Raw genomic sequence first — 55,144 nt, forward strand, 5'->3', positions numbered from 1 at the left:
CCCGTGAGACCGAGCATCGGCTCGGCCTGATGCTGGAGCATCCTCTCGAGCAGCCGCATCCGCGCACTCGCTATTGCCGTCGACAGCTTAGACCTATTCACGAGTTCATTGCGCAACACGGGCGCGAGGTCAAAGTCGTCGTCGCAGATCTCGCTGATCAGGCGGCTGAGCGCCGCCCGGCCATCGACCGCCACGACCACGCCGTTCCGGAGCCAGTCGTGGCCTTCCGGTTCAGAGATGGCGGCGAACGCTTCGGCCATCCCGCTCTCCGCCTGCGCGATGCGCGCCGCGACCTCCGCCCTCGCCAGCTCGTCGACGCGCAGTTCGGCGCAGTGCTCCTCGACCCAGCGCCAACGGCACAACCGGTTCGCCCACTCCAGGTCGCCCGGCGCGACGGCGTGGATGTGCAGCAGTGCGCGTGGTCCCGCGTCGCGCGAAAGGCGCAGAGCTAGCTCCCGGACCTGTGCGATGTCGTCCTGCGGGTGAAGGGCCAGGACCGTGACCACCCCGTCATGACCAGGCGGGATGGCTATCGGCGTGTCGTCCGCCGCAGATCGCAGGGTCACTGCGAACGCGCGCAACGTGCCCTGCCGCTGATAATGGGCGTGGGCGACCAGGGGCCGGACGGACGGCAGTGTCGCGAGCGCCTGATCCAGGCGGTCGGTCGACGGAACGCGGACGCGCGCCTCGTCGAGCCAATGGTCTAGGTCGACGCTGGAACGGGACCACAGGCTGAAGTCGCCGGATTGCGGGCGCCGGTAGAGCATGCCCTGCTTGACGAGATCCTCGAGCGCGGCTGCCGTGACGTCCTCGGGAACGCCCAGGCACCACGCCAGCGACGCCGGCGTCGCCCGCAGCGACTGGATCGGTTCCAGTGTGGCCATCAGCACCACGCATCGCATCACCGCGGCTTCTTCGCTGCCCGGCTCCAGCTGCGCCACCGCGTCCAGGCCGAGCTGCCACCGGCGTTCGCGGTCGGCTGAGCCGAACCTGATCGCACCTTGGTCGGCCAGGTAGTCGAATAGCCTCGGCAGCCGGTACCACCCGTCGGGGCCGTACGGCGTTTCGCGAGCGAAGCGCTGGAACCCCCTGGGCTCGAGCGTCTGAAGGAAGCCGAAGATGGAGCGCTCATTCTGGCCGAGGCGACGCGCGGCGACGGTCAGGGCGGCAAGCGTGGCGGGGTGGAGCGGGAACAGGTCGGCGGCCGCACAGCGGACATCCGCCGGATCGCCCCCGAGCGCACCGTGGTCGAACGCGTCGGCATAGGCGCGACGGGAGGCCTCGACGACCGCACGCGTGTGGCCGGATCCGGCGTCGAGCGCGCCAGCCACCAGGTGCAGCGTCTGCTCCAGGCTGTCGCCGAAGGCGATCTCCTCGTACCTGTCGGCGGACCGCGTCCATTCGGCCTCGACCACCCCGCCCATCGCGGCGACGTATTCCGCAAGACGGTGGTGTAGCACCCCGACGACGGCGAGTGGCGGGCCGCCCCCGCCACCGGCGCGCTCGGCCAACTGTTGGAAGACCGAGGGATCTTCCGACCTGGGGTTCGCCGCCGCGTGCTCGACGTATCGGCCCATCTCGTCGACAAGCAGGAGCGTGCGTCGGCCATCGACGCTGAGTGTCGCCTGTGCGAGCTGGTCGAGCATGTCGACCGCTGAACGCGCCCGAAGGCCCGGGTCCGCGTCGCCGCCTGCCTGCGCGGCCTGAGCCGCGATGTCGCCCAAACCGAGGTCCGTCGCATGCTCGCGTACCGCGGCCAGCAGGTCCGAGGAGAAACTCGTCCGGCGGCCGCTCATCGCGATCACCGCATGCCGGGGAAGTTTCGCCGTCGGGGCCAGGCCCGCGGTGGCGGCGATCGCCGCTGCGCTCTCGTCGCCGCTGGCGAGGCGGCAAAGCAGCAGCGCGAACGAGGACTTGCCGCTTCCGTATGGGCCCGTGATCCGGAACGCCCGCTGCGTCGACGTCGGTGAAAGACCCTCGGCGAGCCGCACCAGCGCCGATCGCGCGGAAGCTGTGACGACGTAACCGTCGAGCGCGGCGGGATCGCCCAGGTCCCGCACCACGTCGGTCGAGCGCACGTAGCGCCGTGAAAGCGAGACGCGGTCGGCGATGGTCCCTGGAATCGCGCTCACCATGCCAGTCTCTCCAGTTCTTCGGGGCCCTCTGCCTTGGTCGAGACGAGCTCCAGTCCGCCGATGCCGTCGCCTCGGAGGGCGAGCCGATCGGAATGGTCGCAGATCCGCTCCAGAAGCCCGTGCATCGTCGCCTCGTCCAGTCGGTAAACCGACCCCGGTGAAACCCGGTCCAGCATGATCGACCGCATCGTCAATGCGGACGAGCCGGGGGCGGTCCCCCGCCAATGGTCCGCAAGCGCGAAGGCGAGCGTCCTCCAGTCCAGGCCGCCCTTGCAGCCACGGTTCAGCCGGATCGTCGGCACACCACCCGGAGTGGCGGTGCGCAGCAGATCGAGTTCCTGGAAAGGCGAGCCGAGCGTGTCCTCGAGGACGGCCGCGCTGCGATCAGCCGACGCGTCGTAGGTCTTGATCAGCATGTCCAGATGGGCCGCGGCTGTCCCCGCGTTGACGCCTCCACGGGTCTCCATCGAGGAGGCGGTGATCAGCTCGAGCAGCCGCCGCCGCGCAACCTCCGCATCCGTGACCGAGAGGAAGGCGGCTGTCCATGCCCCCAGCCCACCGTGCACCGTGATCTGCCAGTGGAGGCGCCACAGCGATCCGATGTCCTCCAGAAACGGGTCGGCGCCTAGGTCCGGGTCGAGCAGCCGGCGGCCGAATCCGGTGGGGCGTACGACACGCCCCTCGGTGCGGGTGACGCCGAAGGCGTCTCCCCAGAACCGGATGGAGCGAACCATGTTCTTCCCCAACCCGAGCATGAGGATCGCGCGCTCGTCATCCACGAAGATCTCGGGGTCGTGCATTACGGCCTCGTACACCTTCGGAAGCCATCCATAGCGAACGGCGAATGACTCGTGGCCCGAAAACACCCTGGCCCTGCCACGGTCCCGGGCTGACGTTCCGGGGCGCTCCATCACATCCGTCATTTCAACCGACTTTCCTGGATGACACAGACCGGAGCGTCGTTACGGCCTGGCAGACGACCGATGCCGCCGTGGCCACCTCCTCCGGCGTGGTGTGCCGCCCGAACCCGACACGTATGGTGCCTTCCGCGATCTCGGGATCCGCGATCGCGGAGAGCACGTGCGAAACGCCGATCGCGCCGGCGCTGCACGCGGACCCCGTCGAGATCGCCAACTGCGGGACGCTGGCCACCAGGACGTCGGCGTCGAGACCGGGGAATGCAACACTCAGGTTGTGCGGGACGCGCCGATCGGTGGAGCCGTTCACGACGAGCCACGGGTGCACCTGCCGCAGAGCACTCAGGAATTGCGCGGAGAGAGCTGCGGCGTGATGGGCGTCGCGCTCCATCTCCTGCATCGCAATGTGGCACGCCGCGCCAAATCCGACCGCAAGCGCGGTCGCGACGGTGCCCGCTCGGACGCCGCGTTCCTGGCCTCCCCCGGTGACGACCGGCCGTGGTTGCAACAGCCCCCGCCAGATCAGCGCGCCCATCCCCTGCGGTCCATAGACCTTGTGCGACGACAGCCAGGCCGCACGCGCGTCCCACGCTTCGAGATCGACTCGGACGCGTCCGGCCGCCTGCGATACGTCCGTGAACAGGGCGACGTCGGCCAGGCGACACGCCGCGGCGATCTCAGGGAGCGGCTGCACCGTCCCGATCTCGTTGTTGACCGCCATGACGATCGCGACGTCGCGACCTTCGAGGTCTTCGGCGAAATCGTCAACATCGAGGACGCCATCCGGCCCGATTCTTGCCGTCGTAACGTCCAGTTCGGTCGCCCTTGCGACGAGCGTCTCCACGACGCAGGCGTGTTCGATGGGACTCACGAGCACCCGCGATCCCGAGGGTAGTGCACGGATCGCGATGTTGGCCGCCTCGGTCGCGCCTGCGGTGAAAAAGAGTTCATGGGCTTGCGCACCGACCAGCGCCGCGACCTGGCCGCGAGCCGTTTCGACCGCCTCCGCCGCGGCGCGTCCAATAGCGTGTGTGGCGTGGGGGTTCGAAGGTCGCGACAGCCAAGGCATCATCGCTTCCAACACGCGGAGATCCAAAGGCGTCGTCGCCTGGTGATCGAGGTAGATCGCCGTCATGGTGCTCGCCTCCCGACCGCCTGCTTCAGTTCGTCGGGGAAGGCGTCGACCAGATCGGCTAAGATCGCGTTCCGCTCCAACGCCGGAGCACGCTGCAGCTTCCTGACGTGCGAAGTCCGCCTGCGCCTAAGCGCCTCACGTTCCCGGAAGTCGATGCCGAGGTGATCGTAGTCGTGGAGCACGGTCGGCGGAGCGAAGTTGGTCCACGCCCGCTCGGTGACGGCTCCCATTTGCGTGCAGTTCACGTAGTCGACGGCATGCCAGCCGGGAAGCGCGGCGTCGTACGCCGGGCTGGGATAGCCAGTGATGATCACTTTGCACCGGAGCTCCACCAGGACGGCGAGTAGCCGCGCATGGTCCGCGGCCGTGTAGTCGCAGCGATAGCATCGCGCGCGCCGCCGGCTCTCGGGCCAGTATGGCGGATCGCAGAATACCATCGCCGCCGGGCCGGGCGGATGTTCGACCAGGTAGGACGCGGCATCGCCGAGCACGAGTTCGATCATTGGATCGCCGCGCTCCCGCCAACGGGCGATCACCCGGTCGTCCGCGTCGATGCCGATGTTTCGGGCCGCGCGTCGCTTCTTTAGCATCACTGCCCCGCCGCCGAGATGGGTCTCTATGAAAACGTCATGCGGCGGCATCAGGTTGATCAGCCTCTGGTAGGCCCGTCCTTTTCCGCCGGGATAAGTCATGCGACCTTCATCGCATGTTCTTGCGATGAAGGCAAATCGAAGCGACGCGGATTTATGATCGCTGGCGTCTGGCGCATGTCCCGCGTCGGTCGCGCTTACGCGGCGGTCTTCGCATCGCTTCGCAGGACACTTTCGAACCAACTTGCCGGGCCTTGGCAAGGCGTTAGCGCGCCGGCCATATGGGAGGCCGATAACTCGCTATGTCCTCATTGACTGTCTAGGCGCAGCGCTGGCTATATCCGCTCTCGCGATTCATCGGCCGATTGCCACCAGCCAGCAAACAGCCCGATTGAGCCAAATACCGCACCTGAACGAACGAGTGGTTTCGGGAGGCCGCCTGAGCGACGTGAATGTCCGGGTATGGGTCACAGCGGTCGATACTAGCGGCCGTTAATCACGCAGGCCGCTCTTTACCGCGCGGCGATCTGCTGCGGGTCGTAGATGTCGAGAAGCGCCAATCCGCTGGCCATCTAAACTGCTATCGGGTGAGGTATGGCAGGTTAGGTGGTATACGCGTGCGTGAGCTTCAAAATTTCCTGTCTAGTTTGAGCCTGTTTTAAAGTTAACAGGTCGACCCCAGCTCCGTCACGCGCTCGGCTGTGGTCACCACGTCCCCGCAACTATTCGCCTCTGCCGCTCTTCCTCGCTTGCACTCGTGCTCGGAACTGGCACTTCGGGCGGATAGGGTGGCAGCGCGCCGCAAAGTTCGTAGGTCGCGATCACAACGCCTGTGGCTGTTATCTTGTGGTCGATCATCCTGAGCCGGCCGGCAGGTGTGTCGCTGCCTAGCAGGCGCTTGCCATTTCCCAGGGTCAGCGGGAAGATCATCAGCGTCAGCCGGTCGAGCAAGCCGGCGGCGATCACGCCCGGATAGATCGTGCCCGATCCCTGGATGATGAGGTCGGGCCCGTCGCTGCGCTTGAGCGACGCGACGTCATCGATGCTCCGCAGACGATGTCTGTTCGCCCATTCGAGCGGCTGATTGCCGTGTGTCAGCACATGTTTCCCTGCGCGGGTAAACGCCTCGCCCATGACCGCGTCTTCGCCCTGCACATAAGGCCAGAAGGCCGCGAAGATGTCGTAGGTGCGGCGCCCGAGCAGGAGTTCATATTCGCCGCTGAAGAGCGAGCCGACCGCCTCGCCGACTTCGTCGTCCCACAATTTGAAGACCCAACCGCCGTCGTCGAAACCGCCGGTCGGGTCTTCGGTAGGTCCACCCGGCGTGCACGACGCCGTCGAGGGAGACAAAGGCGGATCCCGTGATTTTGCGCATCAGCCTTGGCCGCGTGCGCCGACGACGCCGATCTCGAAGCCCTGGGCGTCGGTCAGGTTGGCAGAATAGTCGCCGCCAGGGATTTCGTCCGGTCCCTGGATGAGCGTGCCACCCCCGGCCTTTGCAGTCTCGATCGCGGCGTCGATGTCGGAAACGAGGATGTACCAGTTCCACCGCGCCTTGGCGCCAGTAGCGACGCTCGACATCACCGCGCCTGGACAATCGTCCTTGGCGCGGCCGATGAAGCTGTACTCGCCCAGCTCGCCCATCGGCATGCCGCCTTGCTTCGACCAGCCGAACAGCGCGGAGTAGAAGTCGATCGCGGCGTCGGGGTCGGGCGTGGCGAGCTCGATCCATACGCCGTGACCGTGATTGCCGGCACCCTGCTTGAATGCCTGACTGTCCTCCGGGCTGGCCCCTTTCATGATCGAGAAGGTCACGCCCTGCGGATCGCTGCAGACGGCGAAGCGGCCGACCTGGGGAATGTCCATCGGGCCGAAAATGACCGCTCCGCCGAGCGACTTCACGGCATCCGTCATCGCGTCGACGTCGTCGCTGGCGAAATAGATCGACCATCCCCCCTGGCCGGCAGGCATGCCGGCCGGCGGGGTCATCAATCCCGCAACCCCCGTCGTGCCGGGACCGGCGAGGCGATAGCCGCCATGCTCGGGCGTCGGCGAGGGGGCGACCGACCAGCCGGTCACCGCGGTGTAAAATTTCTGGGCGGCGTCTTGGTCGGGCGTTGTGAGCTCGAACCAGATCGGGGTACCGTTTGCATTCGCCATAGTGTCTCTCCCAACGGTGACGATTACTGGCTCAGGATCGGCTGAAAGCCGCCCCAGAACATGCGTGTGCCGTCGAAGGGCATGTCGGCCCCAGGCTTCATGCGATCGTCGGCCATGACCTTTTCCCAGCCCGCGTCGCGGGTCGCCTTGTCGGGCCATTCGATCCACGAGAAGACGATCGTCTCATCGTCCGCCGCCTTGGTCGCGCGCTTATAGTCGGTCTGCTTGCCGTCGGTGACGTCGTCACCCCAAGCCTCAACCACGCGCACCGCACCGAATTCCTGGAACACGCCCGCCGCCTTCTCGGCCATCGCGCGATAGGCCTCCTTGTTTTTTGTAGGCACTGGGACGACGAAACCATCGACATACCCGCCCTGGCCATTGCCCTGATCGACGATGGCATCAAACCCTGCGTAGATCATGCGGCTGCCGTCGAACGGCATCGCCTTGCCCATTTCCGCCATGCGAGGATCGGCCATCATCTTCGCGACGGCGGTATCGCGCGTTGCCTTGTCGGGATATTCGAACCAACTGAACACGATCGTCTCGTCGTCTTTGGCCTGCACCGCGCCATAGAAGTCGGTGACCTTGCCCTTCGGCACGTCGTCGCCCCAGTTCTCGGCCATGCGCGCGACACCCAGTTCCGCGAACAGCGCTGCGGCGTCCCGAGCATGCTTGATGTAGGCGTCCTTGTTGGCGGTCGGCACCGCCGTCACGAATCCCTCGACGTAGGTCATGCGCTCTCTCCCTCGGATGTTTTCATCTTTGCTTCCCACTCGGCGAAGCCCGGCGGCGGCGAGCCCGTGAAGCCCGCCATCTGGGCCGCCAGCGCGCGCTGGAACGCCGGCCGCGCTTCGCCTCGCGTGACATAATCGGCGAGCGTCGGATGCTCGGACAAAAGCGGGTCGTCGCGGATGATGCGCAGCACCGCGACCATCAGCAGGTCGCCCGCACTGAAGTCGCCGTCGAACCAGTCGTTTTCGCCGAGACGCGAGGCGACATCCTGCAGCCGCTCGCGGATGCGCTGCTCGACCGACGGGCGGCGTGGCTTGGACCAGGGCTTGTCGGCCTCGAACAGGTCGACGAACGACAGGTCCATCACCGGTGGCTCGACGGTGTTGAGCGCTGCGAACATCCATTCGACGGCACGCGCGCGGGCAGCGGCGTCGGCCGGAAGCAGACCGCCGCGTGTCGTGGCGATGTGGTGGACAATCGCGCCAGACTCGAAGAGCGTGAGCTCGCCTTCCTCGAGGGTCGGCACCTGCCCGAACGGCTGGCGCGCGCGATGATCGGGGTGCTTCTGCTCGCCCTGCGACAGGTAGCGAACGTCATAGGGCTGCCCCACCTCCTCCAGTGCCCAGCGGACACGCAGGTCGCGCACTTGCCCTTTTGCAAAGTCGGGCACCCAGTCGAATGCTGTGATGACGGGACGGGTCACGATACTCTTCTCCTTGGAAACGCTCAGCAGGACGCAACGTGAAAGCGGGAGGCGGCACGGCCGGTGCAAACTTGCACGCGGCGATTGCGGACAGGGTCTCGAAGATCGATCTTGGCCATCGCTCGCTCCTTTCATCCGGCCTCGAATCACCTACTTATCTTAGTGACGACGACACTTAGAAAAAACAATGGCTCAGTCAGAAAAAGTAACCAGCAAACGGCGAGACGTTGCAGATCGCCGGTATGACGACGCCTGCGGCACCGCTTTCGCGCTCGAATTGCTCGGCGAGCGCTGGACGCTGCTGATCATGCGCGAGCTGATGTTCGGGGCACGCCGCTTCGGCCAAATCCGCGCCCAACTGCCGGGGATCAGCGCCAATGTGCTCGCCCAAAGGTTGGAAAATCTGGAGGCGGCGGGCGTTTTGAAGCGGCGCAAGCTGCCGGCACCCGCCTCGGTGCCGGTCTACGAACTCACCTCATGGGGCTATGAGAGCGAACCGATCATGCAGACGATGGGCCGCTGGGCGGTACGCTCGCCCGACCACGACGCCAGTCTGCCATTGTCGCCTGCCTCATTGATGATGTCGCTGCGCACGATGCTGGACGCAGCCGGCGCGAAAGACCTTCGCATGACGGTCGCCTTTCGCCTAGCGGATGATGCCTTCGTCGCCAAGCTTGCCGATGGTCGATTGGACATCGAGCGCGGTGACGGTGAAGCCGACCTGATCTTTGCAGGCGAGCCCGAGGCGCTGGCAGGCCTGATCTACGGCGAAGTGCCGGTGGCCGAACTCGAGAGGATGGGCGTCCTTGCCGTCACGGGTGATCGATCGCTGATCGCGCCCTTCAATGCACTCTTCAACCTGCCGGCGAAGTTCGCGTGACCGACGGGGTAGACGGTTCGGGAATGACCGAGACGATCAAGAACTACGCCGTCGATGTGTGGGTTCGCGTCGCTGCCAGTAGTGTTGCGCGCCGCTGCGCGGATAGCCGACGTCAGCTTTTGAGCCGACACCTAAGCGACCGGCTATTGGCGCGGTTAACAGCGAGCGCTGTGCCTGTACGGATGTCTGGTTCTGGGCAGGGTCAGTACCGCTCTGAATGTTCGACATTGGGTCTCCGCAGCCATCGGCTATCTGACGGATGACGGTCACGCGTCTCCCAAAAGCCAGACTGCGCCCCCCGAATCAGGTTTGATGGATGGCGCACTGCAGGTCGAATGAAACCTGCACCCGCTCCTTGTCTGCCCAAGCAACTGGACAGCGACCTCCATGCCCTTGCCGAGGGTCTCATTGCTAGCCTCGACGGTGAGACCCGGTTATTGTCGCTGGAACGGGCCAGGCTCGACTCGCTGATCCAGGAAGCGGAAACCGCACAGCACCGGCGCGTTCGTCGCAGCGCTCGCGACCGCGCCTGTTACCGGGTGGGGTCGGCCTTCGAACCTGGCGACGGGCTCGGGCTTGATGATGTGAGTCTGACGGGGCTGGACTATCTGGGGCGGTACGGCGTCGCGCTGCTCGTCGGGGTCGCGCTCAACAATCCGGGGGCAAGGAGCCTCAGCCAGCTGCTGGCACGGCTATTCGCGTCCCAGGCTGGGCCGCTTATCCGTAGCTGGGGCGCATACGCACGCTGGCATTGGATGCAGGAGCTGTATGTAGCGGAGACGACGACCTTTCTGGCTTCGCCAGCCGGACGCGATCCAAAGGCCACCTGGCGGCGAGGGTCGGCGACAGCCAGGCAGACCTTTTTGATCGAGGAGATCGCCCGCGTGTTGGCGGTCACTGCTCCGCGATCGATGCTCAGAGGCGAGGCGTTCGACTGGATCATGGCGCGTGGCGGCAACCCTCGCTGGAAAGCAGCACCGCCAGTGCCGGATTTGCCAAGCCTGGGTGGCCCGGCACGACCGCAATAGCATGGCGATCGAAGCAAAGCCGACGCGGATGTCGCCGATAGTGCAAGCCGAAGCGTCACTCTTGAGTAACGAGACGATGACGGTGCTGGTGGCACTGTTGAACCGGCGCGAAGAGATCGTTCGCGACATCTCCGGGACCTTGCGACTCATAGACGAGACAGCAGGCGACTCGGACGTTGAAGCCGATCTCCTCGACCGCGCCGCGACGCTGATTGCGGACCTCAGATTGCTGCATTCCACACTACGCTTAGGAGGCTTTTGGGCCTCCGAATGGGCCAAATAACCATATATCACGGGCCTTTTGCGAAAAAATGCAGCGTTTGCAACTTCCTGTATTCGGAGAGCGTGTTTTCCGCTAGAGTACCTTTCATGAACATATGTGGGGTGGCGTAGGAACATGCAGAAACTTATCGAGCGTCTCGTCGAGGTGGCCCCGATGCCAACCGATCTCAGCACATCTTTAGAGACCGTTCTTCGCAACCAGGCTGCGTGGTATTCGCATCCTCAAATCGAAAGACATCGGGGCTTTCACGATGTCTTCCTGAATCCGACGACTTCTGGGTTGTGTTACAGGGTGGATCACGATCCGTCCGACCCATTCGTTTGGCCGACAGTCGTTACGCCGGCATCCGTCAAGGCGTGGCTGTGGTCAAACCTTCCGACCGAGTACGGCTGGTTTGCCTTGAAGCAATTTACCGAACTTCTCTGTCTCGACGATATCGACGATGAGGATGCCACGTCGATAGATGGCAACAAGACATATCTCTGTGAAGATGTCGGTGACAGGAAACCGCCACAAGATGCCAGCCTTGTCGCTTCGCTAGTCAATCTCGCAAGTCATAGCCGCCCGCTTTTCGACGAACTTACGATCGGCGATGTTCGGAGTGCTTATCGGATGGTTCCCGACCAGGGCTTTCCGGCCGTCAACGGTCAGGATGCGATGCCCTTCGTCAGCCTGCGCAGCATGTGCTGCGAAGCGTCTAAATATCGTAGTGCTGGCGACGTGCTGCGCACGGCCGAGGGGCAGCACCGCATCCTGCGTGGACCAACAGGCCACAATGAGCTGGACCGCTGCGATCCTCACAGCGACGTCAAGATCGACGGGGTCACCGGCAAGCTAGGCGCGGCGTTCGTCGCGTTTCGTGAAGTCGGCGACATCTTCTTGAGGCGCAATGGCCGGGAAGTTCCCGACAGCTTTCCTGGCCTCGAGAAAATCGAGCCTCGGCGAAAGTTTAAATCTAGAGCAGCAGAAGACAGGTACATGTCCGATCTCGGGCTGACTGTCCTGGCCAAGGTCATGGAGAAGCTCTGGCGGATCAAGGAGGGGGCGAACTTCGAAAAATCGCTTAATAGGGCGATGGCTCAAGGCAGCTACGAATTGCAACGGCAGTGGCGTCATACAAAGTTTCGGCGGCGGCCTCGCAATCGCAACGTGCACATGGCGAATGCGCGGGGCAGTCGCCCAAAGATGGTTGTGTTCCTCGCATGCAACGCGGGCGTATCACGCAACGCTGACTATCATGGGTCGCTGGTCGCGAAGTTCAATGCCACGAATAGCTTCGAGCAGGCGTTCGACGCTTGTCGGGCCGGTAGGCAGGTCTCGTTCGCTGCTATGCGGGATGAAGGTATGCGCAAGGGGCTGGATGCTAACGAGCTGTGTCCGCCACGGATTCACAAGGACAATCGTCTTCAGGCCCGTGAGCTGTTCTCCCTGCTGTCGAGGACGGTGTTGAGAAGCCACATCGACGCGCCTGTTCAGGATCGAAATGCACCGGGCTGGGACGACCACCCCTACGAAGAATGGCACTGGGAAAAGGGGCAGCTCCGCGACAAGGAAAAGTTCGTCTGCGAAGTGACGGAAAGCAGCATCGCATTCTATCGGCGATACCATGCGCACCAGCCGAACAGACATGAAATCGCAACAGTGAGGGCGGCGCTTGGCCCGACCGAGCTGCAGCTTCGTGGCCTGGTAAAGCCTTTGCAGGGCAATACTCTGCGAACTGGTAAGGCGGACAAACCCTCGAAGGCCCCGAAGGCGTCAGGCCAGTGATCCTTCCGAGGTTCGGGCCGGTTGAGGCGCATAGCCGTTGGAGCAGATCAGGCCTGGCTCTGAACCCCCTCAGGGTGGCGGGGAACCCGGTCTTGACGATTCCTCAGCCGACATCCGTCTAACAAAGGAAAATCATCATGAAAGTGGCACTCTACGCGCGCTGTTCGGCGTCGAAGCCGGAGGGCGAAACGATCGAGGCTCAGCTGAAGCGGAGTCGTGCACTGATCCATAAGCGAGGCTGGGCAGAAGTCTCGTGCTTTATCGATGCCGGGTATTCAGGAATAACACTGGATCGTCCCGGGATGCGTTCACTCATCGCCGTCGTCGAATCTGGCGCTGTAGAGGCGGTCTGTGTGGATTCCATAAGCCGCCTGGCACGCAGTCAGGCCGACTTCGAGACGCTTGCCGCACAGTGTCGATCCGCAGGGGTCCGGATAATCGCCAACGACCAGGGGTAGGCGATCGATAGCGGACATACGCCGGGTCCAGCGGAGATGGGCCCGTTCGCATGCGGGGCAGCTAATCTGTAAGACGTGCAGGCATCATTGATCTTCAGCACCGAGGTTCGACAGGCAGCTTGGGATCGATGCTGTTGGAGCTACGTCGGTGATCCCGGGCCGCCGCGACCGGCTTGTGCATAATTACCTTAGGTTGTCCGAACGCACTGACGCCAGAGACTAGAAGCTAGCGACTGCGCCCCCCGAATCGGTTTTCCCGACAGGCCGATAGCGTTCTGATGGCGAACGCGAATGTCCTGGCCAATGAGGAAGTACCCGCCCGCCCGGCGTCGGCGTCGGCGTCGGCGTCGGCGTCGGCGTCGGCGTCGGTCGGTTGCGCGGACAGTCGGCGCGTTCAATGCAACCTGCCCGACGCGCTGACCCTGGTGCCGGGGGAGGCCGACCTCGTTCACCAGTACCTGGGCGACCTGCTTGCCGATCTGTTCGCTAGCGGGAGCAGGGGGTGATCGAAGTCGATGAACCTGATGTGCCGAAAGGCCTGCACGATGTGCTCCTAACCGGCGGTCAGTCACGCACAGAGGACGGTTTAAACGAAGCGATTGGTCAGTTGATACAGAGAAAATGATTATGGACGAACAACACAAGGATGGCGCTCGGTATCACCTCGATCTCGCGAATATCGGAACGCCGACAATGGAAGCGATCATCGCGCTGATCGACCAGTACGCGGCGGTGGATCACGCCGCACGGACAAGGCGCGCACAGGCTGCGAATGCGGAAGCCGGCTTCTTCAACGGCGGGGTAGCCCCATTCGGCTACCGTTCGGTCGACGCTGCTATGGGTGCCAAGCGGCGGAAGAAACTCGAGATCCAGGCCGATGAAGCGCAGCTTGTGCGGTACATCTTTGGGCTTGCCACCAGCGGTACAGTGCGAACGCTCTCGGCCCTGCTGATATCGCTGCGATGCTGAACGCCAGCGGTCACACGCTGCGTGGCGCGGTGTTCACCCGGGCGAAGGTCGCCCGCATGCTGAGCAGAACCCACTACGCCGGCTACTACCTGTATGGCGCGAGACTTGCTGTGCAGGACGCGTCGCGTGAAGCTGGCAGGCTGCGTGTGGCCTGCCCCGCCATCGTGTCGTCAGAGCAGTTCCTGGCTGTCGTCGCCGGCCGGTGAGGTCGCGGGCCAGAGCGTCGGATATACGGTGGAGATCGATCCTGAAGCTCGTGAGGAAATGAAGATGGGTGAAAAGCGGCTTCGGGCCTGCGCGTACGTCAGGGTCTCCACCGATGATCAAGCCAAGCATGGTCTGAGCTTGAAGAGCCAGCTGAGCAGCATCCAGGCCTATTGCCGGACCCGCGAGATCGATCTCGTCCAGGTCTACGAGGAAGCGGGCCTGTCAGCGACCGATGACAATCGACCGCAGTTCCAGGCGATGATGAACCGCGCGACGAGTTCAGAACGACCGTTCGACATGGTCATTGTCCATTCGCTGTCGCGGTTCGCGCGCAACCTCGCGCTGCAAGCGACAAGCTACGACCGGCTGCGCAAGGTCGGCGTTCAGCAGCAGTCGGTCACCGAGGACATCGCCAAGGGTTCGAGCGGCAACCTGATGCGCAATATGGTGGCCTCATTCAACCAGCACAGCTCGGATGAGACCTCCAAACACACCACGCGGGCAATGAACGAGAACGCCGTTGAAGGATTTTACAATGGTGGTCCGGTGGTGTTCGGCTACCGCTCGGTGATCGCAGAGATGCGCAAGGACAAGGCCAAGAAGAAGCTTGAGATCAAACCTGACGAGGCTGCGGTCGTCCAGCGAATCTTCGACTTGGCCGAACACGGCGAGGGCCAAGGGCCGCTGGGGGCCCGCGCAATCGCTGCCCTGTTGAACAAGGCGGGATGCACGCTTCGCGGTGCGCGGTTCTCTAACGGAAACACCGCCGGAATCCTCGGACGCACAAACTACATCGGCTACTATCTCGACGCCAAGAAGACCGAGCTCGGCGAACCGATCCCGGAAGCCGATTGGGTGCGGGTGCCGTGTCCGCCTATCATCACCCAGGAGCAGTTCGCCGCCGTTGCGACGCGCCGCGCCCAGCGCAACCCGCGCGTGACACCCCCGCGTGTCGTGAACGGGGTCACGATGCTGCCGGCCAGCGTAGCGAGATGCGGGCAGCCCAACTGCGGTGTGGGCCTGACCGTTCGAAGCGGCCGGGGTGGGCGGTACATGTACTATACCTGCAGCGAGCGTGCGAACCGGTCTGCGATGGCCTGCGACCTGCGGGCGACCCGGCGCGAGGCTCTCGACTCCATAGTCCTCGACACCGTCGAACAGCGACTTCTGGATCCCGACCATCTTCGGCTGCTGCTGTCGGCGTTGCTCGAAAAGTCGGATGAGGCAGATGCCCGGCGTCGGCGCGCCCTGGCTAGTGCGCGAGCCCGCGAGACCGACGCAAAGACTGCCCTGAACAACCTGCTGACGCTGGTCGAGACGGGGGCGCTTAGCCCTGCAGATCCGATGATCGTCGAGCGATTTGCCAGGCACCGGGCAGCCGCCCAGATGGCCTCGACCGAGATCGACAGTTTGGAGCGCCAGCTGAGAATCTCGCGCAAGTCGATCACCCCGCAGATGATCGATCGCTTCGGCGCATCGCTTAAAGAACGGCTCCGCACCGGCGACGCCAACTTCCGGCGCGCCTATCTCGCTCTGATCGTCGACAAGGTCGAGGTCTCGAACTCGCTGATCCGGATTTCGGGTTCGAAGTCTGCCCTCGAGCATAGTCTGATCAAGGATGGGGCCACCCATTCCGGAGCGGTGCCCATCTTTGACCGGGAATGGTGCCCAGGAAAGGACTCGAACCTTCACATCGTTACCAATACCAGCACCTGAAGCTGGCGCGTCTACCAATTCCGCCACCTGGGCAGGTTGCGAGGTGCGGCGGTTAGGCAGGTCCGGAGCGGTTGTCAACGTGCGGGTGCTGCTTCACAAGCCGCGCGGCAGGTTCGCAGAGGATTACGATGGACGGCTTGGTGACGATCGTCGGCGGTGCGGGGTTCGTCGGACGCTATGTCGTGCAGACGCTGGCGGCGACCGGCGTGCGGCTGCGCGTCGTGTCGCGCAATCCCGAGGCCGCGATGTACCTGCGCCCGCTGGGCGGGCTGGGGCAGATCCAGCTGACGCGCGGCGACGTGCGCAGCGCCGACCAGATGGAGCGTGCCTTCGAGGGCGCCACCGCCGGGGTCAATCTCGTCGGGATCCTCGCCGAGACGGGCCGCCAGAAATTCCAGTCGGTGCAGGTCGCGGGTGCGGCGAATGCCGCCAGGGCGGCCGCCGCAGCCGGCGTGAGCGCCTATGTCCAGATGTCGGCGATCGGCGCCGATGCCGGGTCGCCGGCAGGCTATGCGCGGACCAAGGCAGGCGGCGAGGCGGCGGTGCGCGAGGCCCTGCCCCACGCGACGATCCTACGCCCGTCGATCATCTTCGGGCGCGAGGACCAGTTCATCAACCGCTTCGCCGCGCTCGCGAACACGCTGCCCGTCATCCCGGTTATCGCGGGCAAGACGCGCTTCCAGCCCGTCTATGTCCTCGACGTCGCGAAGGCCGTGGCGGCGGCGCTCGCCGATCCGGCGGCGCATGGCGGCAGGACCTATGCGCTGGGGGGGCCCGAGGCGATGAGCTTCCGTGCCATCCTGCAGTGGATCGCCATCGAAATCCGCTCGACCAAGCCGCTCGTCGAGGTGCCCGACGGCATCGCCGCGCTGATGGCCAAGGCCGGCAGCATCCTGCCCTTCGCGCCGATGACGTGGGACCAGTGGCAGATGCTGCAGCGCGACACCGTCGTCGAGCCCGGCGAGCCCAGCCTTCGCGAGCTGGGCATCGAGCCGACGCCGCTCGACAGCATCGCGCCCGCCTATCTCGAGCGCTACCGCAAGGGCGGGCGCTTCTACCGCGATCCGCTGGTCGCCTGAGATGGACCTGATCGACGTCGTCCTCCTCGGCATCGTCGAGGGGCTGACCGAGTTTCTGCCGGTGTCCTCGACCGGGCACCTGATCCTCGCGGGCGAGCTGCTGGGCTTCACCGGCGAGGGGTCGGTGGCCTTTAAGATTGCCATCCAGCTGGGAGCGATCCTGGCGGTGCTCGTCGCCTACCAGCGGCGCTTCCGTCTCGTCATCGGCGGGCTGTTCCGCCGCGACGAGCGGGCGTGGCACTTCACGCGCAACATCGCGATCGGCTTCCTGCCGGCGATGGCGATCGGCGTCGTCGCGTATGACGCGATTCGGGCCGCGATGCAGACCCCGATCATCGTCGCGGTCGCGCTGATCGTCGGCGGCGTCGCGATCCTCGTCATCGAGCGCACGGTGCGCAAGGTGACGGTCAGCGAGGTCGAGACGATGCCGCTGAAGACCGCGGGCGCGATCGGCATCGTCCAGTGCCTGGCGATGCTGCCGGGCGTCAGCCGGTCGGGTGCGACGATCATGGGCGCGCTGCTGATGGGCGTCGAGCGGCGCGCGGCGGCGGAGTTCAGCTTTTTCCTCGCGGTCCCGACGATGGCGGCGGCGACGGTCTATGCGCTGTACAAGGATCGCGCACTGCTGAGCTTCGACGATCTCGGGTCGATCGGCATCGGGCTGAGCGTTGCGTTCGTCGTCGCGCTGGCCGTGGTGAAGGCGTTTGTCGCCGTCGTCGGGCGCTACGGCTTCGCACCGTTCGCCTGGTACCGGATCGTGGTCGGATCGGCTGCGCTCATCTGGCTACTGGCAAGGTAGTCCCGACGCGGTCCTATTGTTTTTGGGCCGGAGCGCAATGATCGTTGGAACCAAGGCCCGGCTTGCGCAATTAGTCCCGGATACTGACCTATCGGCCATTTGCTGCGTGACAAACGCTCACGGTGATCGTATCCGCCGCTGCAGAGGAGCCTGCCGTGGCAGAATCGACCATGTTGAAGTTCGTCGCACGTCCACAGGCGTACCCGCCGAAGCGGGCGCCCGATGCGCGTGCGCAGGATTTCCAGGAAGTCGTCGCCGAGTTCATCGTCGCGCGTGCCGAGGAACAAGCCGGGCGCTGCTCACAGTGCGGCGTGCCTTATTGCCAGGTGCACTGCCCGCTCCACAACAACATCCCCGACTGGCTGCGCCTGACCGCCGAGGGGCGGCTGGAGGAGGCGTACGAGATCAGCAACGCGACCTCGTCGATGCCCGAAATCTGCGGCCGCATCTGCCCGCAGGACCGGCTGTGCGAGGGCAATTGCGTGATCGAGAAGGGCTTCGGCTCGGTGACGATCGGTGCGGTCGAGAAGTTCATCACCGATACCGCGTGGGAGCAGGGCTGGGTTCGTCCCCTGCGCGCAATCGCCGACCGGTCGGGTCAGTCGGTCGGCATCATCGGCGCCGGGCCGGCCGGGCTGACCGCTGCCGAGATGTTGCGGATCAAGGGCTATGACGTCCATGTCTATGATCGCCACGACCGTGCGGGCGGTCTGCTGACCTACGGCATCCCGGGCTTCAAGCTGGAGAAGCCGGTCGTCGAGCGGCGCATCGCGCGGCTGGTCGAGGGCGGCATCCAGTTCCACCTGAACTTCGAGGTCGGCCGCGACGCGACACTCGACGAGCTGCGGCAGCGCCACGACGCGGTGCTCGTCGCGACCGGCGTCTACGCCGCGCGCGACGTCGCGGTGCCTGGCATCGAGAGCGCGCACGTCGTCGAGAGCCTCGACTATCTGATCCGCAGCAACCGCCGAGGCTTCGGCGATACCGTGCCCGATGCGGCCGCCTATGACGCGGCCGGCAAGCATGTCGTCGTCGTCGGCGGCGGGGACACCGCGATGGACTGCGTCCGCACCGCGGTGCGCCAGGGCGCGGCGTCGGTGAAGTGCCTGTACCGCCGCGACCGCGCCAACATGCCGGGGTCGCAGCGCGAGGTCGCCAATGCCGAGGAAGAGGGCGTCGAGTTCGTCTGGCTGTCGGCCCCCGCCGCGGTCGTTGACGGCGCGGTGCTGGCCGATCGCATGCGCCTGGGTGTCGCCGGTCCCGACGGCCGCCGCGCGCCCGAGCCCCACGAGGCCGGCCGTTTCCGCGTCGAGGCCGACCTGGTGATCAAGGCGCTGGGCTTCGACCCCGAGGACCTGCCGGGCGCGTTCGCCGCGCCCGATCTGGGCGTCAACCGCTGGGGCACGCTGCGCATCGACCACAAGACGATGGCGACGAGCCTCGACGGCGTGTTCGCCGCCGGCGACATCGTGCGCGGCGCGTCGCTGGTGGTCTGGGCGATCCGCGACGGGCGTGACGTCGCGGCGCAGATGCATCAGTATCTGACCGCCAAGGCGGGCGCTTTGCGCGCTGCGGCCTGAGGAGACCGCCGATGCTGCGTACCCTGGTCCTGACCGCGCTGCTGCTCGCCGCGCCCGCCTTCGCACAGGCCCCGGCCGACCCGGCGCGCCTGGCTGCCGCGACGCGCATCGCCGCGAAGCTGCTGCCCGACGGCAGCTATCGCGAGATGATGCGCGGCTCGATGGACCAGATCATGAACTCGATCACCGACCAGATGATGTCGATGCCGCTGAAGGACCTCGTCGGCATGGCGGGCGTCGATCAGGCGAAGCTGCCTGCGATGGGGCCGGGCACGATTCGCCAGCTGATGGCGATCCTCGATCCGGCGTTCGAGCAGCGCAACAAGATCATGTCGACGGTGATGATGGGCGAGATGACCGAGATCATGACCGCGATGGAGCCCGACATGCGCGCCGGCATGGCCGAGGCCTATGCCCGGCGCTTCGACGCCGCGCAGCTCGGCGAGATCGAGCGCTTCTTCCAGGGCCCCACCGGCGCGGCGTTCGCGGCGCAGTCGATGCAGGTCTACACCGACCCCGCAGTGATGACCCGCATGCAGGCGATGATGCCCAAGCTAATGCAGGCCATGCCGACGATCATGAAGAAGGTTGCGACCGCCACCGCCGGGCTGCCGGCGCCGCGCAAGCCCGCCGACCTGAGCAAGGCGGAGAAAGCCAAGCTCGAAGCGCTGATCGTCGCCGGACCTACCGTATGAGGATGGTGATTGCCGCGCTGCTGCTCGCCGCGCCTGCGGTGGCGCAGGCGGCGCCCGATGTGGCGACGATGGCAGCGGCGAAGGCCTTGTTCGAGCAGCTCGGCGGGCCGGCGCAGATCAGGCAGAACGCCGAGCGCAATCTCGCGGAGTTGCGGACCGGCGCGTCGCTCGAGCGCAGTCTGTCGAGGCAGCGCGGGTTCACGATGGCGCGGGCGCAGCGCCCGCAGGACTATGACGCAGCCTTCGCCCGGATCGGCAAGCTGCAGGCGGACGCTGCCGAGCCGATCATCCGCGAGGGCGTGCCGGCGGTCATCAATGCCGCGATCCTGGCCTATGCGACGCATTACAGTGCCGCCGAGCTGCGAGGCTTGGCCGAGTTCTATCGCTCCCCGCTCGGGCAGGCGTTTCAACGCTCGCAGGGGAAGGTGACGCGCGACGCCGCGACCGCTCTGAACGAGCGAATCATCGTCAAGGTCACGGCAGCGCTCAAGCTGCTCGAGCCGCAGATGACGGCCGAATTGAAGCGCCTGCAGCCGGGCAAGGCGAAGTGATGATGCTCGCCGCTACCGTCATGCTGCCCGGCGCCACCGCCGTTGCGCCGGATGCCGCCGCACAGGTCGCAGCGGCGATGGCTCCGCAACAGCAGCTGGCGTCGTTCGTGCGCCGAACGCTCGACGCGACGGTGACCGGGCGCATGGTCGTCGACAAGGTCGGGCGCGAACGGGCCGATGCACTATTCGCGGCTGAGACCGCGCGGGTCGTCGAGAAATACGGTGCCGAGTGGGAGGCCAATCTCGCCGCGAGCTACCGCGAGACGCTGAACCCGGCCGAACTGGCAACCGCGCAGGCGGCCGTCGCGGCGCGCGACCAGGCGGCGATGATGCCGCTGATGCAGCGGGTTGGGCCTGTCATGCAGGCGAAATCGACCAAGCTGCTCGAACGCGCCAGCCTCGATGCGCTGAACGCCGTGGTCGCAGCGGCGGAGAAACCCCAATGAACCTGACCGACATTCCCGCCGCGAACGACGCCGAACGCGCGCGCATCGCAGAGGTCGGCATGTACCGGCCCGACATGGAGTCCGATGCCTGCGGGGTCGGCGTGGTCGCCGCGACCGACGGCATTGCGTCCCGGCGCGTCGTCACCGCTGCCATCGATGCGCTGAAGTCGGTCTGGCACCGCGGCGCGGTCGACGCCGACGGCAAGACCGGCGACGGCGCGGGGTTGCACGTCGAGATCCCGGTCGACTTTTTCCATGAGCATATCGAACGCGCCGGGCACCGGCCAAAGGACGCGCTGACCGCGGTCGGCATGGTCTTCCTGCCGCGCACCGACCTGGGCGCGCAGGAGGATTGCCGCACCATCGTCGAGAGCGAGATCATCGATTTCGGCTACACCATCTACGGCTGGCGCCAGGTGCCGGTCGACGTCTCGGTGATCGGCGACAAGGCGACGCGCTCGCGGCCCGAGATCGAGCAGATCATGATCGCCGGGCCCGAGGGTTCGACCGACAAGGCGGCGTTCGAGAAGGACCTGTACCTGATCCGTCGCCGCATCGAGAAGGCGGTGATCGCGGCGCAGCTGCAAGGCTTCTACATCTGCTCGCTGTCGTGCCGCAGCATCATCTACAAGGGGCTGTTCCTCGCCGAGGAGCTGTCGGTCTTCTACCCCGACCTGGCCGACGAGCGCTTCGTGTCGCGCTTCGCCATCTATCACCAGCGCTATTCGACCAACACCTTCCCGCAGTGGTGGCTGGCGCAGCCGTTCCGCTGCATCGCGCACAACGGCGAGATCAACACGGTTCGCGGCAACAAGAATTGGATGAAGAGCCACGAGATCAAGATGGCGTCGGATGCCTTTCGCGAGCATTCGAACGACATCAAGCCGCTGATCCCGGCGGGCGCCAGCGACACCGCGGCGCTCGACGCGGTGTTCGAGGCGATGGTCCGGTCGGGCCGCGACGCGCCGACCGCCAAGCTGATCCTGGTGCCCGAGGCCTGGGCCAAGGACGACACGTTGCCCGCCGACCACCGTGCGATGTACGCCTTCTTCGCGTCGATCATGGAGGCGTGGGACGGTCCCGCGGCGCTGGCCATGACCGATGGCCGCTGGGTCGTCGCGGGGATGGACCGCAACGCGCTGCGGCCGATGCGCTATGCGCTGACCAGCGACGGGCTGCTCGTCACCGGCTCCGAAGCCGGCATGGTCGTGCTGCCCGAAGCGACGATCACCCACAAGGGACGGCTGGGGCCGGGGCAGATGATCGCGGTCGACCTCGACGGCGAGGGCGGCGTTTTTTACTACGGCGACCGCGCCATCAAGGACCGGATCGCCGCCGAGCACGACTATGGCGCGATGGTCGCCGACTTCACGACCTTCCAGTCGATCCCCGGCCACGACGGTGCGCAGCCGCCCGCCGCCTATAAGCGCGACGACCTGCGCCGCCGCCAGATCGCCGCCGGCCTGACCATGGAGGACATGGAGCTGCTGCTCGCGCCGATGGTCGAGGACGCCAAGGAAGCGGTCGGCAGCATGGGCGACGACACGCCGCTGGCGGTCATCTCAAACAACGCGCGGATGCTCAGCCACTTCTTCCGGCAGAACTTCAGCCAGGTCACCAACCCGCCGATCGACTCCCTGCGCGAGACGCGCGTGATGAGCCTGAAGACGCGCTTCGCCAATCTCGGCAACATCCTCGACACCGATGCGCGGCAGGAAGGCGTGATGGTGCTCGACAGCCCCGTCGTCACCAACCTCGGCTGGCAGCTGCTCAAGGACCGCTTCGGCAGCCAGGTCGCCGAGATCGACTGCACCTTCGACATCGCGACCGGTGCTGCAGGCCTGCGTGCCGCGATCGAGCGCGTCCGTGCCGAGGCCGAGACCGCCGTGCGGTCGGGCAAGTCGCAGCTGTTCCTGACCGACGAGGCGCAGGGGCCGACGCGGGCCGGCATCACGATGATCCTGGCGGCCGCGGGCGTCCACACCCACCTCGTCCGCAAGGGGCTGCGGGCGTTCGCCAGCATCAACGTGCGCTCGGCCGAGTGCCTCGACACGCATTATTTCGCGGTGCTGATCGGCGTCGGCGCGACGACGGTGAACGCCTATCTCGCGCAGGAGGCGATCGCCGACCGCCACGCACGCGGGCTGTTCAAGGGAATGGCCTACGACGACTGCGTCCGCCGCTACAAGACCGCGATCGAGGACGGCCTGCTCAAGATCATGGCGAAGATGGGCATCGCGGTCATTTCGTCGTACCGCGGCGGGTACAATTTCGAGGCGGTCGGGTTGAGCCGCGCGCTGGTCAACGACTTCTTCCCCGGCATGCCCGCCAAGATTTCGGGCGAAGGGCTGGCGTCGATCCACCTGAACGCAAGCCTGCGCCACGACCGCGCGTGGGACGAGGCCGCCGCCGCGCTGCCGATCGGCGGGCTGTACCGCTACCGCGCGGGCAGCGAGGCGCACGCCTATCAGGCGGGGCTGATCCATCTGCTGCAGGAGGCCGTCGCCCGCGACAGCTATTCCGATTACCTCCGTTTCTCGGCCGCCACCGCCGAGCTGCCGCCGATCTATCTGCGCGACTTGCTGGCGTTCAACTGGGCCGACACGCCGCTGCCGACCGAGGCGATCGAATCGATCACCGAGATCCGCAAGCGCTTCGTCACGCCGGGCATGAGCCTGGGCGCGCTCGCGCCCGAGGCGCACGAGACGCTGGCGATCGCGATGAACCGCATCGGCGCCAAGGCGGTCAGCGGCGAAGGCGGCGAGGACGCTGCGCGCTTCGTCCCCTACCCCAACGGCGACAATGCGAACTCGGTGGTCAAGCAGATCGCGAGCGGGCGCTTCGGCGTGACGGCCGAATATCTGAATGCCTGCGAGGAGATCGAGATCAAGGTTGCGCAGGGGGCCAAGCCCGGCGAGGGCGGCCAGCTGCCGGGCTTCAAGGTCACCGACATGATCGCGCGCCTGCGTCACGCGACGCCGGGCGTGATGCTGATCTCGCCGCCGCCGCACCACGACATCTACTCGATCGAAGACCTGGCGCAGCTGATCTACGACCTGAAGCAGATCAATCCGCGCGCCCGGGTGTGCGTCAAGCTGGTCAGCTCGGCCGGCATTGGCACCGTCGCGGCGGGCGTCGCCAAGGCGCACGCCGACGTCATCCTCGTCTCCGGCCATGTCGGTGGCACCGCCGCGTCCCCGCAGACGAGCATCAAATATGCCGGCACGCCGTGGGAAATGGGCCTGTCGGAGGTCAACCAGGTGCTGACGCTCAACGGGCTCAGGCACCGCGTCAAGCTGCGCACCGACGGCGGGCTGAAGACCGGTCGCGACATCGTCATCGCGGCGATCCTGGGCGCCGAGGAGTTCGGCATCGGCACGCTGAGCCTTGTCGCGATGGGCTGCATCATGGTCCGCCAGTGCCATTCGAACACCTGCCCCGTCGGCGTCTGCACGCAGGACGAGGCGCTGCGCGCCAAGTTCAGCGGCTCGCCGGAGAAGGTCATCAACCTGATGAGCTTCATCGCCGAGGAGGTGCGCGACATCCTGGCCAAGCTCGGCGTCGCCAGCCTCGACGAGGTGATCGGGCGGACCGAGCTGCTGCGCCAGTTCAGCCGCGGCAGCGAGCATCTCGACGACCTCGACCTCAACCCGATCCTGGCGAAGGTCGACGCCCCCGACGAGGCGCGCCGCTTCTCGATCCCGACGCATCGCAACGAGGTGCCCGACAGCCTCGACGCGCAGATGCTGATCGACGCCGCGCATCTGTTCGATCGCGGCGAGAAGATGCAGCTGACGTACAGCGTCCGCAACACGCACCGCGCCGTCGGCACGCGGCTGTCGAGCGAGATCACGCGCCAGTTCGGCATGGCGGGGCTCGAGCCCGGCCATATCCACATCCGGCTGCGCGGCAGCGCCGGACAGAGCCTCGGCGCCTTCGCGGTGCAGGGCGTCAAGCTGGAGGTATTCGGCGAGGCCAACGACTATGTCGGCAAGGGGCTGAGCGGCGCGACGATCATCGTCCGCCCGATGGTCGCGTCGAAGCTGGCGAGCCAGGACAATACGATCATCGGCAACACCGTGTTGTACGGCGCGACCAGCGGCAGGCTGTTCGCCGCAGGCCAGGCGGGAGAGCGCTTCGCGGTCCGCAACTCGGGCGCGACGGTGGTCGTTGAGGGCTGCGGCGCCAACGGCTGCGAATACATGACCGGCGGGACAGCGGTCATCCTCGGGACCACGGGCGACAATTTCGGGGCGGGCATGACCGGTGGCATGGCGTTCGTCCACGATGCCGACGGCGGTTTCGAGCGGCGCTACAACCCGGGCTCGATCATCGTCCAGCGCCTCGCCTCGGCGCATTGGGAGGGCGTCCTCCACGGCCTGATCGAGGAGCATGTCCGCGAGACCGGCTCACGCTGGGCGGCGGGGCTGCTCGCCGACTGGGACCGCGCGCGCGGCAGTTTCTGGCAGGTGTGCCCGAAGGAAATGCTGTCGCGTCTGGCGTTCCCGCTCGCCGACACTATATCGGCTGCTGTAGCAGCGGAGTAATACACGATGGCAAAGACCGACGGACTGGCCGAGGTTCTGGTGGCGCTTGCCGCCAATTCGGCGACGCTGATCGAGCGCGCGCGCGCCAGCGGCATCTTCAAGCAGCCCGAGACCGTCGACGCGACGGTGACGCCCGCCCCCGCGCCGGCCGCAGCCGCCGCCACGGCGACCGATGCCTCGACCAAGGCGCTGCAGGACATCATCGTCCAGCAGGCGATGCGCATCCACGCCCTCGAGGCCGAGGTGCTGCGTCTGACGCCTGCCGCCTAGAGGAAGCGGGCGACCACGTCGCGGTAGCTGCGGCTGACCTTGACCTGGGTGTTGCTGCCCAGGATCAGGAAGCACTCGCCGTTGGTGTGCGGCCGCACCGACTTGACGTTGTCGAGATTGACGATCGTCGAGCGGTGGATGCGCTGGAACTTGCGCGGATCGAGGCGCTTCTCGAGGTCCTTCATCGTCTCGCGCAGGATCAGCGTCTGGTCGGCGGTGTAGATGCACATGTAGTCGCCGGCCGCGTCGATGCGCTCGATGTCGCCGACTTCGACGCGGAAGATCTGGCCGCGGTCCTTGATGTTGATGACCTTCTCGAAGCGGTTCGCCGACGGCTCCTCGCCGCCCGCCGTCTCGGGCATCGCGTCGGGAGCGACCTCGGACAGGATTTCCTTCAGCCGCTCGGTCTCCTCGCAGCTGCGCTTCTCGGTCAGGCGCTGGCGAACGCGCTCGAGCGTCGCGGCGAGGCGGTCCTCCTCGACCGGCTTCATCAGATAGTCGACGGCATGCGCCTCGAACGCCTTGACCGCATGCTGCATGAAGGCGGTGACGAAGACGAAAAGCGGCGGCTCGATGTCGGCAAGGCCCGAGACCACCGAGAAGCCGTCGAACCCGGGCATCTGGATGTCGAGGAACACTAGGTCGGGTTTCTGCGTGCGGATGGCGCGGATCGCCTCGCGTCCGTTGGCGCAGCGCTCGACGATCTCGACGTCGTCGAACGCCTGCAGGCGCAGTTCCAGCCCCTGGATCGCCAGCGGCTCGTCGTCGACGAGGATGGTACGGATGGTCATTTAGGCAATTTCCCTCGGGCCCCCGAGTGTCTGCGTCCCCGTCTGCGCCCCCGCTAGCGCCCCCTGGACAATCCGTCCGCCGAAGTCGGCACCCTTACCCTCGAACGCCTGATATGGAATGTCGATCAGCACGATCAACCCGTGCGGCTCGTTGGCCTCGACCTCGAACCGCTGGTCCTCGCCGTACGCCTGAGCCAGCCGCTCGCGGATGTTGGCAAGCCCGACGCCGGTGCCCTGCGCCGAAACGGGGATTTCGCCCGCCGGGCCGCGTGCGCCGCTGAGGCCCGGCCCGGTGTCGGCGATGGTGATGACCAGCCGCTCCCCCATCAGCCGCGCATCGATGTGGATGTCGGCCCCCTCCTCCATCGGCGTCACGGCGTATTTGACGGCGTTCTCGACCAGCGGCTGGAGCAGCAGCGACGGCATGCGCGCGTCCATCGCATTGGGCGCGATGTCGAAGCGGGTGCGCAGCCGGTCCTCGAATCGCGTGCGCTCGATGTCGAGGTAGAGCTTCAGCGCCTCCGCCTCCTGCGCCACCGTCGCCATGCCCTCCAGCCCGCCAACGAGGCTGTAGCGCAGGAAGCTGCTGAGCCGCGACAGCATCGCATTGGCGCGCGCCGTGTCCTTCAGCAGCACCAATGTCGAGATCGAGTTCAATGTGTTGAACAGGAAGTGCGGGTTGAGCTGGTAGCGCAGCATCTCGAGCTGCGCCGAGTTCGCCTGCGCCGCGACCGTCGTCATGCGCCGCGACTGGTCGGCGAGCAGCAGGTAATAGTTGATCCCGTAGTACAGCCCCGTCCACGCGCCCAGCACGGCGAGGTCGAGCAGGATGGCGCCGAGAAACTCGACCCCCTGCGGTTGCCAGCCGGGCTCGTAGAAGGTCGCGTGCGCCCAGACCTCGAGCACCGAGAACAGCGCCGACGCCGCCGCGACGATGGCGACGGTCAGCGTCCAGACGAACACCGGCTTCATGCGGATGATGCGCCGGTACGCGGCGGCCATCAGCAGGGTCAGCGAGAAGCCGGTGGCGGTGACGATCAGCGTCGGCAGGATGAACGGCACGCCCATCGAATTGGCCAGCCCGCCGAGCGCGCGCAGCAGCAGATACGCCCCCCAGCCGCCGCCCTGCAGCAGCCAGAAGGCGCGGTTCTTGTCGTGGAAGAACGTCTGGTTGCGGAGGTCGTCGAAGGCCATCGCGGGCGAGTGTAGCAGGCGGACGCCGAAACGTCAGTCCTCGGGCGCGATCCGCACCGACAGGCCGTCGAGAGCCGGGCCGAACTGGATCTGGCATGACAGGCGCGAGCCCGCCGTGCGGTTGTCGGAGCTGTCGAGCAGGTCGTCCTCGTCGGCGTTCGCCGGGCCGACCTTCGCCATCCAGTCGTCGGCCACGATGACGTGGCACGTCGCGCAGCTGCACGAGCCGCCGCACAGTGCCAGCAGCTCGTCGAAGCCGCCGTCGCGGATGATCTCCATCACCGACAGGCCGGTCTCGCCGTCGAGGTCGCGGGCATTGCCGCTGCGGTCGGTCACGGTCAGCTTGGGCATGAAGTCTCCGATGATTGGCGAATGGGGGTTTCCGCGCCTATTAGCTGCAACGCTCCATTCATCAATCGGAACCTTGCACATGGGCCTGAGCGCCGAAGCCCTGCGGCACGGCATCGACAGCGTCGCGGCGATCGAGCCCCGCGTCGCCGAGGCGCTGGCCCGCGCCGGCTACCCCGAGCCGCGGATCAGCGACCGCGGAGCGACCACCCTGATGCGCGCCATCGTCGGGCAGCAGATCAGCGTCGCGGCCGCCGCCAGCGTGTGGGCGAAGTTCGTGGCCCTGGTCGGTGATCCGACCGACATGGCGCACATTGCCGCACTGCCGATCGAGACGCTGCGCACCGCCGGCCTGTCGGGGCAGAAGGCGAGCTATGTCCAGAGCCTGGCGGGCCATGTCGCCAGCGGCGCGCTCGACATCGACAATCTGCCGGTCGATGACGACGAGGCGGTCGCGGCGCTGGTCGCGGTCAAGGGCATCGGGCGCTGGTCGGCGGAGATCTACCTGCTCTTCGCCGAAGGGCGCCTCGACATCTGGCCGGCGGGCGACCTCGCGGTGCAGATCGAGCTGGGTCGCATCATGGGCCTCGAGAAGCGCCCGACCGAGAAGGCGACCCGCGAGCTGGTCGAGCCGTGGCGGCCGCACCGTGGCGCGATGGCGATCTTCATGTGGCACCACTACAAGACGCCCGTATTCTGATGGTCCAGCACATCACCAGCCATTCGAACGAGCAGATCAAGGCGATTGGCGCGTTGAAGGACAAGAAGCGCCGCCGCGAGACCGGACTGTTCTTGGCCGAGGGCCTGCGCATCTGCACCGAGGCGGTCGAGGCGGGCCGCACCCCGCGGACCATCGCCTTCGCTGCCGAGACCGAGGGCCATCCCGTCGTCGCGCGGCTGATCGCGGCGGTCGAAGGCGGCGGCGGCACGGCGATCGCGACGACGCGCGACATCCTCCACAAGCTGACCGGCAAGGACAATCCGCAGGCCGTGCTGGGCGTCTTCAAGGCGTGGGATACGCAGCTGCGGAACGTCGACCGCTTCGCGTCCCCACGCTGGCTGGTCGCGGAGGGGCTGAAGGACCCCGGCAATTTGGGCACCATGCTGCGCACCTGCGACGCGACGGGCGCTGGCGGGCTGATCCTGCTCGACGCGTCGTGCGACCCGTTCAGCGTCGAGGCGGTGCGTGCCTCGATGGGCGCGGTGTTCACCCAAGCCATCGTGCAGGCCGAGGGGCCGGCGTTCCTCGACTGGCTGCGCGACGGGCCCGGCATGCTGGTCGGCGCGTCGCTGCTGACCGATACCGGCTACCGCGACGTGGCCTACGCCGCGCCGACCTTCGTGTTCATGGGCAACGAACAGTCGGGCCTGCCGCCCGAATACGCCGGCGCGTGTGACGTGCTGGTCAAGATGCCAATGCTGGGCAAGGCCGACAGCCTGAACGTCGCGGTGTCGGCGGCGGTGCTGCTGTACGAGGTGCTGGCGCAGCAGGACGCCTTGAGTTCACATTAAGGCGACGCCCGCGCGCTAGGGTTTGCGACCTTCGAAGATGAACAAGTAAGCGAAGTTTACACCCGCGCCGTCATTTGTTGGGTCCTCGCTTTCAGCTCGCAAACCAAGGCCGATCGATTTATTTACCAGATCGGTTCGTCTTTGTCAAGTGGGAATAAGAGTTCACGCGAAGCCGCGAAGGCGCGAAGAGAAAGGGAAGAGCGCTGTCTCTCCCTTCCCTCTTCGCGCCTTCGCGCCTTCGCGTGAAATTCTAGGTCCCGATCCGGCGGCGGGCGCGCTCGTCAAACGGGCAGGGACAGCCCCGCCGGCACCGGCCCGCCCGTCGCCCAATCCAGCAGCTCGACCGTGTGCACCACCGGCACCCCCGCCCCAGCCCGCAGCTGGATCATGCAGCCGATGTTGCCCGTCGCCACCACGTCGGGCCGCAGCGCCGCGAGATGCGCCAGCTTGCGGTCGCGCAACTGCCCGGCAATCACCGGCTGGAGCAAATTGTACGTCCCGGCCGACCCGCAGCACAGGTGTGCCTCGGCCGGCGTTGCGACGTCGAACCCGGCGCGGATCAGCAACTCGCGGGGCAGCGCGCCGAGGCGCTGGCCGTGCTGGAGCGAGCACGCCGCGTGGTACGCAACCCGCAGTCGCCGCCCCGCGACGGGCACCAGCGGCAGGTCGGCGAGCACCTCGCTGATGTCCTTCGCGAGGCTCCCGACGCGCGTCGCCTTCGCGGCATAGGCGGGGTCGTCGCGCAGCATGAAGCCATAGTCCCTGATCGTCGTGCCGCACCCCGACGCGGTGACGGCGACCGCGTCGAGGCCGAGCGCATCCCACGCATCGACGTTGCGGCGCGCGGCATCGAGGCTGGCCGCCTGCTTGCCGAGGTGATGGACGAGCGCGCCGCAGCACCCCTCCCCCGGCACGCCCACGACCTCGATGCCGTGGCGCGCGAGCAGGCGAACCGTTGCGGCGCGGATCTCGGGACGCAGCACGGGCTCGGCGCAGCCCATCGGGATCGCGACCCGGCCGCGCGGCGATGGCGGCGGCAAGGGCGCAGGGACGGCGCGCGGCAGCGACGCGGGGGCGAGCGCCAGCATCGCGGTCACCGGCGGCCCGAGCACCGCCGCCCCCAGCGGCGCCAGCGGCCGCACCAGCTGCGCCAGCCGCAGCGCCAGCCGGAAGCGCCCCGGATACGGCAGCACCGCCGCGAGGATGCCGCGCAGCAGCCGCTCGCGCCACGGACGGCGGTAGCGCGCCTCGATATAAGCCCGCGCATGGTCGACGAGGTGCATGTAGTTCACCCCCGACGGGCAGGTCGTCATGCACGCCAGGCACGACAGGCAGCGGTCGACGTGCTGGACGACATCGGGCGTCGGGTCGGCATCGGCCTCGAGCATCTCCTTGATCAGGTAGATGCGCCCGCGCGGGCTATCGAGTTCGTCGCCGAGCAGCACATAGGTCGGGCAGGTCGCGGTGCAGAAGCCGCAGTGGACGCACTTGCGGATCACCGCCGCCGCCACCGCGGTGTCGGGGTCGGTCAGCTGTGCGGCCGAGAAGTCAGTCTGCATGCGTGAAGCGCCCCGTGTCGAACACGCCGTCAGGGTCGAACGCCGCGCGGACGCGCGCCTCGAGCGCCGCGACCTGCGGGGCGAGCGGGTGCAGCGCGGGCGTCGCCTGCCGCAGGGCCGCGCCGCCGCGCACCAGCATCGCATGGCCGCCCGCGGCCTCGGCTGCCGCCCGTACGGCGCACGCGTCGTCGGCGGTCAGCCAAGTGAGCCCGCCCGCCCAGTCGAACAGCCAGCGCGCCGGGTTCAGCGCCGCGACGACGGCCGGCCCGGCAGAGGGCGGCGTGTTGATGCGCCACAGAGTACCTTGCCCCAGCGGCGCCAGGTCGCGGAGGTCTTGCCAGAAGCGATCCGCTCTCGCCTCGTCGAGCGAGCGCGGCGCGAGGTCGTGCCACAGCGCGGCAACCGTCGCCGTGCGTGCCGCCACCGACGGCCCGAAGCCTTCGAGGCGCACGACGGTCAGCGCCGGGCCTTCCCCGGCAGGCCGATGCGCGGCGGCCTGTACGTCCGCTGCCGAGCCGAGCACCGCGGCCATCGCGGCACAGGCGGCGGCGGGGTCCAGGCCCTCTACGGCGATGCTCGCGCTCGTCCGCCCGCGCGGCAGGACCTTGAGCGTTACCTCGGTCATTGCGAGCAGCCGCCCCCAGCTGCCGCACGCCAGCTTGGGAAGGTCATAGCCGGTGACGTTCTTGACGACCTTCGCCCCCGCGACGAACGTCTCGCCGCGCCCGTTGACGCCGTGCAGGCCGAGGAGATGGTCGCGCACGCCCCCCGCCGTCAGCCGCCGCGACCCCGAGACGCCAGCGGCGATCACCCCGCCAATCGTCGCCGCACCCGCGGGCCGTCCGAAGATCGGGCCATGGTCGAAGGGCTCGAACGCCAGCATCTGACCCTGGCTCGCAACCAGCGCCTCGACCTCGGCGAGCGGCGTGCCGGGGCGGACCGTCAGCACCAGCTCGGCGGGGTCGTAATCGACCACGCCGATCAGCGCCGACAGGTCGAGGACGGCGCAGCCGGTCGCGCGCCCGATGTCCGCCTTGCTGCCACCGCCGCGCAATTCCAGCCGCGTACCCGCGGCGCGGGCCTGCGCGATCGCCTCGGCGACGTCCCCCTCGTCGCGTGGCTGCATCAAAAGCGCGGCAGATCGGGGTGGGGCAGCGCGCCGCCGTGGATGTGCACCCGCCCCTGCTCAGCGCAGCGGTGGAGCAGCGGGAACATCTTGCCGGGGTTGAGCAGCGAGGGCGGATCGAACGCCGCCTTGACGCGCAGCTGCTGGTCTAGATCGGCGGCGGCGAACATCACGGGCATCAGCTCGCGTTTCTCGACGCCGACGCCGTGCTCGCCGGTCAGCACGCCGCCGACCTCGACGCACAGGCGCAATATGTCGGCCCCGAACGCCTCGGCGCGCGCCAGTTCGCCGGGCCGGTTGGCGTCGTAGAGGATCAGCGGGTGGAGGTTGCCGTCGCCGGCGTGGAAGACGTTGGCGACGCCCAGGCCATAGTCTTCGGACAGCACCCGCATGCGCGCCAGAACCTCGGGCAGGCGGCGGCGCGGGATGGTGCCGTCCATGCAGTAATAGTCGGGCGCGAGGCGGCCGACCGCGGGGAACGCCGCCTTGCGCCCCGCCCAGAAGCGCATGCGCTCGGCCTCGTCGGCGGCGGCGCGGCAGGTCGTGGCGCCGTTCCGCGTCGCGATTGCGGCGATCTCGCCCACCAGATGGTCGCATTCGGCGGCCGGGCCGTCGAGCTCGACGATCAGCAGCGCCTCGACGTCGAGCGGGTAGCCAGCGTGAACGAAGGCTTCGGCCGCGTGGATCGCCGGGCGGTCCATCATCTCCATGCCCGCGGGCACGATGCCGGCCCCGATGACATCGGCGACGCACTGGCCCGCGCCCTCGACGGTGGCGAAGCCGATCAGCAGCGCGCGCGCCGTCTCGGGGCGCGGCAGGATCCGCACGGTGACCTCGGTAACGACGCCGAGCAGCCCCTCCGACCCGACCATCAGCCCGACGAGGTCGAGTCCCGCCGCGTCGAGGTGCCCGCCGCCCAGGCGGAGCACCGTGCCGTCGATCAGCACGACCTGCAGCGCCAGCACGTTGTTGGTCGTCAGCCCGTATTTGAGGCAGTGCACCCCGCCCGAATTCTCGGCGACATTGCCGCCGATCGTGCAGGCGATCTGGCTCGAAGGATCGGGAGCGTAGTAGAAGCCGCGGGGGCTTACGGCCTCCGTCACCGCGAGGTTGGTGACGCCCGGCTGCACCACCGCGACACGGTCGGCATAGTCGACCGACAGGATCCGGTTGAACTTCGCCATGCCGAGCAGCACCGCATCTACCAGCGGCAGGGCGCCGCCCGACAGCGAGGTCCCCGCGCCGCGCGGCACGACGCGGATGCCGTGGGCGTGGCAATAGGCGAGCACCGCCGACACCTGCTCGACGGTCTCGGGCAGCACGACGACCATCGGCGGCTGGCGATACGCGGTCAGCCCGTCGCTCTCATAGACTTTCAGACGGCGCGGCTCGTCGATCACCCCTTCGCCCGGCACGATGGCGCAAAGTGCCGCGACGATCGCCGCGCGGCGGTCGAGCACGCGGCTGTCGGGGGCGGGCATGACGAGGGACATTGCGCCCCTCTATCGACCGGGTCGCCCCGGACGCGCAACCGTCAGCTGCGCTCGCGCCGCCGCCGCGACCAGATGTTCAGCGCCTCGACCGCGCTGGAGAAGGCCATCGCGGCATAGACATAGCCCTTCTCGACATGCGCGCCGAAGCCCTCGGCGATCAGCACCATGCCGATCATCAGCAGGAAGCCCAGCGCCAGCATGACGACGGTCGGATTGCGCGCGATGAAATTGGCGAGCGGCGTCGCAGCGAACAGCATGACGCCGACGGTGACCAGCACCGCGACGACCATGATCGGCACGTGCGGCGTCATGCCGACCGCGGTGATGATCGAATCGAGGCTGAACACCAGGTCGAGCAGGATGATCTGGCCGATCGCCGCACCGAAGCTCATCGTGACGGCGTGCGAGCCGCCCTTCTCGCCCGCATCGAAGACGTCGCCCGACGGCGCCGGGTCCATGCTGTGATGGATTTCCTTGGTCGCCTTCCAGACGAGGAACAGGCCGCCGGCGATCAGGATCAGGTCCCGCCACGAGAATTCGTTGCCCATGACCGTGAAGATCGGCTCGACCAAGGTCACGATGATCGCGACGAGGCTGAGCAGTGCGAGCCGCAGGCCGAGCGCCAGGCCGATGCCGATGCGCCGCGCCTTGGCCCGCATCTCTTCGGGCAGCTTGTTGGTCAGGATCGAGATGAAGATCAGGTTGTCGATGCCCAGCACCACCTCCATCGCGATCAGCGTGGAGAGGGCCAGCCAGGTCGCTGGCTGGGAGAAGAGTTCGATCAGGGCATCCATGCGCGCGTAGATGGGACTCAGGGCCGAAACGGCAAGGCTGATCAGTCGGTCAGGTCGACCGGAATTTCGGCGAGCGTCTCCCCCCGGTCGATCGCGGCGATCAGCGCGGCGGCGGCGACCGCTGCCTCGCCGCCGTGCGGGGCGGCCGCGATCGGGGCGAGGCGGGCCTTCGCAGCGTCGCGGTCGCCACGCCGGGCGAGCGCCAGCGCCGCGCTCGCCTGCACCGCGGGGACCTGCGGCGCGAGGTCGGCGGCACTCAGCAGCACGTCGACCGCGGCACTGGGCATGTCGGTGCCATATGTCGCCGAGTGCGCCGCGAGGATGCGATAGTCGTTGGGCCGCGCGGCATTGGCGCGGGTCAGCCATTGCCGCGCGCGCTTGCGGGCAGCGGCGGCGTCCTCGCCGGTCAATGCCTTCGCCTGTTCGAGCTCGGTGATGCCGCGAATGTACAGCAGTTGCGCATCCTTGGGCGCCTTGGCGAGGCCGGCGTCGAGGATCTTGATGCCGGCGGCGCGGTCGCCAAGCTTGACCTCGGCCTCGGCGAGGACCGCCTGCGCGCCGAGATCGCCGCTCGCTGCGCCAGCCGCCTCGCGGACCGTTTTCAGCAGCGTGGTCCGCGCGATGCCTTCGCGCGTGTGGAGGACGCGCCGGTACGCGGCGGTCCGTGCATCGTCCTCCTCGTAGACGCGCGGCTTGCGCAATGGCGCGAAGCCGATCGTCGACAGGCGCACGCTGGGCACGAGCAGCGCGTCGGCGCTCGCCGGCAAGGCCGTGATGGTGACCGGCGCGGCCGCGGGCGGCGGCGTCATCAGGCGCGTGCTGCTGGTCCGCTTGCCGCGCACGTAGCGGCGGACCTGCAGGTCGAACTCGTCCATGGTGAAGCCGAATGCCGCGGCGAAGGCCGGCTCGGGCTTGTCGCCCTTGGTGAGCAGGGCGAGGTAGCGCTTGAGCGCCGCCAGCCGCTGCGGATCGCGCGACAGGTAATGCACCATCGCCCAGGACTGAGCGTAGAAGGCATAGACGCCGCCCCCGATGCGGTGGGTCGGCGTCGTCATCAGCGTCTTGGTCGACAGCCAGTTGCCGCTGGTCAGCTGGTAGACGTTGCCCTCGTCGGCCTGGCCGAACTCGATGAAATCGGGCTCGAACCGCGCCGTCGACAGATATTCGGCGAAGCCCTCGACATACCACGACGGGTAGGCGGCGCGCGTGTGCTGGAACATGAAATGATGCGTATATTCATGGAACAGCGTGCTGATCGTGCCGCGCTTGTTGAGGTCGGTCGCGAGCGCGGCGAAGGTCACGCCGGGGCGGGCGGTATAGAAGCCCGCCGTCAGATCGCCGGCGTTGAGACGTTCCATGTCGCGCCGCGACAGGAAATAGATCGTCAGCGGCGGCACGTCGGGGTCGGGCTCGAGGCCGGTCAGCGCGCGGGCCAGCGTGTCGAAACGCTGCAGTTCGAGCATGCGGGCGCGAAGATCGGCCTCGGTCCCGCGCGAATAGGCGATGAAGCCGGGGCCGTCGGCGCGGAGCCAACCGGCGGCGGCGGGCGTCGCCATCAGCGCCAGCATCGCCGCCAGCAGGAATCGCAGCATCGTCAGCCCCCGTCGTCCTTCGCCTGGATCGCCCCCGCCGGCTTGCCCAGCGTGATCGCCGCGAGCAGCCGCGCCGCCGCCTGCGCCAAGCCGCCCCCGTGCGGCGAGTTGGCCAGCGGCATCAGCAGCGCCTTGGCGGTCGCCCGGTCGCCGCGCCTCGCCTGCACCCGCGCCGCCTGGATCGCGAGTTCGGCGACCTGCGGCGCCAGCTCGACCGCGCGCATCAGCACCTCGACCTCCTTTGGCGGCAGGTCGATCGTCGCATAGCTGCGCGCGTGGCCGGCGAGGATCCGGTAATCGTCGGGTCGCGCGGCGTTGGCGCGGGTCAGCAGCACGCGCGCCCGCCGCAGCCCCTCCTTGTCACGGGTCGCCTCGGCATCGATCAGCTGCGTCATGCCGCGCAGGTACAGCGCCTGCGCATTGTCGGGCTCGCGCGCAAGTCGCGCATCGAGCCGCGCGATGCCGACCGCACGGTCGCCGAGCTTGATCTCGGCCTCGGCGACGATCAGGTCGGCGAAATCGTCGCCGGCGGGTGCGGCACGGACGATCCCGAGCAGCCGCTTCTCGCGCGCCGCGTCACCGGCCCCTCGCGCACTGGCCGGGCGGAAGTCGAGCGCCGCGAGTGCGGCGGCGGGCACCACCAGCCGGTCGGCGGCGGGCGGCAGCCGGGTCAGTGCGACGACGGGATCGCCCTGGGCGCGGCCCGCCTGGGCCCCGCTGATCCGGGTGACCGTGATGTCCTTCCCGTCGAGGTAGCGGCGCAGCGCCTTGCCGAAGTCTTCGTAGCTGAGGCCGAAGGATTTCGTGAAGGCATCGTCGGGCGGGGTGCCGGTGTCGATCGCCTTCAGATAGGCGCGCAGCTGGGCGCGCCGCCCCTCGTCGCGCGACAGATAATGCACCGCGAGCCAGCTCATCGCGTAGAACTGTCCGCGGTCGTAGGTGGACATGTCGGTGACGCGGCTCGTCATCACCGTCCGCACCGGCAGCCAGGCCTTGGCCAGCAGCGCATAAGCCCGCCCCAGGCCGACCCCGCCGAATTCGGTGAAAGTCTTCTCGAACCGCGCGGTCGAGACATATTCGGCGAAGCCCTCGACATACCAGGCCGGATAGGCAGCGCGCGAGTTCTGCAGCATGAAGTGATGCGTATATTCGTGGAACAGCACGTGGTTGTCGCTGTCCCCGGCACCCGTGCGGCTGGTCCCGACGAACGCCGCGATATACCCCGGCCCGGCCCTGTAGAACCCGCCGACATTGCGCGCCGGCATGCCGAGCGTCGCGAACTCGCCGTTCTCGACGAAGTAGATCGGCAGCTTGGCGGCCGAGCCCGAGGGCTCGATGCCGGTCAGCAGGCGCAGCAGCTGATCGAATTCCTGCAGTTCGCCCATCTTCTCGCGCAGCGAGCGCTCGCTGCCGTTCGAATAGCCGACGAACGACGCGGTCTCGGCGCGCAGCCATGCCGCCTGCACGGCTGCCGGCAGGACCAAGAGAATGAGGGCGACGACGCGGGCGAGCACCGCCAGGTCAGTCGCGCGACTGGTGACCGGGACCGGCAGGTGCGACGGCGCGGGCGTGCGGCGGACCCGACGCCGGGGTCGGATTGCTCGTCACGCATCCGGGGGTGTGGTTGCACTGGTCGAGCGACACGATCGGATCGTAGGTCGCGCACCCGCCCAGCACCACGCCGAGCAGCATTACCGGCATCATCCGCATCAACCGTCTCCCGCTACCGGCATAACGTGCCGGAGCGGGATGACGGCTGCAAGCTGTTCTGTTGGCTAGGGCTTCAGCACGACCTTGCGGAACTCGTCCTGGTTGTCCTTGAAGTTCTTGTACGCCATCGGCGCATCCTTGAGCGGCAGGATGTGGCTGATAATGACGCGCGGGTCGATGTCGCCCGCCTCGATGCGCGCCAGCAGCGGCTTCAGGTAGCGGTGGACGTGGGTCTGGCCGGTACGGATCGACAGGCCCTTGTTCATCGCGGCACCGAACGGCACGTTGTCAAGCAACCCGCCATAGACGCCCGGCACGCTGACCGTGCCGCCCTTGCGGCAGGCGATGATCGCCTCGCGGAACGCGTGCGGCCGGTCGGTGCCGAGGCCCGTCGCGACCTTCACCCGGTCGATGATGTTGTCGATGCCCAGCCCGTGCGCTTCCATCCCCACTGCGTCGATGCAGCGGTCGGGGCCGCGCCCGCCGGTCATCGCGTTGAGCGCGTCGATGATGTGCACCGTCTCGAAGTTCAGGCATTCGGCACCCGCATCGGCAGCGAGCGCCAATCGCGCCGGACGGTGGTCGATGGCGATGACGCGCTCGGCACCCAGCATGAACGCCGAGCGGATGGCGAACTGGCCGACCGGGCCCGCACCCCACACCGCGACCGTGTCGCCACGCTCGATGTCGCACTGCTCGGCGGCCATATAGCCGGTCGGGAAGATGTCGGTCAGGAACAGGACCTGCTCGTCGCTCAAATGGTCGGGGACGACCATCGGGCCGACGTCGGCATAGGGCACGCGGACATATTCGGCCTGCCCGCCCGCGTAGCCGCCGGTCATGTGGCTGTAGCCGAACAGACCCGACGGCGAATGGCCCATCAGCGTCTCGGCGATGTCCTGGTTCTCGGCGGGGTTCGAGTTGTCGCACAGCGAGGTCATCGACTTCTCGCAGAAGAAGCAGTTGCCGCACGCGATGGTGAACGGGATGACGACGCGCTGCCCGACCTTCAGCGCGGTACCGACGGCGTCGCCGTTGCGGTGCGCGCTGCCGACATCGACGACCTCGCCCATGAACTCATGGCCCATGATGTCGCCCTTCATCATCGTCGGAATGACGGCGTCGTAGAGATGGAGGTCCGACCCGCAGATCGCGGTCGAGGTGATCTTGATTACCGCGTCGCGCGGGTTGACGATTTCGGGATCGGGAACGTTGTCGACGCGGACGTCGTGCTTGCCGTGCCAGGTGACTGCGCGCATGGGTTCAGGCCTTCGCGGGATTGTTGAGGGTTTCGGCGCGGTTGCGCGCGTTGGTCGGCACTTCGCCGGCCTCGATCAGGCTCTTCAGCCGCTTCAGGTCGCGACGCAGCTGGATGCCGGGCTCGCGCTGCGTGAACTTCGCTGCATAGCGCCCCAGGCTACCGCCGACGGGCTCGTAGGCGATCTTGGCGTGAATCTCGGTACCGCGGCCGCCGGGGGCGTCGCGCAGCTCGAACTCGCCGTTGTTCGGGTTGGTCGCGCCCTTGTCGCTCTCCCACGCGAACTTCTGGTTCGGCACGTCGGCGACGATCGTCGCTGCGGTCGACACCGGGCCGGTCGGGCCTTCGCTGACGAAGTTCAGGCGCGTACCGTCGCTGGAGGCGGACGCGATGTTGACCATGAAGGACGGCCAGCGCTCGACCTCGCGCAGCACCTCCCAGACTTCCTCGCGCGATGCGTTGACCGTCACCGAGCGCGGCGCCTTGGTGGCCGACGACCAGCCCTGCTGCTTCGCATAGGCGCGCTCGTCGGGCTCGGTGCCGAGCAGGCGCTTGACCGGGTCGGCGCCACTGACGCCGCGGGCGACCAGCGCGCCGCCCGCGACGCCGAACAGGATGCCGAGCGGCCCTTTCGACTGGGTCGCGGCGATGCCGAAGACCGTGCCGAGTGCGACCGAGATCGCGCGCTCGGCGCCGCCCAGGTTTCGGTACGGGTCCTTGTGTGTGCCTTTCGGGGCGGCGTCGGGTGCTGCGCGTGCCATGGTCGTCCTCGATTGTCTGTGCTGTTGCGTCGGTGAACCGGTGGCGCGACGAAGGGGTTCCGCACTTTATTGGCTCGCCTGTGCATCGATTCGCTGATATGCGCGGAGTCGGAGCGGTGCGGTTTCGGCGCGATGGTCGCGTCGGCGTATCATTCCACGGGAACTGCGACCGGCGCCGAACATTCACGACGACGTGCGACTAGACTTCCAGACGACAAGCGAAAGACTGAACTGACATGGGTTTCGATAAGCGCGGGCGCGGTCCCGGACGTGGTGGTGGCTTCGACAAGCGCGAGCGTGGTTTCGACCAGTTCGAAGGCGGCGGCGACCGCTTCGGTGGCGGAGGCGGCGACCGGTTCGGCGGCGGCGGTGGTGACCGCTTCGGCGGCGGCGGCGGCGGCGGCTTCGGTGGTCGCCCGGCCGGCGGCGGCGGCGGCTTCGGTGGCCGTCCCGGTGGCGGTGGTTTCGGCGGCCCGCGTCCGCCGCGCGACATGGGCCCCGGCATCAACCTCGGCACCGCCAAGGGCGTCTGCAAGTTCTTCAACGCACAGAAGGGCTTCGGCTTCGTCGTTCGCGATGACGGCGGCGAGGACGTGTTCGTCCACATCTCGGCAGTCGAACAGGCGGGCCTGACGGGTCTCGCCGACGGCCAGCCGCTCGAATTCACTTTGACGGAGCGCAACGGCCGCGTCTCGGCGACCGACCTGGTCATCGACGGCGAGCCGATGCCGGTCACCGACCGTGCGCCCCCGCGTGACCGCGATGCGGGCGGCTTCGGCGCCCCGCGCGGCAACGACGGTCCGCGCGGCGGCGGCTACGGCGGCGCGAGCCGCGAGTTCTCGGGCGGCGGCGGTGGCGGCACCCCCGGCGAGCGCGTCGAGGGCACGGTCAAGTTCTTCAACGGCACCAAGGGCTTCGGCTTCATCCAGCGCGAAGACGGCGGCCCCGATGCCTTCGTCCACATCTCGGCCGTCGAGCGCGCCGGCATGTCGGGCCTCGGCGAAGGCCAGCGCGTGTCGTTCGAGCTCGAAGAGGACCGTCGCGGCAAGCAGGCGGCGATCAACCTCACCGCGCTCTGAGACTGCGAAACTGAACGAGGGGCTCGCGGTAACGCGGGCCCCTTTTTCGTGGGCTGGGCGAATCGCAGCTGCCCAGACCCGATTGACTCGCCTCCCGTAACGACTGCAAATCCCGCCGTTCAAGGCGGGAAACGTGGACATGGCGACACTGGCAGGGCGGCCGCTGGGCCAAGCTACGGACAATCGTTTTTTCGTACGCGCCGCGCTGTTGATGGTCGTCGTGGTCATCGCCGGCTTCAGCGTCCAGCTGGCGGCGGGCCGGTCGAGTTTCGACGCGCCGCCGCTTGTCCATGCCCACGCTCTCGTCTTCATGGGCTGGCTCGCGCTTTACGGGGCGCAGGCCGCGACCGCCGCGACCGGACGGCGCGACTGGCACCGCCGCGTCGGCTGGATCGCGCCGTGGTGGATGGTTGCGATGGTCGTGCTGGGCTGCCTGGTCACGCTCGCGTTGGTCCGGCGTGGCGGGGTGCCGTTCTTCTTCACGCCGCTTCAGTTCCTGATCTTCGATCCCGTCTCGTTGCTGACCTTCGCAGGGCTGACCGGCGCGGCGATCGTTTGGCGGCGGCAGACCGACTGGCATCGCCGCCTGCACCTGTGCGGCATGGCGGTGCTGCTCGGGCCCGGGCTGGGGCGGCTGCTGCCGATGCCGCTGCTCGCGCCCTACGCCTGGGAGGCGACGGTCGCGGTGTCGCTGCTGTTCCCGCTCGCCGGTGCCGTCGCCGACCTGCGGCGGACGGGCAAGGTCCATCCCGCGTGGCACTGGGGCGTCGGCACGATCCTCGCGGCGACGCTGCTGACCGAGCTGCTGACCTACAGTCCGGCGGGAACGGCGATCTACGCGGCGGTGACCGCCGGATCGCCGGGCGCCGCGGTCGCGCCGCTCGCCTTCCCCCCGCCGCCCGGCGGTTGACTCGGCCGCCGGAGCCGTTCCAACATCGCAACCGCAACCCGGGGGAGCGCATGGCGACCAAGGCGATCGACCTTCAGCGGCACCTGCGCCCGCTGATGCGCAACCTGGCCATCGCGACCGGCGTCGCGCTGCTCGCGGCGATGCTTGCGCTGGGGCGCGGCGGCGCGGGCGGGCTTGGCATCGGCGTGCTGATCTTCCTGTCGTCGGCGCTGTGCGGCGCGGTCGTCGGCTTCCTGTTCGCGGTGCCGCGCCTGCTCGATGCCGAGCCGACCGAGGGCTCGCCCAAGCGGCTGCTCGGCGGCAACGACAATGTCAGCCGGGTGTCGGACTGGCTGACGACGATGCTGATCGGCATCGGCCTGACGCAGCTCGGCAATATCAACGACGGGCTGATCGGCTTTCGCGACTTCCTCGAGACCCACGCGCATCTGTACGGCAGCGCCGCCAACCCCAGCGCGGGCAGCCTGCCGGTCATGGGGCCGCTGCTACTGATCCTCGGCGCCGTCGTCGGGTTCCTGTACCTCTACCTCCACACGCGCATCGAACTCGTCGCGGGCTTCCGCGAGGCCGAGGAGGTGCTGACCGGCCCCGGCGCGAATGTCGTCAAGGCGGCCGCCGCGAGCGGGCCCCACAGTGGAGTTCTGGCGACGCAAATCGCCGACAAGGGCGCGGTGACCATCCCCGACGCGATCGCGGTGATGCAGAAATCGCTGTTCGACACGGCCAACGCCGGGTTCGAGCAGACGATCGCCATCGGCCGCGCGCTCGCCACCACAAGTGCCACCGAGCGCGCCGACTATTGGTTCTACCTCGCCGCCGCCTACGGCCAGATGCACGCCGAACTCGCCGGCGACGCCGCCGCGCAGGGGCCTGTCGAGGGCGAGGCGCTGTATGCCGCCGAGCGTGCGGTGGCGATCGATCCGGGCTATGCGAAGCGGCTGGCCGAACTGACCGACGCGACGGGCTATAACAACGACCTCGCGACCCTCGCGGACAACCCACGACTGAAGGCGATCATAAGTTGAGTTTTTCCGTCGCGCATCACTTCGCCCCTGCCACTGCCACGCTGCTGACGCAGCATCCCGCGATCGGCGACGTGCGGGCGATCGATACCGCCGACCGCTGGGGGCTGCCGACCGATGTAGACGTCATCTTCGCGCTGCACGGCAGCGACGACGAGAGCCACGCCGACGCCCCCCGCCCCGCCGGCTGGCCGGGGCAGGTCAAGCTGGTGCAGATCGCCTCGTCGGGCATCGACGGCTACCCCGAATGGCTGTTCGAGGCACCGCAGGTCGCGACCGCAGCAGGCACCAGCGCCGGGCCGATCGCCGAATATGTGCTGACGGTCATCTTGATGCACGAGAAGCGCCTGCCCGCGATGCAGGTACGCGACGGCGACGCGTGGGTGGCGCAGGACGCGATGGTGCAGAACCCGCTCGGCAGCCTCGACGGCAAGACGGTCGGCCTGATCGGCATGGGCGAGATCGGGGCGCGCGTCGCGAAGCTCGCGCAGGCGTTCGGCGCGCGGGTCGTCGCGTCGCGGCGTAGCGGCGGGGCGGGGCCCGAGGGGGTGGAGATCGTGCCGCTTGAGGCCGTTCTGGCGCGCGCCGATCATCTGGTCATCGCGGCGCCGCTGTCACCCGAAACGGCAGGGCTGCTCGACGCTGTAGCGTTCGCGAAGTGCCGGCGCGGGGTGCATCTGGTGAACATCGCACGCGGCGGGATCGTCGACACTGGCGCGCTGATCGAGGCTTTAATGTCCGGGCAAGTCGGGGCGGCGTCACTGGACGTGACCGATCCGGAGCCGCTGCCGACAGGTCATCCGCTGTGGAGTGCGCCGAACGTGCGGATCACGCCGCATGTCGCGTGGAGCTCGGCGGGGACGCCGGGGCGGATCTTTAAGTTATTCGCGGAGAATGTCGGGCGGCTCGCCACAGGCGAGCCGGTGCGGAATTTGGTCGGAAAGTAAGAAAAGGGCGGTCGGCAAAGCCGCCGCTGGCGTCGGTCGAGATGCGCGCGCGCACTCGCCGGCCCGTCTTGCGCGAGTCCGCGCCCAAGCGGGAATTCGCGAAGTGCAAATTCCCGCTTAAGCTCGGCCGCGCTGCGACTTACTCAGCCGCGACAACCCGTGGCATAGCGATCACATCACCGCCAACCGGCAGCGCCTCCTGGATCCGGCGGAAGGTCGCGAGCGCCTGGCCCGTCACCTGGTCCATGTTGTAATAGCGATACGTCGCCAGACGACCGACGAACCAGACGTTGGGCGTCGCCATCGCGAGGCGTTCGTACTTCTTGTACAGCTCGGCGTTCTCCGGGCGCGGGATCGGGTAATAGGGGTCACCCTCTGCGCTCGGGTACTCGTAGGTGATCGCCGTCTTGGGGTGCACCTGCCCGGTCATGTGCTTGTACTCGCTGATCCGGGTGTAATCCTCGGTCTGCGGGTAGTTCACCGTGCCCGTCGGCAGCGCCTGCTCGACATCGAGCGTCTCGTGCCGGAACTTCAGGCTGCGATACGGCAGCTTGCCGTGGCGGAAGCCGAAATACTCGTCGACCGGGCCGGTCCAGATCAGCCGCTTGAAGCTCACCTCGTTGCGGATGTCCTGGTAATCAGTCTGCGTCATCACCTTGATGTTCGGGTGGTCGAGCATTGTCTCGAACATCCGCGTATAGCCGTGCAGCGGCATGTACTGGAACTCGTCGGTGAAATAGCGGTCGTCGCGGTTGGTGCGCGTGGGCACGCGCGCGGTCACCGACTTGTCGAGCTCACTCGGGTCCATGCCCCACTGCTTGCGCGTGTAGCCCTGGAAGAACTTCTCATACAGCTCGCGGCCGACCACCGAGACGACGACATCCTCCGACGTCTTGATCTCCTCGACCTTCTCGGCCTTCGACGCGAACCACGCCGGCAGCTCCTCGCTGGTCAGGTTCAGGCCGTACAGCATGTTGACCGTGTCGAGGTTGATCGGGATCGGCACTTCCATGCCGTCGACCTTGCCGAGCACGCGATGCTCGTACTTCCGCCACTCGGTGAACTTCGACAGATGGTCGAAGATCATCTGGCTGTTGGTGTGGAAGATGTGCGGACCGTACTGGTGCACCAGCAGGCCGTCCTCGTTGTAGCGGTCATAGGCGTTGCCGCCGATGTGCGGGCGACGGTCAATGACCAGCACCTTCTCGTCGCGTTCGGTGGCGATGCGTTCGGCCAGCGTCGCACCGGCGAACCCTGCGCCGACGATTACCCAGTCAAACATCCGCCATCTCCCTGCCCGGCACCGTGGTGCCACCTAAAATCACGTTCATCTGGGCGCGCATCGCGTCCCAGGTCTTGTCCCACGAGCCTTGCGCGAGGTGCGCATCGACCGCCGCCAGCCAGTCGCGGCGCGGCCGGCCGAGCACCTTGGCAAAGGCGGTCAGCGTCTCGTCGCGCGTCGCTGCGATCTCGACGAGGCCTGCCTCGCCGTAGGGGCGGACAACATCGCGGATCGCGGTCGACACAACGGCCAAGCCGGCCGCGAGGAATTCGGGGGTCTTGGTCGGAGAGATGAACTTCGTCGCGTCGTTGATTGCGAACGGCATCCAGCCGACGTGCCAACCCGCCAGATAGGCGGGCAGCTCGGCATAGGTCTTGCCGCCCAGCCAGTGAATGTTCGCCGCCTGCGGCAGGCTGGCAGGATCGATTTTTACGACCGGCCCGATCATCACGAACTGCATCTCGGGCGCCGCAGTCGCGACCTCGCGCAGCAGCCCGATATCGAAGCGCTCGTCGATGACGCCGAAAAAACCGATTCGCGGCTCGGCGATGCCCGCCTGGTCGGCAGGATCGTCGAGGCCACCCTCACGTGCCTTCGCGAAATGCGCGGCGTCGATCGACGACGGGAAGCAATGGATATTCTCGTGCCGGTGGGCAGCCGCCTCGTGCATCGACGCACCGCCGGTGAACACGACATCGGCGAGCTCGAGCAGCTCCTGCTCCAGCGCCAGCAACAGCGGCGGGGCGTTCTGGAACGCCGACAGCTCGTCCATCTTGTCGAAGACGATCAGGTCGGCAGCGAGGTGGCGCGCGAACGGCAGCGCCATCGGCGTATAGAACCACAGGATCAGCGAGCCCGACACACGCGCGACCAGCCGGTCGAGCAAGCCGCGCTGATAGTCGACCGCGGCGGCGGTGTCGGTGCCGTGCGGCAGCAGGGGCTGGACGACGCGGATGCCGCCGTCGCGCTGACGATCGTCGACGCCCGGCGCCGCGGCGTCGTCCCACAGCGGCTCCTCGAAGAAGATCACGTCGAAATCGCGCGCCGCGCGGGTCATCAGATGCTGGGGGCGCTGGGTCACGAAATCCCAGCGGAGGTGCGATAGCACGAGCAATGTCGGGCGCTGGGCCCCGGCCGGTCCGCCTTGGATGGTACGCGCCACTGAGGGCACGGCGAAGTCCGTCATCGGAGCTCCCGGAACAAGCTGACTATGTCGAGTGGTCCGCACCCGGACCTGTACCGAACGGTACCCCCACACAACGGCGATGTGCCCGAGTTGTTCCGCTGACGTTCAGCTTACGCCGCACTGCGGCACGCTGCCGCAACGACTTAGTACGTTAGCGCGCCGAAATTGCCGCGGCGCGCGCCAGCATTTGCTGCGCTGCAGCAACATGGAGGACCTCGACCATCTTGCCGTCGAGTGTCGTCACCCCGTCCGGCGAGGCGGCGTGCGCCGCGATCAGGCGCTGCGCGTGGTCGATCTCCGCCGCGCTCGGGGCAAAGGCGGCATTGACCGTCGCGACCTGTCCGGGGTGGACGATGGTCTTGCCGTCGAAGCCGAACATCACCCCCTGTGCCGCCTCCGCCGCGAGGCCCGCGTCGTCGCGGATGTCGGTGAACACCCCGTCGAACGCCAGGATGCCCGCGGCGCGCGCGGCACAGACGATGATGCTCATTGCATGGTGCAGGGGCGTTCGCGCCGCGTCCGGGCGCAGGCGCAGGTCGGCCGCCAGATCGGCGAAGCCCGCCAGCAGCGCGGTCACCCCCGGGGTCGCGGCGATGGCGGCGGCGTCGAGCAGGCCAGCGGGCGTCTCGATCATCCCCCACACCGGCACGCCGCCGGCCGCCGCGACCGCCGCCGCCGCATCGGCGGCGCTGTTGAGCTTGGGCACCACCACCGCGTCGGGCCGCGCGCGCGCCACCATCGCGAAGTCGCCGATCGACCAGACGGTGCCGAGCGCGTTGACGCGAACCGCGATCTCGCGGTGTCCCCATTGGCCGTCGAGTGCTTCCGCCGCCGCGTCGCGCGCGCCGGGCTTGGCATCGGGGGCGACAGCGTCCTCCAGATCGAGGATCACCGCGTCGCAATCGAGCGTCCGCGCCTTGGCCACCGCACTGGCGCGGCTGGCGGGCAAATACAGCAGGGTGCGGCGCGGGCGCTGGTCCAAGACGGCTCTCCGATTTCGCTCATTCCCTGCCAGCGGTGGCGCTATAAGGCCAGATATCGTTGGAGAATGACCGGTGACCGAGAGTATTTTTGCGATTCTGCTGCTGATCGTCGCGGTCTTCGCGGTCAGCCAGGCGGTCGTCGTCGTCCGCCAGGGCTTCGAATATACGCTGGAGCGCTTCGGCCGCTTCACCATGACGCTGCGCCCGGGCTTCAGCCTGATCATCCCATTCGTCGACCGCATCGGGCGGAAGATCAACATGATGGAGCAGGTGCTCGACATCCCGGGGCAGGAGATCATCACCAAGGACAATGCCATCGTCTCGGTCGACGGCGTAGTCTTCTACCAGGTGCTCGACGCGGCCAAGGCGGCCTACGAGGTCAGTGACCTGTTCAATGCCATCGTCAACCTGACGACGACCAACCTGCGCACCGTGATGGGCGGCATGGACCTCGACGAGACGCTGTCGAAGCGCGACGAAATCAACGCCAAGCTGCTGATCGTCGTCGATGCCGCGACCGAGCCATGGGGCATCAAGATCACCCGCGTCGAACTGAAAGACATCCGCCCGCCCGCCGATATCGTCAACGCGATGGGCCGCCAGATGAAGGCGGAGCGCGAGAAGCGCGCCAACATCCTGGAAGCCGAGGGCAGCCGGGCCAGCGAGATCCTGCGTGCCGAGGGTGCCAAGCAGGGCGAGATCCTGAAGGCCGAGGGCCGGCGTGAGGCCGCGTTCCGCGACGCCGAGGCACGCGAGCGCGCCGCCGAGGCCGAGGCCAAGGCGACCGAGATGGTGTCGAACGCGATTGCCGGGGGCAACCCGCAGGCGCTCAACTATTTCGTCGCGCAGAAATACGTCGAGGCGATGCAGGCGTTCGCGACCTCGCCCAACGCCAAGACGATCTTCATGCCGATCGAGGCGTCGGCGCTGGTCGGCTCGCTGGGCGGCATCGGCGAACTGGTCAAGGCGATCCGGCCCGACGCCGCCGACGCACCCCCGGTCAGCGTCCCACGCGTGCCGCGATGAGCGGGTTCGTCCTGACGCCCTGGGTCTGGCTCGCGGCTGCCGCCGTGCTTGCGGGGCTGGAGATACTGTCGCCGGGCGCCTTCATGATCTGGCTGGCGGGCGCGGCGGTGGTCAGCGCAGGGATCGCCGCGGTGATCGCGCCGCCCTGGACCGCGCAGCTGCTGCTGTTCGCCGGCCTCGCGACGACATCGGTACTGGTCGGCCGCGCCTGGCTGCGCGCCCACCCGACGACGAGCCGCGACCCCGAGCTGAACGACCGCGCGACGCGCATGATCGGCACGCTCGTCACCGTCGTCGAGCCGATCGCGGGCGGCACCGGCCGCGTCCAAGTCGGCGATTCGCCGTGGAGCGCGAGTGGCCCCGACCTGCCCGTCGGCAGCCGCGCGCGCGTCGTCCGCGTCGAGGGCACGACGGTCGTCGTCACGGGCGTCTGACGTGCTGCGGCTCGCCGTCGCCGCGCTGCTGCTCGTCCCCGGCGTGGCAACCGCCAAGCGCGCCGCCTGCCCGCCCGCGCAGACCGAGCGCATCGCTGCGATCATTGCCGACGCGGCGGGCAATATCGGGCTGCTCGTCGCGACCTTTCGCGGGCGGATGCCGACCGAGGACGTGCGCTGCTGGGCCGCGACCGGCGACAAGCGCATGCAGTGGGAACTCGGCCGCCGCCTCGAAAACGGCGACGGCATCGCCCGCGACGTCGCCGCGGCGGAGGAACTGTACGAGGCTGCCGGCGCCGCGCGGCTCGGCACGATCTACGTCTATTCGCCCGGCATCAACGGCGCGGCTGGCACCGTTCTGCCGATCCGCACCGGTCCCGACGTGACCGGACTGCCCGAGGCGCAGGTGTCGCGCGCGCTGCTCCACATCGAGGGCCGCGCCGCCAAACCCAATTACCGCAAGGGCCGCAAGATCCTCGAGCGCCTCGCCAAGGCCGGGCACACACCTGCCATCGAGCTGATCGCCAAATATGATGCGCGCCGAGTCTGATCGCCCCAGTCGATTAGTCTGACCAGACTATTCCGCTTCCACAATCACAGCTTATCGCCGAAGCTCTTCCCATCAACCGGGTATCATCCCGGAAACTATGGGGAGTTTACCATGATCCGTCCGCTCGCACTGCTGCTGACGCTGACCGTCGGCACCGCCGCCTTGGCTCAGTCGATGCCGCAACTGACCCGCGATAACGGCGCGCCGATCGGCGAGAACCGCAATTCGCGCACCGCCGGCGAAAACGGCGGCGTGCTGCTCGAGGACACGACGCTGATCGAGAAGCTGGCGCGCTTCGACCGCGAGCGCGTGCCCGAGCGCGTCGTCCACGCCCGGGGTACCGGTGCTGCAGGATCGTTCACCGCGACCGCCGACCTGGGCAAGTTCACCCGCGCCTCGCTATTCAAGGCCGGCAAGACGACACCAGTGTTCGTGCGCTTCTCGACCGTCATCCACCCCAACGGCAGCCCCGAGAACCTGCGCGATCCGCGCGGCTTTGCGGTCAAGTTCTACACCGATCAGGGCAATTGGGACCTCGTCGGCAACAACCTGCCGATCTTCTTCATCCGCGACGCGATCCAGTTCCCGGACATGATCCACAGCCTGAAGCCGTCGCCGATCACCAACAAGCAGGACCCCAACCGCTTCTTCGACTTTTTCTCGGCGACGCCCGAGGCGGTCAACATGCTGGCGCACGTCTATTCGAACCTCGGCACGCCCGCGTCGTACCGCACGATGGACGGCAACGGCGTCCACGCCTTCAAGCTGGTCGACGCCGACGGCAACGTGACCTTCGCCAAGTTCCGCTGGATCAGCAAGCAGGGGGTCAAGAACCTCAACGGCGCGCAGGCGAACGCCGCGCACTTCAACTACCTGACCGACGACCTGTACGGCGCGATCGCCGCCAAGGATTTCCCGAAGTGGGACCTGATGGTCCAGACGCTTACCCCCGAGCAGGTCGCGGCGCTGCCCTACAACGGCTTCGACGACACCAAGGAATGGCTGGGCGTGCCCTTCACCAAGGTCGGCACGCTGACCCTCGACAAGGTGCCCGACAATTTCTTCGAATCGACCGAGCAGTCGGCGTTCGCACCGTCGAACATGGTGCCGGGGATCGAGGCGTCGCCCGACCGCATGCTTCAGGGGCGGCTGTTCTCCTACGCCGACACGCAGCGCTACCGGGTCGGCGCCAACGCGCTCAGCCTGCCGATCAACGCGCCGCGGGTGAAGGTCGTCAACAACAACCAGGACGGCGCGCTGGCGTCGAGCGAGCGGTCGGCGAACGTCAATTACTTCCCCAGCGTCGTCGCGCCCAAGGCGACCCCCGACCGCTACCGCGCCTCGACCGCGACGCTGAGCGGCGTCGTCGATGCCCGGCCGATCAGCAAGACCGACGTCTTCACCCAGGCCGGCGTCTTCATCCGGGGGCTCAGCGCTGCCGACAAGGCCGACCTGATCACCAACCTGTCGGGCGACCTGGGCCAGGTTCGCGACGACCGCACGCGGACGATCATCGTCAGCTACTTCTACCAGGCCGACGCTGACCTCGGCACCAAGCTGGCGGGCACGGTACGGGTGGCGATGCCCGAGGTCGCCCGCGCGGTCCGCGAGTACGCCGCCGCGAACCCGGCGCAAGTCGCGTCGAACTGAGACCCGTCACGGGGCGTTGTGTCGTCATGCAGCGCCCCGTGCCTAACCGAGTGCTGCTGATGCTGAGACTCCTTGCGCCCTTGGGCGCGGTCCTGCTGCTCGTGTCGAGCGTTGCGATGGCCGCCGAGGTGCCGACCCCCGAGCGGGCCCAGGCGCTGCTGTTCGATGCCGCGAAGCTGGGGCGGGCCGACCTCGTGCCCGCCCTCGTCGCGGCGGGCGCCGACGTCAACGCCCGCGACGCGCGCGGCTTCACCGCGCTCATCCTGGCCGCCTACAACGACCAGCCGGCGGTGCTCGACGCGCTGATCGCCGCGAAGGCCGACCCCTGCCTCCCCGACCGCGACCAGGGCAACACCGCGCAAATGGGCGTCGCCTTCCGCGGCCACGACGCGCTCGCCGCACGCCTGCTGAAGGCGGGTTGCGACGTGAACGCGCGCAACAAGGCAGGGCAGACCGCACTGATGATGGCGGCGCTGTTCGGCCGCACCGCGCAGATCGACATGCTGATCGCTGCGGGGGCCGATCCCCGTGCAGCGGACGCGAGCGGGCGGACGGCGGCGAGCGTGGCTGCGGATCAGGGCAATGCGGCGGTGGCGGCGAAGTTGACGAAGTAAGGGCGTCGCGGCGAAGCCGCGCCGTCGGACGGGTTCGGCGGACCTGCCGCCGACCCGCCGGCCGCGCTTGCGCGAGTCGGGTCGCGGCACGCGACCGCGCCGCGCTGCGCGCCAGAGGATCTGTAAGCCGGGTTCTGTCCGGGGGCGGACCCCCTGGACGGCCATTCCTCTAGGGCGACTGTTACCAGCCGCCTCAAGCAACCAACCCGGGCGACTGGGCCGCTTCCTGCCCTGCGGAGCCGAAACCCCACACGCCGCCCCTATGCGGTCTTGCTCCCGGTGGGGTTTACCTGGCCGCTCGGGTTACCCTCCGCGCGGTGGGCTCTTACCCCACCCTTTCAGCCTTGCCTGTGCCCCGAAAGGCCATCGGCGGTCTGCTCTCTGTGGCACTGTCCCTGGGGTCGCCCCCGCCGGGGGTTACCCGGCACCGTCGTTGCGTGGAGCCCGGACTTTCCTCCCCCACTCGCGTGGCGGCGGCCGTCCGATCCTCTGGCGCGCGACGCCCGCATAGGCGCGGAGGCGATACTTGCCAAGCGGGCGGCGACGGCTCTAGTGGAACCATGCGCGCACCCGTTCTCATCCTGCTCGTCGCCCTCGCCGGCTGCTCGACCGTCCGCCAGGGTCTCGGCGAGTACCAAAAGGCCGCCGACAAGGGTTTCGAGGTCAAGGTCGGCGATGCGCCGCTGACGCCGACGGAGGAAGTCGCCAAGGCCCCCGTGCTCCCCGGCGGTCTCGGCGGCGACAAGGCCAACGCTGCCTACACCTCGCCGCCGCCTCAGGACTGAGCGCGCAACAGCCCGAAGAGTAGCCCGCGCGTCTCGGCATCGATCGTGCCGTCGACGTTCGCCGGGCGGAAGCGCCGCTGGAACGCCACCACTGCGGCCTTGGGCTCGCTGACGTCGTAGCCGAAGCGCCCGAGCGCGGCGATGACGCCGGTATCGCTCCAGCGCGGGTCGAACCCGGCATCGGGGATGGTCAGCGCAAGCCCCGCGCGCGCCAGGCGCGGCCAGTCGAACAGCTCGCCCGGGTCCTGCTTGCGCACCGGCGCGATGTCGCTGTGCCCCACGACCATGCCCGGCGCGACGCGGTGGCGCGACGCGATGCCTGCGACCAGCGCCTCGACCGCGTCCATCTGCGGCGCGGGAAAGGGGCGGTAGCCGAACTCGTGCCCCGGGTTGACGATCTCGATGCCGACGCTCGCCGAGTTCACGTCGGTGATGCCGCGCCAGAACGAGCGCCCGGCGTGCCACGCGCGGTTGGCCTCGTCGACCATGCGGACGACCTGCCCGTCCTCGGCGACGACATAGTGCGCCGAGACCTTCGACTCCGGATTGGCGAGCCAGGCGATCGCGGCGTCGCCCGATTGCATGCCGGTATAGTGCAGCACGATCATGCAGACCGGCTGCGCACGCTCGTTGAAGTTCGGGCTCAGGCACTCGATCACTTGACCTCCTCCCTGTCGCGGGCCTGCGCGGTGCGCAGCGTGATGATCGCGATGCCGGTCAGCGTCACCAGCCCGCCCGCGACCATGATCGGCGTGATCGGGTTGCCGAACACCACCGCCGCGACGATCACCGAGAGCAAAGGCGTCGGCAGGGTCAGCGGCGACACCGTCGACACCGGGTAGCGCTGGAACAGCCAGGTCATGCCGCCGTGTCCGATCAGCGATGCGCCGATCGCCGAATAGGCGAGCCAGCCCCAGATGTGCGGGGGCACGTCGCGCACCCCGGCGAGTGCGCCGGGTTCGAAGATCATACTGCACGCCGCCAGCACGGGGATGCTTACCAGCGCCAGCCAGCCGTGGATGGTCAGCACGAACACCCCTTGCAGGCGCCGGAAGAGCATGTTGCCGATCGCCCAGCACAATGCCGCGATCAGCGTCAGGATCAGCCCGAGCCGCTCGTCGACGATGTGCGGGTCGAACACCAACACGCCGACGCCCGCGAAGCTGAGCAGGATGCCGGTGATGCGCACCCAGCGGATACGCTCCTTGTAGAAGATCACCGCGAGAATCAGGCTGAACGGCACACCCGCCTGGCCTGCGATGGCGAGCGCCGAGACATTGTCGGCGGCAGCGAAACCCAGCGCGCCGACCCCCATGAAAAGCGCGCCCGCGATCAGCCCGGTGCCGAGCACCGCGACCATCCGCCCGGGCAGCCAGCGCAGCCACGGCAGGCAGACCGCCAGCACGATGCAATAGCGCAGCGTCACCGCTATCAGCGGCGGGATCGCCTCGATCGAGATCTTGATCGCGACGATGTTGAACGCCCAGATCAGGTCGATCAGCAGGATCAGCGCGAGGTGCGGCTTCCTCATGGCGCGTCACGCCCGGCTGCGTCCCGCAGGCTGGCGTAGGCCCCGTTGATTGCCGCCATGCGCGTCTCGGCGACCCGCACGAACTCGATCGGCAGGCCGGCGGCGATGTGGCGGTCGGGGTGGTAGGTCTTGACCAGCTCGCGGTACGCCGCGCGCACCGTCGCGGCATCGCTCCCCGGCGGCACCCCCAGCACCGTCCAGGCATCGTCGGGCACCGACGCGTCGTGGCGGGCACGGATGCGGGCATAGGCGGCGGCGTCGAAGCCGAAGCGCCGCGCGACCTCGCACAGGAAGTCATCCTCGCCGACGTGAAAGCCGTCGTGACGGGCGATCAGCAGCAGCGCCTCGAGCAGATCCTCGAGCACCGGCGATCCCAGGCCGAGCAGCCCTGCCGCCTGGTTGGCATAGGTCTCGAACCCCGCCGTCGACCCTTGCGCGAGGCGGTAGAAGCGCGCGGCATTGGCGCGCTCGTGCGCCGGCACCTCGAACAGGCGCTCGAAGGTCGCGAACTCCTTGGCGCTGGCGACGCCGTCGGCACGCGCCATCTTGGCCGCCAGCGCGATCGCCGCGATGGTGAAGCTGACCTGGCCGCGCTGGGTCGTGATCGCGCGGCGTGGCGAGGCGGGCGCGTTGCTCGCACCGCTACCCGCGCCGAGCAACAGCCCGGCAGCGGTGCCGATCACGCTGCTCCACACGCCCAAGTTTCACGCGCCTCCGCGCCACCTTGACGCGTTGCGTTCATAGGCGAAGAGCAGCCGCCGCGTCACCTATGGGAGTAATACCATGCCGAACGTCATCGTCATCGGAGCCAGCCGCGGCATCGGGCGCGAGCTCGCAACCCGCTACGCCGCCGACGGGTGGCAGGTGCTCGCGACCGTCCGCAAGGCCGAGGATGCCGGTCAGTTCGACGGCGTCGCGGGCGTCACGACGGCCATCGCCGACACCGGCGACGCATCGTCGCTGGCCGCCCTGCCCGAGTTCGCGGCCGACCTGATCGTCGTCAACGCCGGCGTCGGGTCGCAGGAGCCCAAGGTCGCGTCGATCGACCCGGCGAACTGGACGCGCGTCATGACGGTCAACGCACTGGGGCCGCTGCTCGTCGCCGCCACGCTCGGTGAGCGGCTCAAGGACGGCGGCACCTTCGTCTCGCTGTCTTCGCTGATGGGGTCGATCGCCGACAACGGCGCCGGTGGTGCCTACAGCTACCGCATGTCGAAGGCGGCGCTGAACATGGGGATGCAGAACCTTGCGCTCGAATGGCGGGCACGCGGCATCGCGGTCGCGGCGCTCCACCCCGGCTGGGTCAAGACCGACATGGGCGGCGGCAACGCGCCGCTGGAGATCGCCGATTCGGTCG

General features: G+C 67.7%; 56 protein-coding genes, 1 tRNA gene, 1 other RNA gene and 2 pseudogenes (2 of these 60 cut by a window edge). 31 read left to right on the top strand and 29 right to left on the bottom strand.

Going from position 1 to position 55,144, the window contains the following annotated elements:
• From FMM06_RS12390 to FMM06_RS12425, 9 genes and pseudogenes are all read right to left on the bottom strand, one after another.
• Window positions 1-2,135, bottom strand: partial view of a hypothetical protein gene (locus tag FMM06_RS12390; protein WP_144237703.1) — the 5' portion only. 1,231 nt of this gene lie to the left of the window's left edge; the window shows 2,135 of its 3,366 coding nt (coding positions 1-2,135); its start codon is at window positions 2,133-2,135; its stop codon lies off the left edge, out of view.
• The gene (locus FMM06_RS12395) at window positions 2,129-3,058 is read right to left on the bottom strand and encodes a DUF4007 family protein (RefSeq protein WP_144237704.1); all 930 of its coding nucleotides are present in this window, start codon (window positions 3,056-3,058) and stop codon (window positions 2,129-2,131) included. The genes FMM06_RS12390 and FMM06_RS12395 overlap by 7 nt, the downstream gene beginning before the upstream one ends.
• A gap of 1 nt (window position 3,059) precedes the next feature.
• Window positions 3,060-4,187, bottom strand: a complete 1,128-nt coding sequence (locus FMM06_RS12400; RefSeq protein WP_144237705.1) for a cysteine desulfurase family protein — start codon at window positions 4,185-4,187, stop codon at window positions 3,060-3,062.
• On the bottom strand, window positions 4,184-4,879 hold the full coding sequence (locus FMM06_RS12405) for a DNA adenine methylase (protein WP_144237706.1): 696 nt from the start codon (window positions 4,877-4,879) through the stop codon (window positions 4,184-4,186). Before FMM06_RS12405 ends, FMM06_RS12400 begins: the two co-directional genes overlap by 4 nt.
• A 603-nt stretch (window positions 4,880-5,482) precedes the next feature.
• Complete coding sequence (locus tag FMM06_RS12410; protein ID WP_235889299.1) at window positions 5,483-6,127, bottom strand: dihydrofolate reductase family protein; 645 nt, start codon at window positions 6,125-6,127, stop codon at window positions 5,483-5,485.
• A gap of 24 nt (window positions 6,128-6,151) precedes the next feature.
• Window positions 6,152-6,937: a VOC family protein gene (locus FMM06_RS12415; RefSeq protein WP_144237707.1), complete on the bottom strand. Its 786-nt coding sequence runs from the start codon at window positions 6,935-6,937 to the stop codon at window positions 6,152-6,154.
• A gap of 23 nt (window positions 6,938-6,960) precedes the next feature.
• Window positions 6,961-7,359 carry a DUF1428 domain-containing protein gene (locus FMM06_RS17230; protein WP_328591564.1) on the bottom strand — a complete coding sequence of 133 codons (399 nt, stop codon included), beginning with the start codon at window positions 7,357-7,359 and terminating at the stop codon, window positions 6,961-6,963.
• A gap of 18 nt (window positions 7,360-7,377) precedes the next feature.
• Window positions 7,378-7,674 (bottom strand): annotated as a pseudogene (locus FMM06_RS17235) (DUF1428 domain-containing protein); the annotation flags it as partial.
• Window positions 7,671-8,375 (bottom strand): glutathione S-transferase family protein, encoded by a 705-nt coding sequence (locus FMM06_RS12425; RefSeq protein WP_235889300.1) that lies wholly within the window; start codon window positions 8,373-8,375, stop codon window positions 7,671-7,673. The pseudogene FMM06_RS17235 and the gene FMM06_RS12425, both read right to left, overlap by 4 nt.
• A 187-nt stretch (window positions 8,376-8,562) precedes the next feature.
• On the opposite strand from FMM06_RS12425, the gene FMM06_RS12430 reads away from it, so the two are divergent.
• The 10 genes and pseudogenes from FMM06_RS12430 to FMM06_RS17425 form a co-directional block, all read left to right on the top strand.
• The gene (locus FMM06_RS12430) at window positions 8,563-9,255 is read left to right on the top strand and encodes a winged helix-turn-helix transcriptional regulator (RefSeq protein WP_144237710.1); all 693 of its coding nucleotides are present in this window, start codon (window positions 8,563-8,565) and stop codon (window positions 9,253-9,255) included.
• Window positions 9,256-9,590: 335 nt separating this feature from the next.
• Window positions 9,591-10,283 carry a hypothetical protein gene (locus tag FMM06_RS12435; RefSeq protein WP_144237711.1) on the top strand — a complete coding sequence of 231 codons (693 nt, stop codon included), beginning with the start codon at window positions 9,591-9,593 and terminating at the stop codon, window positions 10,281-10,283.
• Between the two features lies 1 nt (window position 10,284).
• Window positions 10,285-10,566, top strand: a complete 282-nt coding sequence (locus FMM06_RS12440) for a hypothetical protein (RefSeq protein ID WP_144237712.1) — start codon at window positions 10,285-10,287, stop codon at window positions 10,564-10,566.
• Window positions 10,567-10,680: 114 nt separating this feature from the next.
• Window positions 10,681-12,333 (top strand): hypothetical protein, encoded by a 1,653-nt coding sequence (locus tag FMM06_RS12445; RefSeq protein WP_144237713.1) that lies wholly within the window; start codon window positions 10,681-10,683, stop codon window positions 12,331-12,333.
• Between the two features lie 137 nt (window positions 12,334-12,470).
• The gene (locus tag FMM06_RS12450) at window positions 12,471-12,791 is read left to right on the top strand and encodes a recombinase family protein (RefSeq protein WP_144237714.1); all 321 of its coding nucleotides are present in this window, start codon (window positions 12,471-12,473) and stop codon (window positions 12,789-12,791) included.
• 278 nt (window positions 12,792-13,069) lie between these two features.
• Entirely contained in the window at window positions 13,070-13,297 is a 228-nt protein-coding gene (locus FMM06_RS12455; RefSeq protein WP_144237715.1) for a hypothetical protein, read from the top strand.
• Entirely contained in the window at window positions 13,294-13,416 is a 123-nt protein-coding gene (locus FMM06_RS17350) for a hypothetical protein (protein WP_268900683.1), read from the top strand. The genes FMM06_RS12455 and FMM06_RS17350 overlap by 4 nt, the downstream gene beginning before the upstream one ends.
• Window positions 13,413-13,760, top strand: coding sequence for a hypothetical protein (locus FMM06_RS12460; protein ID WP_144237716.1), 348 nt, complete (start codon window positions 13,413-13,415; stop codon window positions 13,758-13,760). The genes FMM06_RS17350 and FMM06_RS12460 overlap by 4 nt, the downstream gene beginning before the upstream one ends.
• On the top strand, window positions 13,754-13,966 hold the full coding sequence (locus tag FMM06_RS12465; RefSeq protein WP_144237717.1) for a recombinase family protein: 213 nt from the start codon (window positions 13,754-13,756) through the stop codon (window positions 13,964-13,966). Before FMM06_RS12460 ends, FMM06_RS12465 begins: the two co-directional genes overlap by 7 nt.
• 64 nt (window positions 13,967-14,030) lie before the next feature.
• Window positions 14,031-15,062 (top strand): annotated as a pseudogene (locus tag FMM06_RS17425) (recombinase family protein); the annotation flags it as partial.
• Window positions 15,063-15,629: 567 nt separating this feature from the next.
• Here the strand turns inward: FMM06_RS17425 and FMM06_RS12480 are convergent.
• Window positions 15,630-15,716 (bottom strand) — tRNA-Leu (locus FMM06_RS12480).
• Window positions 15,717-15,811: 95 nt separating this feature from the next.
• Here FMM06_RS12480 and FMM06_RS12485 point away from each other — a divergent pair.
• From FMM06_RS12485 to FMM06_RS12520, 8 genes are all read left to right on the top strand, one after another.
• The gene (locus FMM06_RS12485; RefSeq protein ID WP_144237718.1) at window positions 15,812-16,762 is read left to right on the top strand and encodes a complex I NDUFA9 subunit family protein; all 951 of its coding nucleotides are present in this window, start codon (window positions 15,812-15,814) and stop codon (window positions 16,760-16,762) included.
• A gap of 1 nt (window position 16,763) precedes the next feature.
• The gene (locus FMM06_RS12490; RefSeq protein WP_144237719.1) at window positions 16,764-17,561 is read left to right on the top strand and encodes an undecaprenyl-diphosphate phosphatase; all 798 of its coding nucleotides are present in this window, start codon (window positions 16,764-16,766) and stop codon (window positions 17,559-17,561) included.
• A 155-nt stretch (window positions 17,562-17,716) separates the two neighbouring features.
• Window positions 17,717-19,141, top strand: a complete 1,425-nt coding sequence (locus FMM06_RS12495) for an NAD(P)-dependent oxidoreductase (RefSeq protein WP_144237720.1) — start codon at window positions 17,717-17,719, stop codon at window positions 19,139-19,141.
• An 11-nt stretch (window positions 19,142-19,152) separates the two neighbouring features.
• Entirely contained in the window at window positions 19,153-19,836 is a 684-nt protein-coding gene (locus FMM06_RS12500) for a DUF2059 domain-containing protein (protein ID WP_144237721.1), read from the top strand.
• A 2-nt stretch (window positions 19,837-19,838) separates the two neighbouring features.
• On the top strand, window positions 19,839-20,387 hold the full coding sequence (locus FMM06_RS12505; RefSeq protein ID WP_185965173.1) for a DUF2059 domain-containing protein: 549 nt from the start codon (window positions 19,839-19,841) through the stop codon (window positions 20,385-20,387).
• Window positions 20,387-20,833 carry a hypothetical protein gene (locus tag FMM06_RS12510; RefSeq protein WP_144237723.1) on the top strand — a complete coding sequence of 149 codons (447 nt, stop codon included), beginning with the start codon at window positions 20,387-20,389 and terminating at the stop codon, window positions 20,831-20,833. Before FMM06_RS12505 ends, FMM06_RS12510 begins: the two co-directional genes overlap by 1 nt.
• Window positions 20,830-25,380 (top strand): glutamate synthase large subunit, encoded by a 4,551-nt coding sequence (gene gltB, locus FMM06_RS12515; RefSeq protein WP_144237724.1) that lies wholly within the window; start codon window positions 20,830-20,832, stop codon window positions 25,378-25,380. The genes FMM06_RS12510 and gltB overlap by 4 nt, the downstream gene beginning before the upstream one ends.
• Before the next feature lie 6 nt (window positions 25,381-25,386).
• Window positions 25,387-25,650 carry a hypothetical protein gene (locus FMM06_RS12520; protein ID WP_144237725.1) on the top strand — a complete coding sequence of 88 codons (264 nt, stop codon included), beginning with the start codon at window positions 25,387-25,389 and terminating at the stop codon, window positions 25,648-25,650.
• Here FMM06_RS12520 and FMM06_RS12525 read toward each other — a convergent pair.
• Genes FMM06_RS12525 through FMM06_RS12535 form a run of 3 tightly spaced genes read right to left on the bottom strand, consistent with a single transcriptional unit; the run spans window position 25,647 to window position 27,986 of the window.
• A complete protein-coding gene (locus tag FMM06_RS12525; protein ID WP_144237726.1) occupies window positions 25,647-26,441 on the bottom strand; it encodes a LytR/AlgR family response regulator transcription factor in 795 nt (264 codons plus the stop codon). The genes FMM06_RS12520 and FMM06_RS12525 overlap by 4 nt on opposite strands.
• Window positions 26,442-27,635, bottom strand: a complete 1,194-nt coding sequence (locus tag FMM06_RS12530; protein ID WP_144237727.1) for a sensor histidine kinase — start codon at window positions 27,633-27,635, stop codon at window positions 26,442-26,444.
• 33 nt (window positions 27,636-27,668) lie between these two features.
• On the bottom strand, window positions 27,669-27,986 hold the full coding sequence (locus FMM06_RS12535) for a 2Fe-2S iron-sulfur cluster-binding protein (RefSeq protein ID WP_144237728.1): 318 nt from the start codon (window positions 27,984-27,986) through the stop codon (window positions 27,669-27,671).
• Window positions 27,987-28,065: 79 nt separating this feature from the next.
• Here FMM06_RS12535 and FMM06_RS12540 point away from each other — a divergent pair, with 79 nt between their 5' ends.
• Together FMM06_RS12540 and FMM06_RS12545 are read left to right on the top strand one after the other, a co-directional pair.
• Window positions 28,066-28,683: a DNA-3-methyladenine glycosylase family protein gene (locus FMM06_RS12540; protein WP_144237729.1), complete on the top strand. Its 618-nt coding sequence runs from the start codon at window positions 28,066-28,068 to the stop codon at window positions 28,681-28,683.
• On the top strand, window positions 28,683-29,495 hold the full coding sequence (locus tag FMM06_RS12545) for a TrmH family RNA methyltransferase (RefSeq protein WP_144237730.1): 813 nt from the start codon (window positions 28,683-28,685) through the stop codon (window positions 29,493-29,495). Before FMM06_RS12540 ends, FMM06_RS12545 begins: the two co-directional genes overlap by 1 nt.
• Window positions 29,496-29,776: 281 nt before the next feature.
• On the opposite strand, the gene glcF is transcribed toward FMM06_RS12545, so the two are convergent.
• The 9 genes from glcF to FMM06_RS12590 all read right to left on the bottom strand — a co-directional run bounded on the left by glcF (window position 29,777) and on the right by FMM06_RS12590 (window position 39,788).
• Entirely contained in the window at window positions 29,777-31,054 is a 1,278-nt protein-coding gene (gene glcF, locus FMM06_RS12550; protein WP_144237731.1) for a glycolate oxidase subunit GlcF, read from the bottom strand.
• Window positions 31,044-32,180, bottom strand: a complete 1,137-nt coding sequence (gene glcE / locus FMM06_RS12555; RefSeq protein WP_144237732.1) for a glycolate oxidase subunit GlcE — start codon at window positions 32,178-32,180, stop codon at window positions 31,044-31,046. The genes glcF and glcE overlap by 11 nt, the downstream gene beginning before the upstream one ends.
• Window positions 32,180-33,673 carry an FAD-linked oxidase C-terminal domain-containing protein gene (locus tag FMM06_RS12560; protein ID WP_144237733.1) on the bottom strand — a complete coding sequence of 498 codons (1,494 nt, stop codon included), beginning with the start codon at window positions 33,671-33,673 and terminating at the stop codon, window positions 32,180-32,182. Before FMM06_RS12560 ends, glcE begins: the two co-directional genes overlap by 1 nt.
• A gap of 41 nt (window positions 33,674-33,714) precedes the next feature.
• On the bottom strand, window positions 33,715-34,467 hold the full coding sequence (locus FMM06_RS12565; RefSeq protein WP_144237734.1) for a TerC family protein: 753 nt from the start codon (window positions 34,465-34,467) through the stop codon (window positions 33,715-33,717).
• Window positions 34,468-34,508: 41 nt separating this feature from the next.
• Window positions 34,509-36,059, bottom strand: coding sequence for a hypothetical protein (locus FMM06_RS12570; RefSeq protein ID WP_144237735.1), 1,551 nt, complete (start codon window positions 36,057-36,059; stop codon window positions 34,509-34,511).
• Between the two features lie 2 nt (window positions 36,060-36,061).
• A complete protein-coding gene (locus tag FMM06_RS12575) occupies window positions 36,062-37,573 on the bottom strand; it encodes a hypothetical protein (RefSeq protein ID WP_144237736.1) in 1,512 nt (503 codons plus the stop codon).
• Window positions 37,574-37,580: 7 nt separating this feature from the next.
• Window positions 37,581-37,769: a hypothetical protein gene (locus tag FMM06_RS12580; RefSeq protein ID WP_144237737.1), complete on the bottom strand. Its 189-nt coding sequence runs from the start codon at window positions 37,767-37,769 to the stop codon at window positions 37,581-37,583.
• Window positions 37,770-37,834: 65 nt separating this feature from the next.
• Window positions 37,835-39,028: a zinc-dependent alcohol dehydrogenase gene (locus FMM06_RS12585; protein ID WP_144237738.1), complete on the bottom strand. Its 1,194-nt coding sequence runs from the start codon at window positions 39,026-39,028 to the stop codon at window positions 37,835-37,837.
• A gap of 4 nt (window positions 39,029-39,032) precedes the next feature.
• On the bottom strand, window positions 39,033-39,788 hold the full coding sequence (locus tag FMM06_RS12590) for an SRPBCC family protein (protein ID WP_144237739.1): 756 nt from the start codon (window positions 39,786-39,788) through the stop codon (window positions 39,033-39,035).
• Between the two features lie 236 nt (window positions 39,789-40,024).
• On the opposite strand from FMM06_RS12590, the gene FMM06_RS17355 reads away from it, so the two are divergent.
• The 4 genes from FMM06_RS17355 to FMM06_RS12610 all read left to right on the top strand — a co-directional run bounded on the left by FMM06_RS17355 (window position 40,025) and on the right by FMM06_RS12610 (window position 43,746).
• On the top strand, window positions 40,025-40,867 hold the full coding sequence (locus tag FMM06_RS17355; protein WP_144237740.1) for a cold-shock protein: 843 nt from the start codon (window positions 40,025-40,027) through the stop codon (window positions 40,865-40,867).
• Window positions 40,868-41,006: 139 nt separating this feature from the next.
• Window positions 41,007-41,777, top strand: coding sequence for a hypothetical protein (locus FMM06_RS12600; RefSeq protein ID WP_235889302.1), 771 nt, complete (start codon window positions 41,007-41,009; stop codon window positions 41,775-41,777).
• A gap of 50 nt (window positions 41,778-41,827) precedes the next feature.
• On the top strand, window positions 41,828-42,802 hold the full coding sequence (locus tag FMM06_RS12605) for a hypothetical protein (RefSeq protein ID WP_144237741.1): 975 nt from the start codon (window positions 41,828-41,830) through the stop codon (window positions 42,800-42,802).
• Window positions 42,799-43,746 carry an NAD(P)-dependent oxidoreductase gene (locus tag FMM06_RS12610; RefSeq protein ID WP_144237742.1) on the top strand — a complete coding sequence of 316 codons (948 nt, stop codon included), beginning with the start codon at window positions 42,799-42,801 and terminating at the stop codon, window positions 43,744-43,746. The genes FMM06_RS12605 and FMM06_RS12610 overlap by 4 nt, the downstream gene beginning before the upstream one ends.
• A 139-nt stretch (window positions 43,747-43,885) precedes the next feature.
• Here FMM06_RS12610 and glf read toward each other — a convergent pair whose 3' ends face one another.
• From glf to FMM06_RS12625, 3 genes are all read right to left on the bottom strand, one after another.
• Window positions 43,886-45,028: a UDP-galactopyranose mutase gene (glf, locus tag FMM06_RS17255; RefSeq protein ID WP_144237743.1), complete on the bottom strand. Its 1,143-nt coding sequence runs from the start codon at window positions 45,026-45,028 to the stop codon at window positions 43,886-43,888.
• A complete protein-coding gene (locus FMM06_RS17260; protein ID WP_144237744.1) occupies window positions 45,021-46,214 on the bottom strand; it encodes a glycosyltransferase family protein in 1,194 nt (397 codons plus the stop codon). The genes glf and FMM06_RS17260 overlap by 8 nt, the downstream gene beginning before the upstream one ends.
• Before the next feature lie 151 nt (window positions 46,215-46,365).
• Window positions 46,366-47,196, bottom strand: a complete 831-nt coding sequence (locus FMM06_RS12625) for an HpcH/HpaI aldolase/citrate lyase family protein (protein WP_144237745.1) — start codon at window positions 47,194-47,196, stop codon at window positions 46,366-46,368.
• Window positions 47,197-47,281: 85 nt separating this feature from the next.
• On the opposite strand from FMM06_RS12625, the gene FMM06_RS12630 reads away from it, so the two are divergent.
• The 5 genes from FMM06_RS12630 to FMM06_RS12650 all read left to right on the top strand — a co-directional run bounded on the left by FMM06_RS12630 (window position 47,282) and on the right by FMM06_RS12650 (window position 51,471).
• Complete coding sequence (locus FMM06_RS12630; RefSeq protein ID WP_407925205.1) at window positions 47,282-48,223, top strand: SPFH domain-containing protein; 942 nt, start codon at window positions 47,282-47,284, stop codon at window positions 48,221-48,223.
• Window positions 48,220-48,657 (top strand): NfeD family protein, encoded by a 438-nt coding sequence (locus FMM06_RS12635; protein ID WP_144237747.1) that lies wholly within the window; start codon window positions 48,220-48,222, stop codon window positions 48,655-48,657. Before FMM06_RS12630 ends, FMM06_RS12635 begins: the two co-directional genes overlap by 4 nt.
• A 1-nt stretch (window position 48,658) precedes the next feature.
• Window positions 48,659-49,207 (top strand): sel1 repeat family protein, encoded by a 549-nt coding sequence (locus tag FMM06_RS12640; protein WP_144237748.1) that lies wholly within the window; start codon window positions 48,659-48,661, stop codon window positions 49,205-49,207.
• Between the two features lie 111 nt (window positions 49,208-49,318).
• Window positions 49,319-50,857, top strand: coding sequence for a catalase (locus FMM06_RS12645; protein WP_144237749.1), 1,539 nt, complete (start codon window positions 49,319-49,321; stop codon window positions 50,855-50,857).
• Between the two features lie 59 nt (window positions 50,858-50,916).
• Window positions 50,917-51,471, top strand: coding sequence for an ankyrin repeat domain-containing protein (locus FMM06_RS12650; protein ID WP_144237750.1), 555 nt, complete (start codon window positions 50,917-50,919; stop codon window positions 51,469-51,471).
• A gap of 107 nt (window positions 51,472-51,578) precedes the next feature.
• Here FMM06_RS12650 and rnpB read toward each other — a convergent pair.
• Window positions 51,579-51,964, bottom strand: an RNA gene (rnpB, locus tag FMM06_RS12655) — RNase P RNA component class A.
• A gap of 67 nt (window positions 51,965-52,031) precedes the next feature.
• Here rnpB and FMM06_RS12660 point away from each other — a divergent pair.
• A complete protein-coding gene (locus FMM06_RS12660) occupies window positions 52,032-52,256 on the top strand; it encodes a hypothetical protein (protein ID WP_144237751.1) in 225 nt (74 codons plus the stop codon).
• On the opposite strand, the gene FMM06_RS12665 is transcribed toward FMM06_RS12660, so the two are convergent.
• The 3 genes from FMM06_RS12665 to FMM06_RS12675 are packed head-to-tail and all read right to left on the bottom strand — an operon-like array spanning window position 52,247 to window position 54,482.
• Window positions 52,247-52,864, bottom strand: a complete 618-nt coding sequence (locus FMM06_RS12665; RefSeq protein WP_144335466.1) for an N-acetylmuramoyl-L-alanine amidase — start codon at window positions 52,862-52,864, stop codon at window positions 52,247-52,249. The two genes, FMM06_RS12660 and FMM06_RS12665, sit on opposite strands and share 10 nt — an antisense overlap.
• Window positions 52,865-52,911: 47 nt before the next feature.
• On the bottom strand, window positions 52,912-53,787 hold the full coding sequence (locus FMM06_RS12670) for a DMT family transporter (RefSeq protein WP_144237752.1): 876 nt from the start codon (window positions 53,785-53,787) through the stop codon (window positions 52,912-52,914).
• A complete protein-coding gene (locus tag FMM06_RS12675) occupies window positions 53,784-54,482 on the bottom strand; it encodes a J domain-containing protein (protein WP_185965174.1) in 699 nt (232 codons plus the stop codon). Before FMM06_RS12675 ends, FMM06_RS12670 begins: the two co-directional genes overlap by 4 nt.
• Window positions 54,483-54,570: 88 nt before the next feature.
• Between FMM06_RS12675 and FMM06_RS12680 the strand changes: the two genes are divergently transcribed.
• Window positions 54,571-55,144 carry the 5' portion of an SDR family oxidoreductase gene (locus tag FMM06_RS12680; RefSeq protein WP_144237754.1) on the top strand. The gene runs 86 nt beyond the window's last position, so 574 of the gene's 660 nt are visible here — the first part of the coding sequence; it begins with the start codon at window positions 54,571-54,573; its stop codon lies beyond the right edge, outside the window.

The sequence above is a fragment of the Glacieibacterium frigidum genome (assembly GCF_007097155.1).
GTDB lineage: Bacteria > Pseudomonadota > Alphaproteobacteria > Sphingomonadales > Sphingomonadaceae > Glacieibacterium > Glacieibacterium frigidum.

Coding starts and splice junctions, on each gene's coding strand:
- FMM06_RS12395 (WP_144237704.1), bottom strand. CDS start 3,058: ATGACGGATGTGATGGAGCGCCCCGGAACGTCAGCCCGGGACCGTGGC.
- FMM06_RS12400 (WP_144237705.1), bottom strand. CDS start 4,187: ATGACGGCGATCTACCTCGATCACCAGGCGACGACGCCTTTGGATCTC.
- FMM06_RS12405 (WP_144237706.1), bottom strand. CDS start 4,879: ATGACTTATCCCGGCGGAAAAGGACGGGCCTACCAGAGGCTGATCAAC.
- FMM06_RS12415 (WP_144237707.1), bottom strand. CDS start 6,937: ATGGCGAATGCAAACGGTACCCCGATCTGGTTCGAGCTCACAACGCCC.
- FMM06_RS17230 (WP_328591564.1), bottom strand. CDS start 7,359: ATGATCTACGCAGGGTTTGATGCCATCGTCGATCAGGGCAATGGCCAG.
- FMM06_RS12430 (WP_144237710.1), top strand. CDS start 8,563: ATGGCTCAGTCAGAAAAAGTAACCAGCAAACGGCGAGACGTTGCAGAT.
- FMM06_RS12435 (WP_144237711.1), top strand. CDS start 9,591: ATGAAACCTGCACCCGCTCCTTGTCTGCCCAAGCAACTGGACAGCGAC.
- FMM06_RS12440 (WP_144237712.1), top strand. CDS start 10,285: ATGGCGATCGAAGCAAAGCCGACGCGGATGTCGCCGATAGTGCAAGCC.
- FMM06_RS12445 (WP_144237713.1), top strand. CDS start 10,681: ATGCAGAAACTTATCGAGCGTCTCGTCGAGGTGGCCCCGATGCCAACC.
- FMM06_RS12450 (WP_144237714.1), top strand. CDS start 12,471: ATGAAAGTGGCACTCTACGCGCGCTGTTCGGCGTCGAAGCCGGAGGGC.
- FMM06_RS12455 (WP_144237715.1), top strand. CDS start 13,070: ATGGCGAACGCGAATGTCCTGGCCAATGAGGAAGTACCCGCCCGCCCG.
- FMM06_RS12460 (WP_144237716.1), top strand. CDS start 13,413: ATGATTATGGACGAACAACACAAGGATGGCGCTCGGTATCACCTCGAT.
- FMM06_RS12465 (WP_144237717.1), top strand. CDS start 13,754: ATGCTGAACGCCAGCGGTCACACGCTGCGTGGCGCGGTGTTCACCCGG.
- FMM06_RS12485 (WP_144237718.1), top strand. CDS start 15,812: ATGGACGGCTTGGTGACGATCGTCGGCGGTGCGGGGTTCGTCGGACGC.
- FMM06_RS12490 (WP_144237719.1), top strand. CDS start 16,764: ATGGACCTGATCGACGTCGTCCTCCTCGGCATCGTCGAGGGGCTGACC.
- FMM06_RS12500 (WP_144237721.1), top strand. CDS start 19,153: ATGCTGCGTACCCTGGTCCTGACCGCGCTGCTGCTCGCCGCGCCCGCC.
- FMM06_RS12505 (WP_185965173.1), top strand. CDS start 19,839: ATGGTGATTGCCGCGCTGCTGCTCGCCGCGCCTGCGGTGGCGCAGGCG.
- FMM06_RS12510 (WP_144237723.1), top strand. CDS start 20,387: ATGATGCTCGCCGCTACCGTCATGCTGCCCGGCGCCACCGCCGTTGCG.
- gltB (WP_144237724.1), top strand. CDS start 20,830: ATGAACCTGACCGACATTCCCGCCGCGAACGACGCCGAACGCGCGCGC.
- FMM06_RS12520 (WP_144237725.1), top strand. CDS start 25,387: ATGGCAAAGACCGACGGACTGGCCGAGGTTCTGGTGGCGCTTGCCGCC.
- FMM06_RS12525 (WP_144237726.1), bottom strand. CDS start 26,441: ATGACCATCCGTACCATCCTCGTCGACGACGAGCCGCTGGCGATCCAG.
- FMM06_RS12530 (WP_144237727.1), bottom strand. CDS start 27,635: ATGGCCTTCGACGACCTCCGCAACCAGACGTTCTTCCACGACAAGAAC.
- FMM06_RS12535 (WP_144237728.1), bottom strand. CDS start 27,986: ATGCCCAAGCTGACCGTGACCGACCGCAGCGGCAATGCCCGCGACCTC.
- FMM06_RS12540 (WP_144237729.1), top strand. CDS start 28,066: ATGGGCCTGAGCGCCGAAGCCCTGCGGCACGGCATCGACAGCGTCGCG.
- FMM06_RS12545 (WP_144237730.1), top strand. CDS start 28,683: ATGGTCCAGCACATCACCAGCCATTCGAACGAGCAGATCAAGGCGATT.
- glcF (WP_144237731.1), bottom strand. CDS start 31,054: ATGCAGACTGACTTCTCGGCCGCACAGCTGACCGACCCCGACACCGCG.
- glcE (WP_144237732.1), bottom strand. CDS start 32,180: ATGCAGCCACGCGACGAGGGGGACGTCGCCGAGGCGATCGCGCAGGCC.
- FMM06_RS12560 (WP_144237733.1), bottom strand. CDS start 33,673: ATGTCCCTCGTCATGCCCGCCCCCGACAGCCGCGTGCTCGACCGCCGC.
- FMM06_RS12565 (WP_144237734.1), bottom strand. CDS start 34,467: ATGGATGCCCTGATCGAACTCTTCTCCCAGCCAGCGACCTGGCTGGCC.
- FMM06_RS12570 (WP_144237735.1), bottom strand. CDS start 36,059: ATGCTGCGATTCCTGCTGGCGGCGATGCTGGCGCTGATGGCGACGCCC.
- FMM06_RS12580 (WP_144237737.1), bottom strand. CDS start 37,769: ATGCGGATGATGCCGGTAATGCTGCTCGGCGTGGTGCTGGGCGGGTGC.
- FMM06_RS12585 (WP_144237738.1), bottom strand. CDS start 39,028: ATGCGCGCAGTCACCTGGCACGGCAAGCACGACGTCCGCGTCGACAAC.
- FMM06_RS12590 (WP_144237739.1), bottom strand. CDS start 39,788: ATGGCACGCGCAGCACCCGACGCCGCCCCGAAAGGCACACACAAGGAC.
- FMM06_RS17355 (WP_144237740.1), top strand. CDS start 40,025: ATGGGTTTCGATAAGCGCGGGCGCGGTCCCGGACGTGGTGGTGGCTTC.
- FMM06_RS12600 (WP_235889302.1), top strand. CDS start 41,007: ATGGCGACACTGGCAGGGCGGCCGCTGGGCCAAGCTACGGACAATCGT.
- FMM06_RS12605 (WP_144237741.1), top strand. CDS start 41,828: ATGGCGACCAAGGCGATCGACCTTCAGCGGCACCTGCGCCCGCTGATG.
- glf (WP_144237743.1), bottom strand. CDS start 45,028: ATGTTTGACTGGGTAATCGTCGGCGCAGGGTTCGCCGGTGCGACGCTG.
- FMM06_RS17260 (WP_144237744.1), bottom strand. CDS start 46,214: ATGACGGACTTCGCCGTGCCCTCAGTGGCGCGTACCATCCAAGGCGGA.
- FMM06_RS12635 (WP_144237747.1), top strand. CDS start 48,220: ATGAGCGGGTTCGTCCTGACGCCCTGGGTCTGGCTCGCGGCTGCCGCC.
- FMM06_RS12645 (WP_144237749.1), top strand. CDS start 49,319: ATGATCCGTCCGCTCGCACTGCTGCTGACGCTGACCGTCGGCACCGCC.
- FMM06_RS12650 (WP_144237750.1), top strand. CDS start 50,917: ATGCTGAGACTCCTTGCGCCCTTGGGCGCGGTCCTGCTGCTCGTGTCG.
- FMM06_RS12660 (WP_144237751.1), top strand. CDS start 52,032: ATGCGCGCACCCGTTCTCATCCTGCTCGTCGCCCTCGCCGGCTGCTCG.
- FMM06_RS12665 (WP_144335466.1), bottom strand. CDS start 52,864: ATGATCGTGCTGCACTATACCGGCATGCAATCGGGCGACGCCGCGATC.
- FMM06_RS12670 (WP_144237752.1), bottom strand. CDS start 53,787: ATGAGGAAGCCGCACCTCGCGCTGATCCTGCTGATCGACCTGATCTGG.